This is a genomic window from Roseovarius sp. W115 (assembly GCF_032842945.2).
Classification (GTDB): domain Bacteria; phylum Pseudomonadota; class Alphaproteobacteria; order Rhodobacterales; family Rhodobacteraceae; genus Roseovarius; species Roseovarius rhodophyticola.
Window position 1 is genome coordinate 1,132,446 of record NZ_CP146606.1, and the last position, 47,555, is coordinate 1,180,000.

Below are 47,555 nucleotides of genomic sequence, written 5' to 3' on the forward strand. Positions count from 1 at the left end.
CTAACACCCTGCGCGCCTTCGCACCTCCGGGGCGGGCATAGCTATAGGATCCCAGAGTTAGCGGGTTGCTCCGCCACGCGGTCTCAGCTGTTTTGCGAATGTGTTTTCGAACATCGTTGCCAAAAATGGCTGACAGGCCTTGCAGGCAAAATTCGGTGGCAGCCCCTGATCCCTGCTGCTCCAATTGATCCGCAAATCGTCCAGCGACGAAACCAACGGCGACGCTGGTGTCGTAAAACCCAAAAAGTGTCGTGCAATACGCGTCACCACTGGTGTGATAGTCGGCAATCTGACCTTGATGCGCTTTCGTCCAGCTTGGATCAAAATCCAGCGCGATCTTGTTTAACAACCCCATGGGCAGGTTTTCGACAGCTTGCAGCTTGCTCACAGGCAAAGCCGGGGTAAACGAAATGGTCTCTGCCGCCAAAACACCAGTGGAGACTGTCAGGACAAGGTGGTTGGCCGATACCGTACCTTTGGGTGTGACAGCTTTGACGCCAGGACCGGATGTGTCGATCTTACTGACCGGGCAGGCCAAATGCACCGGCACATCAGCAAACAGGCTTTGCACAAAAGCGCCCAATCCACCGCCAACCAACCAATCTCCCTCGGAATCACTGTATTGCGCGACATCGTGAATTGAGACCGCATCAGCATCACCGCCTTGCATCTGCTCCACAAAATGCTTGGCTGTTTCGCGCCACGGGCTATCGGGAAGCACAGAAGCGACGGCGCAGTCCTTCTGCGTGGCCCCCGCTTGATTGATGACGTCCCACATTGTGTCTTGATAGGTGTTGTAGTCTTCGACTTCGGCGTGGTTGAGCGCATGCCCCTCTGCATGGACCCATCGCCAGGCCCAGGGGGATTTGTGGAACTCCACATCCATCCGTTCGCCTATGCGCGCCAGCGGGTTGATCTGTGCGGAATGCAGCCAGGACGCGCCTTTGTCGAAGGGTTGCGACACCAGAGTTGAGTCCGTGACACAGCGTCCGCCTGTATGGTCCGCGGCTTCCAGAACGACGACCTGAACCCCGCGCGCGCGCAGCGCGCTTGCCGCCGACAGACCCGCGACACCCGCGCCGACAACAATCACATCCGTTTCTGTTGGCAATCCACTCATGACCGGCAGCCTATTGATCCAACAGCAACGCGTTTGGGATACCTTCAAACGCAGCCAGATCAACGGGGTCTTCATGATCGAACTTGCAGCATCTTCGGTAAATTTCGAGCAACTCGGCCGACATCATTTTTTCCTGATAGAAAAACATCGCAGCCCCATAGCGCGCAGCACCTGACCCGCGTTGACCAACGGGTGACTCAAGCAGGTTTTTTGCTGCTGCAGTTGGGCCGGATCAGGGTCTTCGGATATCATGAGGTGCTTTGGGTCGCCATGGATGCATTGACCTTCCGAACCTGATCCTCGGCGGGTGCCTCTTCGATATTGTAAATTGGAAGCACAGCACGCAGGTGGTCGTGATGCGTGCGCACGCCGTATTCCAGATCAGACAGGTAGAATCCCTCAAAGAACTCTGACGCCATGGATTCGTTTGACCAGATAGTGAGTTGAATATCTTCGTCGACAGTTTCCCGGTCGATCCGGCTGGCCAAGTAGCGCGCGGCGCGCTGTTGGCGGTCTTCGTTTGCGTGACGATAGGTGGCAGACCGAATGACCGAAGAATTCACCGAAGTTGGGAACTCTTGATAAAACAATACGGTCTCTGGGGTCGCGGCGATGACGGCATTTGGGAAAAGACCATAGTAGAGCCATTTGCGGTGCAAATCTTCAGGTAAGAAGTCCTGTGGCTTGGACATCTTCTTGTAGTTTCGAACGGCCCAGCGCCGCCCTTTGGTGGGCGTATAGAGACCTTCGGTGCGGCTCACTCCATCGACATAGGGTTCGTCGTAGTAGGTTGTGCCATAGAGATCCTGAAGTGCCGGATGCGCCATGGCCACGTGATAGCCCTCGTTGTCGACGTCGCGGATGGATTTCCAGTTGACCGGGGTCTCTTCGGTCCAGATGGCGTCCGTTGGCACATGATCCGCCATCCGATACCCTGCCGCTTCTTCGGCAAAAGGTTGCAACAACTCGGCCACCGATGGCTGAGGTCCCGGCTTGAAGCGGATGAAAATGAACCCGTTCCAAATCTCCATATCCAGGCTGCGCAAGGCAAACTCATGCTTGTCGAGCGGCGGGTAGGAATCGGGCCGCGCGGCACCGCGCAATGTACCATCAAGATTGTAGACCCAGCCATGGAAGGGACAGATCATGGCACTGGGACAGTTTCCACTGTCTTCGGCCACCAGACGAGAGCCGCGATGGCGACACACGTTCTGAAACGCGCACACATTGCCTTCGGTATCCCGCAGGATGATCGCGCGCTCCCCGCAAACATCAAATGTCTGGAAATCGCCCGAATTTGGGACATCCGATACGTGACAGGCAATTTGCCAATGGGTCTTGAACAGCTCTTCCTTTTCAAGCTCCAGCAATTCGGCGCTATGGTAGCACCAACCAGGCAGGCCCTTGCGGTCCCAGTCATTGGGAATCTGGATATCTCTCATGGTTCAAGTCCTTTTCCATCCATTCTTTCTGGCACAGCATAGATCTTTCTAGGGTCGTACCGCATCCATCAGGCGTTTCCACGTTAAGGCCACGGCCAGGCCCTGCCCCCGAAATCGGCTGAACGGCACTTTGGGCATCGGGGTCACGGGTAGAAAATCTTCACCGGCCTTGCCCAGACAATGCGCCGCAAGCACCTTGCCAAACATGCTTGCCATGGCGACACCACGCCCGTTGAATCCAAGGCCACTGTAAAGACCATCCCCCAATTTGTGAATGTGCGGCACATGATCCAGCGTCAGCGCGACGCGCCCCGTCCAAAGGTGGTTGACGCGGCTGGTATCAACTTCGGGGAAAATCTCTCGCATCCGGCGAAAGCCAAAGCCAAAATTGGCTTCGTCAATCAGTTCTTGTTGCGAATTGATGCGGCTGCCAAAGATCAAACGGTCCTGGCTGTCGATGCCAAACCACGACAAGAGCCGTCGCGTATCCGCTGCGCCTTGGCGCTTTGGCAAGATCTTACGTTTCAGGTTATCGCTCAACGGGTCGGTGGCCAGAACACCCGTCAGAACCGGCACAATCGAGTCTGACAGCCCCGGCAACATCGACCCTGTATAGCCGTTGGTGCAGACAATCACTGTTTGTGCATTGACCTGACCTTGCTCGGTTTTCACAACCCAATGCGCCCCGTCATGTTCCACCGAGACGGCAGGGGATTGCGGAAAAATGCGCACACCTTGTGACAGACACGCCTTTGCAAGCCCCCTGGCATACTTCAAAGGATGCAGGTTGCCGCCACGCTCATCCATCAGGGCCGAGGCATAGGCCGAGGTCCCCACTTTGGTCTCGATCTCACCCCGATCAAGCGTGCGGGTCACTACACCACGGGACCCCCATTGGGCCACATGCGCATCCGTGGTCACGCGACCTGCTGGCCCTTTGGCCAATTGAATCCAGCCCGTGCGTCGCAGATCACACTCAATGCCGTAATTCTCGATAAGGTCATAAACAACCTGAGGCGCGCCTCCCGCAGTCTCGGCAATCCGCTCTCCGCGCTCCTTGCCATAACGCGCGACCATCTCATCAGGCAGAATTTTCAAACCCGGTATGACTTGTCCGCCATTTCGGCCTGAGGCGCCCCATCCCGGCTCATGTGCTTCTACAATGGCGACATCGACGCCCTGTTCGGCGAGGTGCAGGGCCGAGGACAGACCGCAAAACCCAGCGCCAATGACAGCGACGTCGGCAGACACATCTGATGTCAAAGGCTCGAGTTCAGGTAAATCTCCTGCTGTCTTACCCCAAAGCGAGGTCTTGATATGGCAGGACGACTGATACCAGGCGTCGGATTTGGCGGATACGGTCATGAAGCAAACTCGGGCCAGAGCTTGTCCGACTCAAAATCGTTTTCTCGCCGGAAGGGTGCGTCCTGATCAACAGGCGCTTCCAGCGTTCTCGCAAACTCGTGCCCGCCATAGACAGCCATTGCGATTGTCCCCGGCGCATAGCAATCACCAATGCGCGTGACAGATTTGATGCCATGCTCCGACCATGCGTCTTTCTGCGCTAAGAGATCATGATAGAGACTGTCGTCACTGGTCCGCGACGTGACGGGCACCACGGCTGCCACATCCTTGCGCTGCGTTTTCTCGGTGAACACACAAGCCAGATCGACAAAGCCATCGCCCACAGCCACGATCCCATGGTTGCAGATGATCTCAACCCCAAGCTCACGCAGCCGCACCTGAATATGTTCATACTCCAGCGTGAAATGCGTCCAGCCCGCCGACTCCGCCGCTGGCGTGACAAGCATAACATCGACACCGTTTCCGGCCAGTTGTTCGGCCAGAGCACTGCCCAGGTAGTAATGATCGTCGTCAAAGATGAGTACCGGTCCCTTGGGCACCTCACCGGCCATAATGACCTCTGGCGCAACAATCATCGGGCTGTGAAGCTGTTCGGGCGCAAATCGGTGATGAATTCCCACAAAATCGGTGCGCCAGTGCGACCCGGTGGCAATGGCCACATGGGCATGCCCCAATTCCATCACGGACTGCGCGGTCATTGCGCTTTGCGTGAAGGTGCTGACATTGGCGCGAGCCGACAACAGGTTCACACGGTAATCTGCCACGCGGTTCCATTGCCGTAACGGGGCCAGTGCTGTTTCGCGCAGAACACGGCCGCCCAGTTTTTCCCCGGCTTCCGCAAGAGTGACAGGATACCCGCGATTGGACAGCGCCAGCGCGGCCTCCAGCCCGGCAGGTCCACCTCCGACCACCAGCACATTGTCCTCGGAAGTCGCCGCCGGAATACGTTCAGGGTGCCACCCCTTGCGCCATTCCTCTCCCATCGTTGGGTTCTGCGTACAGCGCATCGGGTAGGCCACATAGTCGCCCGTGGTGCACATGTTGCAGCCGATACATTCGCGGATTTCGTGCGATCGACCTTCTTCAATCTTGGTGGGCAGAAAGGGGTCAGCAATCGAGGGACGCGCAGCCCCAACAAGATCAAGCACGCCACGTTTGATTTGAGACACCATCGTATCCGGCGAGGTAAACCGCCCCACGCCCACCACCGGCTTGGTGGTCAGTTTCTTGACGAAGCGCACATAGTCTTCTTGCGATCCTTCGTTGCCGAACCGCGACGGGAGCGAGTCATTGCCCCAGTCTGCCACATTCACATCCCAAAGGTCCGGCAACTCAGCGAGAGAACCGACTATATCCTCGGCCTCTGCGCTGTGCATGCCATCCTCACCCATCAATTCATCCACAGCAAAGCGGAACGCCACGGCACAGTCATGCCCGACTGCATCCTTGGTGTCCTCCAGCACCTCACGCACCAGCCGCACCCGGTTCTCTAAGCTGCCGCCATACTCATCGGTGCGGTGATTGAAGCGTTTGAGCAGAAATTGATAAAGCAGCGTCATGATGCCGTGTGCGGCGTAGACATAGATAATGTCGTACCCCGCCTCACGCGACCTCAACGCGGCTTCGCGAAACCATCGGCGCAGGGTTTTGATGTCGTCTTTGTCCATCCCCCGCGCCTGCGTCGAGTTTGACGTCTCATTGGGTGCAGGCGACGGGGCGATGGACGGAATACGCGACAGGTAGTTGCTGACCGACTGGCCATTGTGGACAAGCTGAATGCCTGCGAGTGCACCGTGTTCATGCACCTTATCGACCATCAGACGATGAACCGGCAAATCGCTGTCATCCCAGAGCCGCATCAGGGTGGCCGGAGTCAGATCGCTTGTCGGGTGGATCGAGCACTCTTCGGTGCATACCACACCCCAGCCCCCTTCAGCCTTGACCCCTCGCATTTCTGCCATGGTCCGAGGCCAGCGATGCCCCATCCCATTGCAATGCGGCACCTGATAAAATCGGTTCTTGGTCGTCTTGGGGCCGATCTTGAGCGGCTCGAAAAGGATTCTGTGATTGGGTTCCATCGTCATATGAAAGTGCTCCTCAAAACCTTCACAAAGCCAATTCTGATTCCGAATCTGACTGAACAGTCAGTCAAAAAGAGACTACACAACCAAGGGCAGCGGAGCTAGACGCAGTTTTTTTTGGAAAGAAATTTTGGGGTGGCTAAACCTGATCGTCCCAACAGGTGAACACCTCATTGGTGATCCAGCGCCGGATCCCGTTATGTGCGGCAAGCTGGTCCGAAGTGAGATGCCCGCCAGTGAAATACGCATAGGACCCATCAAGCTGCGCGCGATCCTGGAAGGTCATTACAACGTAGAACCGTTGTGCTTCCGGTGCTTCGGTGGACATTGGTGTGTCGTCAATTCGGGTGCCAATTTCTCCGGTTGCCTCCGCATACCCCATTGACTTCATGTCTTTGAAAAACTGAGCATAATAACCACGCACCGCCTCCATTGACGCGCCCGGCTTGAGATCGAAACGGCAAAGCATATGGATCATTTGTGTTACTTTCCAAATTCGTTCGGGATATCCCGGCAAACAAGAACAGCACCGCGCAAGGTGATGCACTTTCCCGTGGTTACGTGTTTCTCAATACTCTCTTCATCATCAGTTCTAAATCTCGGAAATCCATTACTTGTGTCAAGAAAATCCCCTCGCGCGTGTGGTCATGAATTGATCATATTCTGAAAGGGTCGTCAGATTTGATCAAATCCGGCGACCGTACAGCTTGACTCGTTTGATTTGCACCGAATAACGTTTTTTCGAACGTTCAACCAGTTAATCACTCAACGAGGGACTGCGCCGAACAAAAGGCGCGATGCACTCATCAAAAAATTGAACGTCGTCCTAGGGAGAGGAATTCCGCAATATGACACTTACATACAAACTGAAGGGACTGACCTGCACGGTTGCAGTTGGCGTTTTGATGGCCGGATCGGCTGTTGCTGAAGATCGTGTGCTGAAGGTCACAAACTGGGGTGAATACATCGCAGAAGACACGATCGCCAACTTCGAAAAAGAATACGGGATCAAGGTCATTTACGACACCTATGATTCCGCTGAATCGATCGATGCGAAACTGCTTGCGGGCAATAGCGGTTATGATGTCGTCAGCCACGCCGGTAGTGATACAGCGCGTCTGATCAAGGCGGGCATCGTCGCTCCGCTCGATATGTCAAAGCTGGACAACATCAAACATATTGACCCGGCCCTTATGGCGCAGCTCGACAGTGAATGGGATCCAGGCAACAAGCACTTCATTCCGTATATGTGGGGCACACATGGAGTAACGTATAATGAAGAGCTGGTGAAGGCGACTTATCCTGACGCACCAATCGGCTCCATGGATCTTATCTTCAACCCTGAACACCTGGAGAAAGTTGCCTCCTGTGGTGTGTCATTCCTGGATTCTCCAGGTGACATCATTCCAATGGCGCTTGCTTATCTGGGGCTCGACCCAAACTCGACCAATTCCGAAGACTATGAGGCGGTTGGGGAAATGCTGGCGCAGATCCGTCCGCATATCAAAACGTTCGATAACTATGCGTATCAGCGGATGCCACAGAAAGAGTTCTGCATCTCCACAACTTGGGGGCCTGATGGGCTTTTGGCGATGTCCGGCGCAGCCGAAGCCGATACAGGCGTCGTTCTTGATTTCTTCCTGCCCGAAGGCCAAGGCGCAGCGCAGCTCTGGATTGACGGCTGGTTGATCCCTGCGGATGCCGCAAACAAAGAAGACGCGCATTTGTTCCTTAACTACATGATGCGGCCTGAAGTTGGCGCGGCGGACAGTAACTTCACCTGGTATGCGACGGCCAACAAGACCGGCAAAGAGCTGGTGGATGAAGAAGTGACATCAAGCCCAGCGGCTTTCCCAACCTCTGATCAGGTTGCCAAGATGTACACCACAAAAGTGCTTCCGCCGAAGGTCGAGCGCCTGCAAACGCGGACTTGGACCAACTTCAAAGCGGGCAACTGATCGCTTTTTGAAACAGGTGGTGGCGTGAGGTTTTATGCCACCACCCCACGCTCGCAAATATATTGAGCATTTTTACTGGGGGACCGTCCGTGACCGATGCGCCGTGGCTTGACCATGAGAACAACACTCCATTGGTCCAAATACGTGGCCTGACAAAGAAATTCGGTTCAGTTACCGCTGTCGACAACATTGATCTCGACATCTATCAGGGTGAGCTTTTTGCCTTTTGGGCGGGTCGGGTTGTGGCAAATCAACTTTGCTTCGGATGCTTGCAGGGTTCGAATTTCCTGAATCCGGGTCGATCAACATTGGGGGCGAAGACATGTCGAATGTCTCGGCCTATGAACGCCCCACCAACATGATGTTCCAAAGCTATGCGCTTTTCCCACATATGACAGTTGAAAAGAACATCGCGTTTGGGCTGCAACAAGACCGCGTTCCCAAAAGCGAAATCACCGACCGCGTGGATGATATTCTGCAACTGGTCGAGCTGCAGGACTTCAAGAAACGCAAACCGCAACAGCTTTCTGGTGGTCAAAGGCAACGAGTTGCTTTGGCCCGCGCGCTGGTGAAGAAACCACGCTTGCTCTTGCTGGATGAACCGCTCGCCGCTTTGGACAAGAAACTGCGCAAGCAAACGCAGTTTGAGTTGGCCAACATTCAGGAACAGGTCGGCGTGACGTTCATCGTTGTTACCCACGACCAGGAAGAGGCCATGACACTGGCCACCCGCATGGCCGTGATGGATGCAGGCCGCTTCATGCAGATCGGCACACCGAATGAGATTTACGAATTTCCTCAGTCGCGGTTTGTTGCGGACTTTATAGGATCGGCCAATATTTTTGCCGGACGCGTCAGCGAAGATGGCACCGACCATGTGCGCGTCGATACCGACCTTGGTGAGATTTACATCGACCACGGTCAATCGGTGACCGAAGGCAAACAAATCTGGGTTGGCCTAAGGCCCGAAAAAATTCACGTGAGCAAAACAGCACCCAAAAAGGCGGGTCCTAATCAGGTCAGCGGTGAAGTTGAAGAGATCGGATATCTGGGTGAGACTTCAATCTATAAGGTTAAGCTCAAAACAGGCCAACTTGTCGATGTGACTGCTCCAAATCAGGTCAGGTCGCGGAGTAGTGAGCAATCCATCACCTGGGAAGACACGGTCTATCTAAGCTGGGAGCCATCCAGCGCGATGTTGCTAAATTCATGACCGATCTAACGAACAGTCCGGTCTCTGCGACCTCTCAGCAAGACATCGGTTTTCTGCAATCTCTCGCCAGACGGGCACAGAACAATTGGCGCAAGATCGTCATACTGATCCCTTTTGTGTGGCTGCTCTTCTTCTTTCTCTTTCCGTTTTTCATTGTCGCCAAGATCAGTTTGGCAGAGCTGGCCATCGCAAGCCCCCCGTTCACCAAGCTGATTGAGTGGACGGATACGGGTGTGATCAACATCCGTATTGTCTTTGACAATTTCACCTACATCCTGACCGACAACCTGTATTCCAACACTTATCTCAACTCGCTCAAGATCTCAGTTCTCTCAACACTGATCTGTCTGTTGTTTGGCTATCCCATTGCTTATGGGATCGTGCGATCCGGTCCTGTGATGAAGCCGCTTTTGCTCTTCCTGGTGATCTTGCCGTTCTGGACGTCTTTCTTGTTGCGCGTCTATGCTTGGATGGGCCTTTTGGCGGATCAGGGCACGATCAACAACTTGCTGATCTCGATTGGGCTTATCGATGAACCCATCCGGATGCTCTATACTGAATTCGCGGTCTTTGTGGGTATCGTCTATACCTACATGCCATTCATGATCCTGCCGCTTTACGCCAATATGGAAAAGCTCGACACCAGCCTGAATGAAGCAGCAGCCGATCTGGGATCAAAGCCGACAAACACCTTTTTCAAAGTAACCTTGCCGCTGACGATCCCGGGCATCATCGCGGGCTCACTTCTGGTGTTCATCCCGGCCACGGGCGAATATGTCATTCCCGATCTTCTTGGAGGCGGCAACGTGCAAATGATTGGCCGCGTGCTCTTTAACGAGTTTTCGCGCAACACCGACTGGCCCGTCGCCTCGGCAGTCGCCATTGTACTTCTGTTCCTTCTCGTGGTGCCTATCGCCGTCTTCCAGCACTACCAAGGCAAAGAAAACGAGGGGCGTTAGGAGATGTACAACAAACGCTCTCGCTTTCTGACGGTCATGGTGAGCCTCGGGCTAGCCTTCTTTTACATCCCGCTCCTGCTTTTGGTGATCTACTCTTTCAACCACTCCAAGCTGGTGCCGGTTTGGGGCGGGTGGTCAACGCGCTGGTACAAAGTGCTGTTTTTCGAGTCCCCCGAAGTCTGGAGCGCTGTAGCGCTTAGTCTCAAGATCGCTTTCGTGAATGCGACTTTCGCCACCATGCTTGGTACACTTGCAGCGCTTGCGATGGTCCGGTTTGGCCGATTCAAAGGACGCACGCTTTTCGGCGGGATGCTTGTCGCGCCACTGGTGATGCCAGAAGTCATAACGGGTCTGTCCTTGCTGGTGTTTTTCATATCTCTGCAAGAATTGATCGGCTGGCCTGCGGAGCGTGGATTCACCACCATCACGATCGCGCATATAACCTTCTCCATGGCCTTTGTTGCGGTCACGGTGCAAGCGCGCCTGACCGGTATGGGGCAGGACCTTGAAGAAGCTGCCGCAGACCTGGGCGCAAAACCGTTCAAGGTTCTCACGGCAATCACCATCCCGCGCCTTACCCCCGCGCTGGTATCGGGCTGGCTGTTGGCCTTCACGCTTTCGCTTGATGATCTGGTGATCGCAAGCTTTGTCACCGGCCCCGGGGCAAACACGCTTCCAATACTCATTTTCTCGCGCATTCGACTTGGCTTGCGCCCGGACATTAATGCATTGGCCACCATCATCATTCTCGTCGTGGCGATCTGCGTAACCATTGCAGCCCTTATCATGTACCGCCAGCACAAGCGGGACCTGTTGGATCAGCAATTGGCTGAACGGGCCGACTGATGCCGGTTAAAACGCGCCATGAGACCGCCAATAAGCGCACGGCCCCGCGGGACGTGCGGCGCAAACAACTCATCATGGCGGCCATGGACTCGATATCCAAGCGCGGCTTTTCCGATACAACGTTGCGGCATGTCACGGAAAAGGCCAAGGTTTCGCATGGCGTGGTGAACTATCACTTTGCCAGCAAAGAAGCGCTCTATGACGCAACGCTCGGCTATCTGGCGCAAGAGCATTTTGATCTGTGGACCAAATATCAGAAGGAGGCCGGTTCAGACCCTGCACGGCAACTCGCTGCGATCCTGCGTGCAGATTTTGACAAGAAGGTCTGCACCCACAAAAAGCTGGCTGTTTGGTTCGCATTTTGGGGACAGGCCAAGTACCGGCCAAACTATCTCAAGATCCACAACCGGTATGACAATCAACGGTTTGAAGAGATTATGCACATCTGTGCCCGGCTCATCGAAGAGGGCGGATATATCGATCTGAGCGCGCCGCGTGCGACTCGGTTGATCGAGTCCATCTCAGATGGTCATTGGCTCAGTTTGATGCTCTACCCATCCGAGACCGATGGTGAGACGTGTTATCAAGACAGCCTGCATGCGCTGAGCCTTTTGTTTCCCAAGCATTTTCCACTGGACAAGGCATAGTTCAGGGCGGGTTTGGCGCTGAATGCTGCAAAGCCTGCCAAGACAAAAAGGGACTGATCAATGTCAAAACTCAAAAAGACCGCAGCGCAGGTGGTAGCCGATGCGCGGGCGCGGATTGACGAGGTTGAGACCGCAGACCTGATTGCGCTGGTGGACGATCCCAACACCGTTATTGTTGACATCCGTGACGTGCGCGAGCGCGAAAGAACCGGATACATCCCCGGCAGTGTTCATACCCCGCGTGGTATGGTGGAGTTTTGGATCGACCCCGACAGCCCCTATTACAAAGAGGTCTTCGGGCAGGACAAAAGATACGTGTTTCACAGCGCCAGCGGCTGGCGCTCAGCTCTGACCGTGGCCACGCTTCAGGAAATGGGATTTGAGGCAGCACATCTTAAAGAAGGGTTCTCGACCTGGGAGAAACAGGGCGGACCCGTTGAGAAAACAAAAGGCGATTGAACCGATGTCAAACACAACGCTCAACCAAAAAACAAAGTCAAACTCCCCAGCGAAGAGGATCTGACTCGTTGGGACCGCGATCACCATCTGCACCCGTGGGCCGGGGTCGAAGGCGTGGGCAAAGACGAATACATGCGCGTCAATACTGGCGAGGGCATCTATCTTTGGGACAGCGCAGGCAAGCGCTATATCGACGGGCCGGGCGGCATGTGGTGCGTACAAATCGGCTATGGCCGCGAGGAAATGGCCAAGGCGATTGCTGAGCAGACCATGCAAATGCCCTATGCCTCGCCGTGGTCCTTTACCTCAGAGCCTGCCGCCGTCTTAGCGCGCAAGCTGGCCGAAATGGCACCGGGAGACCTCAACACTGTGCATTTCACGACCGGTGGTTCGACAGCCGTGGACACAGCTCTGCGCGCGGTTCAATTCATGAACAATCGCCTTGGGCGGCCCGAGAAAAAGATCATCCTATCGCGTGAAAAAGCCTATCACGGCTCGACCTATCTGGCCTCGACCATGACCGGGAAGGAGCGCTTTAAGACACAGTTCGACAAGGCCGACGACCTGGTGCATTTCCTGCCCGACATCAACCCTTATGGCCGCCCCGAAGATATGAGCCTTGAGGACTGGTGCGACGCCAAGCTGGCCGATATGGAAGCCGCCATCGCCGAGGTCGGTGCAGATAAAATCGCCGCCTTCATCGCTGAGCCGATTCTGTGCTCGGGCGGGATCATCGTGCCACCGCCGGGCTATCATAAACGCACGCTCGATCTGTGCCACAAGCATGACATTCTCTATATCTCGGATGAGGTCGTCACCGGCTTTGGCCGCATGGGGCATTGGTTTGCGTCTGAGCCGGTCTTTGACATCGTGCCTGACATCATCACCTGCGCCAAGGGTCTGACCTCGGGGTACATTCCGCTGGGGGCCTGCATTCTGTCAGACCGCGTGGTCGACCAGATGCGCGGCAACGCCGAGAATGACACGTTTTACAACGGCTACACCTATTCCGGTCATCCCGTGGGCTGTGCCGCCGCGCTCAAGAACATCGAGATCATGGAGCGCGAAGACATCCTCGGTCACGTGCAGCGCATCACGCCATATTTCCAAGGGCGTCTGCGCGCCATTGGTGAGAAATTCGACATCGTCGGGGACGCCCGTGGCATGGGCCTTCTGGGCTGTTTGGAATGTCGCCCGGAATTGTCTGACGAAACCTATGCCGCGCATCTGCAATTCGGCAACAAGCTGGATGCGGTCTGTGAAGAGATGGGGCTGCTCCTACGCCCCTTCGGCAATATGGCCGTCTTCTCGCCGCCGCTGATCATGACCGAGGCGCAAATAGACGAGATGTTCGACATTATGGAAGCGGGGTTGACCAGGCTCAGTGCGGAATACGGCGCCTAGATCGTGTCAGACCTCCAGTCGCCTCTCTCGATTTCGAACCAGTCCACATCGTCATACCCATAGGCGCGCCTTTGCCCCTTAAATTGGAGGCCACATTTGCCCAGAACATGGCGTGATTTGTGGTTTGCGCTGTCTGTCGTTGCGACGACTTGGTCTAAAGCGGTTTGCTCAAACGCAAACTTCAACAGCCGCGCGCAGATTTCAGTGGCATACCCTTGCCCCCAAGCCTCTGGGATCAAGAGATACCCCACCTCGATATGCGCATCAGGGTAGGCATGTTCGGACAGCAGGCTCCAGTCATAGTCCTCCGTTTCAATGGGAACTGGCAGCAACACGCAATCACCGATTTTCTGGCCCGTGTCCTTGCGGACCACACACCAGATACCGATCCGCCCTCCTGCACCACGTCTGATATAGTTGTGCATTTGCTCAGCCACCTGCTCGGGCGACATCGGGTCAGCGACATACCTCATGACGTCTCTGTCGCAAAGCAAAGCACGCGCAATATCTAGATCATCAAGGCTGAACGGGATCAGTCGCAATCGATCAGTTTCCAGCACGAGCTGTTTTGCTCCAAGTGGCGTCACGCGGCGCGCTCCTTGCCCCGCCTGAGCAAAACCATGTTGGAGATCAATAGAACACCGATCACCACCGCGCCACCAACCAGCGCCCAGCGACCGGGGTCTTCGCCGACCACAGCCCAGACGAGCAGCGGCGCCAAAACCGATTCCAGCAAGATCAGCAATGAGACTTCAACTGAGCTGATGTAGCGCGGGCCCAGGGTGAGAAAGCAGGTCGCCACAGCGATGAACAGCCCATGGTACAGGAACAGATCCCACTGCGCCGCAACCGGTTCCAGCGGGGACACAAACGGCAACACCACCAGCGCCGCCCCAATGTAGGAAAAAGGGATCGCCGGGATCATTGACACATCTTTGACCCGGCGCACCGCCGTTAATGCTGCGGCATAGGCAGCGGATACGAACACGGCCCACAGATCACCTTTCCAGGACGCGATCTCGCTTTCGTGGCTGCCATAGGCCAGAATGCCTAGGCCCACAAAGACTCCTACCATGGTCAGCACCATGCGCCGTCCGATGCGTTCGCCCAGAAACACCCGGGCAAAGATCGACGAAAAGACAGGCATCGAGGCGAAAATGAAAACAACATTCGCCACACTGGTTTGCGTGACCGCCATCACAAAACCCGGCGCTGTGGACCCCATCAGCACGATGTAGACAAGCCCGGCGCGGCCCGTGTTGAGCGAGGCTTTGATCGCGCCGACACCCTGAAACGCCAGCACCCCAATCAGGATCAGCACACCCGCCGTCAGGCCCCGCCAGAACGCAACCACCAAAGGCTCGGCCTCGATCAAACGGACAAAGAGCGAGTCCGGGACGACAAAGAGCACGCCCAGTGTGGTGATGATGAGGCCCTTGAGATGTGTATTCATGGCCGCAAGCTGTCCCGCGTTTGATAGCGTTTGTAAAGCATCGCCAAACCTAGCGGGCCAGACGGCGATCTGCGGGGCATCTGACAACATGGCTTGCATGTCTGGCATGTTTCGCGAAATTCTATGCCAAAAGGGTCGCGCGCCTACCGCGCAGGCAACGCTCAGGCCTGACCCCGTTCCGACAGGAGACCGCCCATGACCCGTCCCGCACATCCGCATGTACTGACGCAAGCGCCCAGTCTCACAGGCCCGCATAAGGGCTATATGCCCGGTTTCGGCAATGATTTTGAGACTGAGGCTTTGCCCGGCGCGCTACCCCAGGGGCAGAACAGCCCGCAGAAATGCGCCTATGGGCTCTATGGCGAGCAACTCTCTGGCACGGCTTTTACAGCCCCAAGCCATCAGAATGAGCGCACCTGGTGCTATCGCATAAGACCATCGGTGAAACACTCGCATCGCTACACGCGCGTTGAGCTGCCCTATTGGAAATCAGCACCGCATGTGGTGGAAGATGTGACCTCGCTTGGTCAATACCGCTGGGACCCTGTCCCGCATTCGGACGCGCCTCTGACATGGCTGACGGGCATGCGCACCATGACCACGGCTGGCGATGTAAACACTCAAGTGGGCATGGCGAGCCACGTTTATCTTGTCACAGCCTCCATGGAAAACAGCTATTTCTATTCCGCTGACAGTGAGCTTCTGGTGGTCCCGCAAGCGGGCCATCTGCGCTTTTGCACCGAACTTGGGATTATTGATGTCGCACCACAAGAGGTCGCAATACTGCCTCGCGGCCTGCTCTACCGCGTTGAGGTTCTAAAAGGCCCTGCACGTGGCTTCGTTTGCGAGAACTATGGTCAAAAATTCACCCTGCCCGGTCGCGGTCCGATCGGTGCGAATTGCATGGCCAACCGGCGCGATTTCAAAACGCCTGTGGCTGCCTTTGAAGACCGCGAAACACCCTCGACCGTCACTATCAAATGGTGTGGGCAGTTTCACGAAACACAGATCGGGCATTCACCCTTGGATGTCGTGGCATGGCATGGCAATTACGCGCCCTGCAAATACGACCTGACCACCTATTGCCCTGTCGGCGCAGTGCTCTTTGACCACCCCGACCCGTCGATCTTTACCGTGCTCACCGCGCCCTCGGGTGTTGAGGGCACCGCCAATATCGACTTTGTGCTCTTCCGTGAACGCTGGATGGTGGCGGAACACACCTTCCGCCCGCCCTGGTATCACAAGAACATCATGTCCGAGCTTATGGGCAACATCTATGGCCAGTATGACGCCAAACCGCAGGGCTTCGTTCCCGGCGGCATGTCTCTGCACAACATGATGCTGCCGCACGGGCCTGACCGCGAAGCGTTTGAGAAGGCGTCTAATGCCAATCTGGGGCCTGATAAGCTCGACAATACGATGTCATTCATGTTCGAGACCCGCTTTCCGCAACATCTTACGCGCTTTGCCGCCAAGGAGGCCCCATTGCAAGAGGACTACATCGACTGTTGGGGGGATATCGAAAAGAAGTTTGATGGCACGCCGGGAGTGAAATGACCGTCACGCGGCATGGATGCCGGGCGGGTACGGGCTGTGCGCCGGGGAACGTTGCCGGGGAGGACGGTTGATGATCGGTGTTGTCATCCTGCTGGGCATCGTCATTGTCGCGCTGATCATGGTAGGGGTCCGCGAAAGTGGCGGCGCGTGGTATGAATGGGACGAAAATGATGACGACAGGCAGTGACACACAAAGCTCCGTGGTGCTGTTGGGCACCAAAGGTGGTCCGGGCATTCAACCCGGCTCGCCCATGCCGACCTCGACCCTGGTGCAGATGGGCGGGCGGACCCTGTTGGTGGATGCCGGCCTGGGGGCCACCCGCGCCATTTGCGATGCGGGCTTGCCGTTGACCGCGATTGATGCGGTGTTGATCACCCATATGCATTCCGATCATGTGATGGAATTGGGGCCGCTGTTGCACACCGCCTGGACCACGGGCCTGCGCCAGCAATTGCCCATCTTCGGCCCGCCCGGTCTGGAAGATTACTGGGAAGGCTTTTTGAACGCGATGAATTACGACATCGCCCTGCGAGAGGTCGACGAGGGCCGCCCCGATTTTCATAGCCTGTTCACCATTGGGCATATCACCGACGAACGCCCGATTGATCTGGATGGCGTGTTGGTTACCGCCTTGCGCAATATCCATCCGCCCGTTGCCGACAGCTTTGCGTTGAAATTCCAACATGGCGCGGACACGCTGGTGCTGTCGGGCGACACTGAGCCGATGCCCGAGATGATCCCGTTTGCGCGGGGAGCCGACCTGCTGGTGCACGAGGCGATGTTGCCCGAGGGCATTCAGGCCATTGTGGATCGCATGGGGTATGACGATGCCACCCGGCTGATAGATCACATCCTGCGCAGTCATTCCCCGGCTGCCGAAGTGGGCCGCATCGCAGCCGCTGCCGGGGTGGGCGCGCTGGCACTGAACCATTTTGTGCCGGGACACGAGCCGGGCATCACCGAAGCGGATTGGCGGGCGGCCGTCACGCCGCATTACGATGGCCCGCTGCATGTGGGCCATGACGGGATGGTCATTGCCTTTGGGGAGGACGCATGAAGATTGCGTCGCTTGACGATGGGTCGCCGGATGGCGCGCTGGTTGTCGTTTCTGATGACCTTCGCATGCAGCGGCCCTGCACCGACCGCACGCTGCGCGACGCACTGGACATGAAGCGCCTTGTGCCAGAGCTCACCGAACAGCCCTTTGACGAGGGATCTTGCGGTGCCGTGCTGCCCCGGGCAACGCAGTTTCTGGATGGATCCGCCTATGTGAACCATGTGGATTTGGTGCGCCGTGCGCGCGGCGCCGATATGCCCCCAAGCTTTTGGACCGATCCGTTGATGTATCAGGGCTGTTCCACCTTCATCGGTCCGCAGGACGACATCACCGGAGACCCGGATTGGGGCATCGACTTTGAGGCCGAGATTGCCGTGATTACCGGTGACGTGCCGCAAGGCGCCAGCGCGGATGAGGCCGCGGGGTTCATCGAATACGTCCTGTTGATCAATGATATCTCGCTGCGCGCGCTGATCCCCGACGAGCTGTCCAAGGGGTTTGGGTTTGTGCAATCCAAACCGCCCTCGGCCACGTCGCCGCTGGCGGTGACCCCCGCTGCGCTGCCGGGGTGGGACGGGCGGAAACTGCACGGCATCCTGCATGTGGACCTCAACGGCCAGCCCTTTGGCCGGGCCAATGCAGGTGTCGACATGACCTTTGATTTCGGCACGCTGATTGCCCATGCCGCGAAGACCCGGCCCTTGCCAGCCGGGACAATCATTGGATCGGGCACGATTTCAAATCGCGATGCGGATGAAGGGCCGGGCCAACCGGTGGCCCGGGGCGGGCGGGGATATTCCTGTATCGCCGAACAGCGCATGGTTGAAACGATCCTGACGGGTCAGGCGCACACACCGTTCCTTCGGCCCGGCGATACGGTGAAAATCTGGATGCAGGATGATGCGGGCCGGTCGATCTTTGGCACGATCAACCAGAAAGTGGCACCATGGCCCTAGCCGCCACCCTGCCAGTCGGCAATCGCCTCAACGGGGGCAATCAGCATGATCACGTTCAGGGTCAGGTTGTCGCGGATAATGCTCAAGGTGAGCAGCTCAAACCCAATAACGATCACCAAGCTCATCCAAACCGGCAAGCGCCGCGCCAGCCAGAACCCAAACAGCATGGCCGCAATGTCGGACGCAGAGTTGAGCACGCTGTCGCCGTAGTAATCCAGCGAGATCGTCACCTCACGATACCGCTCAATCACCGCATTGGTGTTCTCAACAATCTCCCAGGCGCATTCCAACAGCGCGGCAATGACCAACCGCCAGCCGAGCTCAACCCGCCGGGCCACGGCCCACAAGATGGCGTAAAAGATGAACCCGTGCAGCAAATGACTGGGCCAGTACCAGTCAAACACCTGCTGGCTGCCCTCCGACGTGTTCACCGTGCCCCACAAATCCACCCATCCGCAGGGGCAAGTCAGGTTGCGGCCCATCAGGATCAGTGTCACGAGCGTGGCAAGGCTGATCCCTGCGACAATCACATATGGAAGACGTATCGCGGTCATGTGCATAAGGAATCACACCCTTGCATGACTGTCGAGTAAGGAAAGGATGACCCATGGCCAAGGCGTTTGCCTCTCAGAGTGATCTGACCGAGAAAGAAATCAGCTTTACCGAGATCGGGCGCGGTCTTTATGCCTTTACGGCCGAGGGCGACCCCAATTCCGGTGTGATTGTCGGCGATGACAGCGTCATGATCATCGAGGCCCAAGCCACACCGCGCCTGGCTGGAAAGGTGATTGAATGCGTGCGGCAGGTAACCGACAAACCGATCACCCATCTGGCGCTGACCCACTACCATGCTGTGCGTGTGCTCGGCGCGTCGGCTTACAGCGCGGATCAGGTGATCATGTCAGATGCCGCCCGTGCCATGGTGGCCGAACGCGGCCAGGAAGACTGGGACAGCGAATTCCAGCGCTTCCCGCGCCTTTTTGAGGGGCATGAGAGCATTCCGGGTTTAACCTGGCCCACGACAACCTTCTCTGAGGCGATGAGCGTTTATCTGGGCAACCGCCGCGTCGACCTGATGCATCTGGGCCGGGCGCACACGGCCGGCGATATCGTTATTCATGTACCCGATGAGAACGTGATGTTCACAGGCGACATCGTTGAATACCACTCGGCTTGCTACTGCGGAGACGGACATTTTGCCGATTGGGGCGACACGCTGGATGCCGTCAAAGCCTTTGAGGTGGACGCCATTGCACCGGGCCGCGGCGGGGCGCTGATGGGGCGTGAAATGGTGGATGCCGCAATTGAAAGCACGCGTGACTTTGTCGGCAGCACCTATGCCCCTGCCGCGCGGGTTGCCGCGCGGGGAGGATCTTTGAAAGAGGCATGGGATGCCGTGCGCGCGGCCTGTGATCCGAAATTCTCGGACTACGCAATCTACGAGCATTGCCTGCCCTTCAACGTCGCCCGCGCCTATGACGAGGCGCGTGGGATTGACACGCCAAGGATATGGACCGCCCAGCGTGATATAGAGATGTGGGAGGCGTTGCAGGGGTGAGGTGGGTCACGGCATTCGGATTAGCGCTGATACTGAGTGGAGGCTCAGCGCATGCCTGTTTGACGTATAGAAGCAGCTCTGTTTTTGACCTTTTGCATGCCGATGCAATCGTTGTTGGTAACGTCGCAAACTATGAATTGGTCACAGAAAAATCTGGGCGCGTTTTACATGGGCAGTTCCAAATTGATGTGGTGCAAGTCCTAATAGGGTGGGTCGACCAGCCATTAACCGTAAACTGGCGCAATCACGTCTTCGGAATTCCAGAAGCGTGGAGCACGCCAAATCCAATTCTGTTCGGTGTAAGATACCCCGATAAGCGCTCATTGGATGAACAGAGGCGCGACGGTTTTGTGTATTCAACAACCAATGAGCAGACCCCAATCATTTTACAAAGATACTGCAGTTCGGCACATATCTACCGGCTTCACAACAACAGTGTGGTAAAAGCAGTCACCGTTCTTAGCCTCAGCTTTCTCTTCTTTCTGAAATGGCGTGTGTTCCGTCACACCTGGAATACGCCCGAAAAAGATCCGAACGCCTATGTCATACCTCGCAAGACCTCACGACGCTGGGGTGAGAGACATCCTAGAAAAACATGACCACCCCCGAACACTACCCCTACCAGCGCCACCAAGATCAGGATGCTGCACGCCCTCCCCATCACCCGATCACCATCGTGGGGGCCGGCCCTGTCGGTCTGGCCCTCGCCCTTGACCTTGCCCAGCGCGGCATTCCCACGCTGATCCTGGATGACAACACTCATGTCTCTACCGGCTCGCGCGCGATCTGTTTTGCCAAACGCACGCTGGAGATTGCAGATCGTCTGGGTGTGGGGGAGGCACTGGTTGGGAAAGGCGTGCAATGGAACCTCGGCAAGGTCTTCTCTGGCGCGCAGAAAATCTATGAGTTCAACCTGCAAACCGAAGCCGGGCACAAGAACCCTGCTTTCATCAACCTGCCGCAATACCATCTTGAAACCGAACTCATCACCCGACTGCGCGCGCTTCAGGCGGAGGGCGCGCCAGTTGATCTGCGCGGCGGACATCGCTTTGCGACCCGACCAGAATGGGTGAACAACAAACTGGTCTGCGTCATTCAAACCCAAGACGGGCCTTATGCGATCACCACTGACTGGCTGATTGCCTGCGATGGGGCCAACTCGCCGGTCCGCCACATGCTTCATCAGGACTTCGAAGGCCGCGTCTTTGAGGACAACTTCCTCATCGCCGATGTCACCATGCAGGCCGATTTCCCGACCGAGCGGTGGTTCTGGTTCGATCCCCCCTTCAACCCCGGTCAATCCGCGCTGCTGCACAAACAACCCGATGGCGTCTGGCGGATTGATCTGCAACTGGGCTGGGACATTGACCGCAAGGCAGAGCAAGACCCAGACCGCGTGCGCGCCCGTGTGGCGCAAATGCTGGGACCGGATGTGGACTTTGAGCTCGAATGGGTCTCAATCTACACGTTCCAATGCCGCCGGATGCGAAACTTCCGCCACGGCCATGTGCTCTTTGCCGGGGATGCCGCCCATCAGGTCTCACCCTTCGGGGCGCGCGGGGCCAATTCGGGCCTGCAGGATGCGGATAATCTGGGTTGGAAGCTGGCATCCGTGGTGCAAGGCGACGCGCCGGAAACCCTGCTCGACAGCTACATAGCGGAGCGTGTGCAGGCCGCGGATGAGAACATCCTCAATTCCACACGCTCGACCGATTTCATCACGCCCAAATCCGAGATGAGCCGCATCTTCCGCGATGCCGTGCTGAACCTCGCAAAAGAGCACGCTTTCGCCCGGCCTTTTGTGAATTCCGGCCGCCTGTCCCAACCCAGCACCTATGACGCCTCACCGCTCAACACATCGGATGCTCTGCCGACAGGTCCGACTCAAACCCGCCCAGGCGCCCCCTGCCCGGATGCACGCCTGACGGATGGCTATTTTTTAGACAGCTTAAAAGGGGACTTCTGCCTTCTGGCTTTGAACACAACCGCACCTGAAGGCACCGGCCTGACCATCCTGTCGCCCGAGATTACCCGCGATCTCCGCACCCGCTATCTGGAAGAGGCCGCCTCAGCTCTCTACCTCATCCGCCCAGATCAACACATCGCCGCCCGCTGGCCCTGCGCCACGGCAGAGCATGTGACCCAAGCCCTCACCCGCGCCAAAGGACACGCCCTATGAGCACGCTCATCACAACGCCTAACCTTAAGAATGCCGATGACATCTACGCCATGCTGCTGGCCGCCCATGAAGACCTCAGCCTGGAAGACAGCACCGCCCTAAACGCTCGGCTGGTGCTTTTACTTGTCAATCATATTGGAGATGCGGGAGTGATCGAGGAAGCGTTGGAGATTGCAAAACAGGGGTGAGCAGTCAGGGTCGAATGACTGCTCTGAGCCCATAAAGCGCGCACCACGACGCTAATGCTGATATGCCCGCTCTGGTTTCAACTATTTGTGATCTGTTCACTGCTTACTCCCGTACTGACCAGTATGGACCAGCGCAAACCTGCAGAACTACTCAATAACTGAAAAGGAAATACTATGAATCGTCGTGGCCTTATAAAATCGTTTGCAGCTGTTGGACTGGTATCGGCAGTTGGAGCATGTGCGCAAACTGAAACCGGGGACGATATTGTAGATATCGCAGCATCCAACCCAGATTTCTCAACTCTTGTAGCTGCTTTGCAGGCTGCGGATCTGGTAGAAACGCTTAAAGGGCCAGGACCATTCACAGTATTTGCCCCGACAAATGCAGCATTTGACGCGCTGCCAGCCGGCACTGTTGAAACCCTTCTTCTGCCAGAAAACAAAGATCAACTGGTCAATATCCTGACCTACCATGTTGTTCCTGGTGCAATAACATCAGACCAAGTGATTGGGCAGAAACTGGACGTTGCGACAGTACAAGGCGATACAGTGCGTGTGAACGGCACGGGTGGCAAGTACGGTGCTGCTGTGCGTGTAAACGATGCCAATGTCACATCAGCAGACATCATCGCAACCAACGGTGTTATTCACGTAATTGACAAGGTGCTCTTGCCGTAAATTCCCTTCAAGAGGCAAGCGAGAAGCCCGGCTGGCATCGTCCGGTCGGGCTCATTATTATAGAAACCGCAATGACCCCGGTACTGACGTCGGCCCCAATTCTTCAAAGTCGACGTCTTCCGCATCACCGCCACCACTTTCCCCCTCACTCCACCACCTGATGCACTTCGATCACGTTGCCATCCGGGTCGTAAAAATAAATCTGGTGCCAACCTTTGACGGCGCTTTCACCCCAATCGGAATAAGCCACGCCCTGTGCCTCCAAATGCGCCTTGAACGCCTCAAGATCATCGCAGCGGTAGGCGATATGCCCATGGCTCACCGGATTGACGATCTGGCCTGTGCGGAACCCAGCCTCCACATCCTTGCGTGCCACATGCAAATGCACATGCCCATCCTCCAGAAAGGCCACATCCCCGGTGTAGACATCTTCGTCATTCTTCAACGCCGGAAGATCGCTTTCGGCGCGGTCAAGCTGCATCACATCGCGATAAAAGGCGTCCATCGCCTCAACCTTTTCGGTGCTTAGATTGATGTGGTGCAACGTCAGTTTCATGCGGTCCTCCTGACCTGGTGCTGGACCTTCACTCAACACCACGCTTAACTGCGGCACAAGCCCTGCTGGAGATTGCAAATGCCCGCACCAGAAAACCCCTTCAAGAAAGCCCTCGCAGCCGGTGACATGCTCTATGGCTGCTGGGCCGGGTTCGCCGACGCCTACGCAACTGAAATCCTGGGCACCGCTGGGTTCGACTGGCTGGTTCTGGATGGCGAGCATGCGCCAAATGACGTGCGGTCTTTGTCTGTGCAAATTCAGGCCTTGCAAGGCTCGGCAAGTCACCCGGTGGTCCGTGTGCCCATTGGCGAGGACTGGATCATCAAACAGGTGCTGGATGCCGGGGCGCAGTCGCTTCTGGTGCCCATGGTTGACACAGCAGAGCAGACACAAGCGCTGGTCAAAGCCATGCGCTACCCGCCCGAAGGTGTCCGTGGGTCCGGTGCGGCTCTGGCCCGTGCCTCAGGCTTTGGCGCGATCCCGGATTACATCACAACCGCCAATGATCAGATGTGCCTCATTGTGCAAATCGAAAGCCGCGCGGCGCTCGAAAACCTCGATGCCATTTGCGCCATCGACGGCGTTGATGCCGCCTTCATAGGGCCGTCCGATCTGGCCAATGACATGGGCTACCGCGGCGACGCCACCCAGCCAGAGGTGATGGACGCCATGCAAGACGCGCTCGCCCGGATCAAAGCCTCTGGCAAAGCGCCCGGCATTCTGGCGGTCGATCAAGACACAGCTTTGATGTATCGCGACTGGGGCGGGCAGATGCTTGCGGTGGGCATTGACGTTCTACTCTTTGCGCAATCTGCCCGCGCTTTGGCGGCAAAGTGGCGTGATGGCTGAGCATCTTCTGATTGACCTTGGGGGCACGCATTGCCGCGTCGGTTTGGCTCTCCAAAACAAGCTTGATCCTGAAACTGTTCAACGCTTTGCAATTGATCCGTTTGAAGACCTGTCGCAGCTGCTGCAAACCTATCTGGCAGACAAACCACGGGGCCGCATCCACGCCATATGTGCTGGCGTGGCCGGACCTGTTCGCGATGGCTCTGCGCAGCTCACCAATCATAACTGGTTTATCGATGCCACCACCTTGCAACGCAGCACAGGCATTCCCGACATTCACCTACTCAATGATCTACAGGCCCAGGCTTATGCTTTGGATGATCTGCATGAAGACGCTCTGCAAACTCTGGTCAAAGGAATGCCCGAGCCGGGCGGTCCGCGTCTGGTATTGGGTCTCGGAACAGGCTGCAACATCGCAGTGGCGCATCAACAAAAGGACAGGGTGTTTGTCCCCGCCTCCGAGAGCGGGCACACCACCTTGCCAGACGCGCCCGGCTTCCGCCCGCTCTTTGATGCCTTGTACAAACAAGCCGGGCATTTGCCGATAGAAGCGGCACTTTCGGGTTCCGGTCTCACGCGCATCCACGCCTTTTTTAGCGGCGAGACATTGACGCCAAGTCAGATCATCGCGGCTCAGCCGCGCAAGACACTCCAGTGTTTTGTGTCTTTGCTCGGCCTTGTCGCAAGCAACCTTTGTTTGTCGCATATGGCCACAGGCGGCCTCTACCTCATCGGCGGAACCGCACGCGCCATTGCACCGTTTCTCAAGCCGATGGGGTTCACCGACACATTTCATCCGCGTGGACCTTACACAGATATCCTGAAACGCATCCCGGTGACGGTGATCCATGACGACAACGCCGCGCTCTTGGGGTGCGCGCGCTATCTGTCACAAAAGGAATAGGGAGCCTAAAGGGCTTCGCCTTTAGCCTGATACCTCAGCAAGAGGCGAAACGCGTGCAACGATTGCGTGTCACGCGGCGTTTCGCGATCATCTACGTCACAGGTTCATCGCGAAACGCTTTCGGGTTTTTAAGTCTACCAACGTGTTGACCGGATTAACCAGTTAATCTGCCCGAGCGTCCAAACCTGACTGGGGAAAGAACGCGCATCGCGGCTGCCGTTTCTTGACGGCATTGTCATCGGGGTGTCTCAATACCTCGATGATTGAGACTGGTTTCTTGCAAGAAACCAGAGTGGAGTTTTGCAAAACTCCACCACGCCCAAAGCCCGTTTTCTTTCAAGGTGTCCGGAGCGCCAATACGTTAAAGCGTTCCGCGATCATCTGCGTCTCATGTTCATCGCGAAACGCCTTAGCACGCTATCCTGTGCTCAGTGCCAAGACCCGGCTGATTTCGGTCAATGACCGACCAGATTGATCCATCCACGCGTTGAACGCCGCCTGCACCGCTTTCATCGACGATTTGGATCCCGGCGCTTTGTCCACTACACCCTCTGCAATCAAACGCGCCACAACATCCTTTGACAGGATATAACTGTCCCGCCCCAGCATCCGCATGGAATAAGCGCCTGTCATCCCACCTAACCGGGAGCCACGCTTTTTCAGCATCTCAAGCAGGTCTGCAAAGGCATCAGTCGGCCAGCCACCCAGGACGTGACCCACACCGCCCTCCTCACGCAGTTCAAGCAGAAACGCCGCATTGTCCCGCACTGACTGAATTTTGGCGCCATGCCTAACGATCCGCGTGTCCTGCAACAGATTGTCAAACATCCCGTCATCCATGAAGGCGCAGCGGCCGAGGTCAAAGCCGTGAAACGCTTCTTCAAACCCAGGCCACTTCTTTTCAATCACGGTCCAGTTGAGCCCGGTGGCAAAAATGTACTTTGACATCTCCGCCAGCCAGCGGTCCTCAGGAATCTTGGCAAGCTCTTCTGGAGTCTTCGGCTTACCAAGCATTGCGTCCAGCGCATCCGTTCCGCCGTGCCGTTCGGCACTGATGTCAAATATCTCTTGAAAACTCCGCATCGCATGCTCCTTTCGCGCGCGTATAGCAGTCTACCCCTGACAGTTTCCTGCAGGAAGCCGCTTTTCCAGAGCGCTTGGCTCTGCCATACTGCGCACAATCAACAAATAAAGAGCAGACCGATGGCCGACGATCTTTTGACAGCCCCTGGGTCGGGGGACTACGACGCCTCCTCCATTCAAGTCCTGGAGGACATGGAGCATGTGCGCCTGCGTCCTGGCATGTATATCGGCGGCAAGGATGACCGTGCGCTGCACCACATGGTCGCTGAAATCATCGACAACTCCATGGACGAGGCCGTGGCCGGCCACGCCACATGGATCGAAGTCGAACTGCACGAGAACGGCCATGTCTCGGTGCGCGACAACGGCCGCGGCATTCCCACTGATCCACACCCCAAGGATCCATCCAAAACCGCGCTCGAAATCATCTTTTGCACCCTGAACGCAGGCGGCAAATTCTCTGGCGACAGCTATCAAACCTCTGGCGGTCTGCACGGTGTGGGCTCATCGGTGGTCAACGCGCTCTCGGATCACCTGCGCGTCGAAGTGGCCCGCAACAAGGAACTCTTCGCGATGGAGTTTTCCCGTGGCCTGCCACAAGGCCCTTTGGAAAAAGTCGGCGCAGCCCCCAACCGGCGCGGCACTGCCGTGACCTTCCATCCTGATCCTGACATTTTCGGCTCTCTCAAACTCAAACCCGCACGGCTCTTCAAGATGGCGCGGTCCAAGGCTTTCCTCTTTTCTGGTGTCGAAATCCGCTGGAAAACTGCCATCGAAGACGGTGAAACCCCGGCAGAGGCGAAATTCCACTTTCCCGGTGGCTTGGCTGACTATCTGTCGGAAACCTTCGCAGGGGCCTCAACCTATGCCGAAGCACCCTTTGCCGGATCGGTGTCCTTCGACAAATTCCAGGTGCCCGGCAAGGTCGAATGGGCCATCAACTGGACGCCCGCGCGCGACGGGTTCATTCAATCCTACTGCAACACCGTGCCCACGCCTGAGGGCGGCACGCATGAGGCCGGGTTTTGGGCGGCGATCCTGAAGGGCATCAAGGCCTATGGCGAACTGGTCAGCAACAAAAAAGCCGGGACCATCACGCGCGAAGACCTGATCACGGGGGCGGGGGCGCTGGTCTCCTGCTTTATCCGTGAGCCGGAATTCGTGGGCCAGACCAAGGACCGTCTTGCCACGGTCGAAGCCCAGCGGATGGTCGAAAATTCCGTGCGCGACCATTTCGACAACTGGCTCGCGGCGGATACGAAATCGGCGGGGGCGATCCTTGATTTTCTGGTGTTGAGAGCCGAGGAACGCCTGCGCCGCAGGGCCGAGAAGGAGACACAACGCAAATCTGCCACCAAGAAACTGCGCCTCCCCGGCAAATTGGTGGACTGCAGTTCCTCAACACGCGAGGGCACGGAATTATTCATTGTGGAAGGCGACAGCGCGGGCGGCTCGGCTAAAATGGCCCGGGATCGCAAGACACAGGCCCTTCTGCCCCTGCGCGGTAAGATCCTGAACGTGCTGGGGGCGGCGTCCTCCAAACTGGGCACCAACGCCGAGATCAGCGACCTCACCCAAGCGCTTGGCGTTGGCCTTGGCACGCGGTTCAACATTGACGATCTGCGCTATGACAAGATCATCATCATGACCGACGCCGATGTGGACGGCGCGCATATCGCCTCACTTTTGATGACCTTCTTCTTCACCCAGATGCGCCCGATGATTGATGCGGGGCATCTCTATCTGGCGTGCCCGCCGCTCTACCGGCTCACGCAGGGGGCCAACCGGGTCTATTGCCTGGATGAGGCCGAGCGCGACGCCTGGCTGGAAAAGGGTTTGGGGGGCAAGGCCAAGATCGACGTCAGCCGCTTCAAGGGCCTGGGGGAAATGGACGCCAAGGATCTCAAGGAAACCACCATGGACCCCAAAACCCGCAAACTCATCCGCGTGACCATCGACGAGGACGAACCGGGGGAGACTGGGGATTTGGTCGAACGCCTCATGGGCAAAAAGCCCGAACTGCGGTTCCAGTATATCCAGGAGAATGCGCGGTTCGTGGAGGAGTTGGATGTTTGAAGACTTTATCTAGTTGGCATTGGTTTAGCTCTCAGCCCGCTCAATGCCTGTAAAATCTCGGGATCAAGAGCCATATCTTTTATATCATGTATCGGTTTTAGGCCGGTTCCCAAAACATGTCCTTTTGGATTTGCTGCAAATCTCGGCGCTAGTTCTCGCAAGTAACGAGGTTCTGTGATCCCAAAGTTTTCTGGGGTTTTGTTCACACATGAATAAATAGCATGTGAAACCATGTCGGCGACGCGGAGTAAATCTTCCTCTCGCTTAGATTTTTTAGTGATGCCAAATGGATTTATAACATCCAGTGATTTTGACTGCTGGTAGATAGGGTTTTCTTTGACACAAGACATATATCGGATCATCGCATCGTAATTGTGGTTCCGTTCCTCAAAGACAATTCTTGGTTCGCTAAGGGACAGATCAATTTGACGGATATAGGCGCCGACTCGTTCGAGAAGGTACTTGGCGCACTTGTTGTAGAATTTGTCAGGCTCCCAATCGATGTCTTCTGCGTAATCACCAAGCGTAGGCTTGTAAGAAATTAGGCCAAAAAAACGAACATGTAGTTTCGAAAGGCTTTTACAGAAATGTAGTTTTTGACTGTGGTTCAAATTGGTTGCATGTTTCCAACGCTTTTGTTTGCCAAAATCGTGTTGCAACTGATCCATGAGCTTTCGGGCCAAGGTCATTGTTGCTGGCTGCATAACCACGGCACCCATCGCAAAGTACTCGCTAGAACCACCCCGTTCACTGCTACGAATCGACGATACGCCTGTATCACCGCTTTCATCAATAAACACTGTGCATGGCATTTTTTAGTGATTTCCTAGATATTCCAATTGCTTGAAGCCCACCGAGTTTCGGCTGTAGATCGGAATCACCTGGGAAATATTCGCATGTAGTGATTGTTAGTCAAAGGAAGCTTGTTCGCAAGCAACTTCCACTGGCACGGTTTGCGCCAACTTGAGTTTAAGTCTTGCGCGCCGCCTCGCGATCGCCAGCCGCTTCGCCATCCCGCGGTCTGGCTATCGCTCGGCGCTCGCCCTCTTCCCCGTCATCCTCGGGCTTGACCCGAGGACCTCTGTGACCAAAAGATCCCGGATCAAGTCCGGGATGACGTCCAATCCCCTCCGTAGGGCGGGGTTTCACCCCGCCACCCCCCACTCCCATTGCCGGGGTGAACCCCGGCCTACCGCAAAATGTTGCGCGCACGGGGCTTAAACACATCCGTTTTTACCCGATTCCCCCATCCGCACCGACGTGATACCGACGCAATACCGACGTGAAACCGATGTGGCAAAATCGCTCAAAATCCCTGTTAACCAAGGGGTTTTCGGTCCTGCCCCGGCGCACCTATGTGTCCCGCCTCCTGACCCGTTCACCCTTCGTTAACCTCTGGCCAACAAAAAAGGCCGGGCGTGCACCCGGCCTCTCTTACATCTCTCAGATCCCGATCAGGCGGTCGTGCTGCCATTCTGCGGGATGCGCAGGCGCTGGCCGGGATAGATCTTGTCCGGATCGCTGAGCATCGGGCGGTTGGCCTCGAAAATCTCGGTATAGCGCGCGCCGTTGCCCAGCGTTTTCTCGGCGATTTTCCAAAGCGTGTCGCCCTTGGCCACCTCGTGAAACACCGGATCGGCCCCGGTGACCGTGTCTTCAACCGCCGCCACGCCCTTGGCGTTGCCCACGGCCATGATGACCTTTTCCTTGGTCTCCTGATCCACGGCCTCACCCGAGACTTTGACCACATCGCCATCCACCGCAATATTCAGCCCGGCGGTGTTAAGCCCCAGATCCTGCACCTCTTTTTCCAGCGCCTCGGCTTCGGGCGTCTCATCGCCACCCTTCCAGAAATTCCAAAAACCCATGGTCTTGCCCTTTCGCATCCCAGTTATTTGTGCCCTCAGTGTCATGGCAAAGAGTGAGAAATCAAAGGGGAAATCGCCATGCATCACCTCATAGCCACGCCGCAAATCTTCCCCATGCCTGCCTCGATTTGACCTAGGTGCGCGGCTAACCTGCGACCTGAGCAAAAGGTACAGGCATGTCTCAAAGCGGCAAACGCATCTTCCGCTTCGGCGCATTGGCCGTGATTGCCATCGCGGCGGTCGCGTTTGTGTTCATGCGCAAGGACCCCACCGAAGAAGACGTGGTCGCGGCGTTCCTGAAGGCGACCGGCATCCCCGGTGCGGTGCTGGCCTATGGTCCCTCGGACGGTGCGCCAATGCTCAAGGCCTTCGGCGTATCAGACCCGATCAAAGCCACGCCCATGCAGGTCGATCAGGTGTTGCCGCTCGCCTCCTTGACCAAACCCATCACTGCCGCAGCCCTTGTTTCCTTGGCAGAAGCGGGCGAAATCGCGCTAGACGTGCCTCTGGCAGATCAGATCCCCCTGCCCGCGCCACATGATCCAAGAGCTGCGTCTGTCACCCCTCGTAACTTGCTCGCTCATCGCGGTGGATTTGATCGCACAGCCACCTTTGACCCGGTTTTTGAGCCTGAAAAAATGGGGCTCACGCGTGAGGAAAGCTGTCATGACCTTGCCAAAGCCGCCTGGGCGGTGCTCCCGCTCGATCACACGCCGGACAGTACCAAAGCCTATTCCAATATCGGCATCTGCCTTTTGACCGATCTTCTGACGCAGAACGGCGCTCGTGATCTGGAGCAGATCTTGCAAACACAGGCGCGCATCACTCTTGGCGGAATGGCTGGTCCCAACTGGGTGCAAACCGATACAGGCTGGCAAGAGGTGCAAGGCTCTGAGGCCGAGCGCGCCTGGATCGCTGGTCTTGGCGCAGCGGGAAGCGCCATGGGGCGCGCCGAAGACATGTGGACATTCGCCGCACAAACACCCGCGGCCAGCGCGGCCCCAATCCCGGAGGGCGAAGATGGGGACTTCTACGCTTTGGGCTGGCGCATCTGGCCCGGCCCGGATGGGCGGCAGCTCACCCATTGGGGCGGGTTGCAAGGCGTCTTCACAGCCATGTTCCGCTTTTCAGATGGGCACGTCGTCGTCGTGCTCTTCAACTCTTCGCCTGGGAATTACAGCGCAGGATTTAACGTGCTTTATGCGGGACTTTGTCAGGCGCGAGGGCTGGATTGCCGACCGGCACAATAACTCTCTAAATCTTAAACTCCCTCTATCCACTTTTGCCAAGCCTTGCTAACGTCCAGCCATGCGCGTGGTTCTGCTTTTCTGTCTGGTGTTCGTGATGTCGTGTGGGCGGCCCCTGACAGACAATGAAAAGCGTTTTGCAGAGCAGATTCACGGCGAAAGTATCGACACATCACGTATTCGTTTCGTGAATGGAGCGCTTATCGGCAAAGTCACCTACAAGCGCCAGAAACGCCCGCGTCTCGCCTGTCGCGAACGCATTTTCCCTGAACCGACAACCGAAACAGTTACAGTTGGACCCGCGGCTTTCGTGCTCTTCAACAAGGTGTTTTATTCCAAGGAATGGTACGACCGTGACTACCTGCCGGTCTATCCAGAGCGCATGAGCCTTGTTCACGCAATGATCTTTGCCCATGAAATCACCCATGTCTGGCAATGGCAGAACCGCGCCAAGACGGGGTACACCCCGCTCAAAGCGGCCTCGGAGCATGCGGCCAAGGACGACCCATATCTCTTCGACATTTCCACCAAGACGCGGTTTTTGGATTACGCCTATGAACAACAGGCGTCGATTGTTGAAGAATATGTCTGCTGCGCCGCGCTCGATCCTACAGCACCGCGCACCAAGCGCTTGAAAGAGCTGTTGCGCGATGGTTTTCCGCTGCAAGAGCTGCGCATCCCAAACGAAGTGGTCCTTCCCTGGGATGGTGCCGAGGTCAAAGGCATCTGCCGGGTCTGAAGATCTGTTATTCCTGAATACTCTCTAAGTATTCCAGAAGTGCCGCCAGAGGGCGTGGCGTGGGGGTCAACACGCCATCTCCGACATCTACGGGCACGGTGTCACCCATTAAGAGCAGACCAAATTCCGGCATTTGATGTCCAGGAAGGTCGGTGCGATCATACCCATCTATGATCGACAATACGCGTGCTCGCGGGAACACGCCATCTTCGGTCAACCGTGTCAGATCCGCTGGGGCCGGAACAAATGATCCCGCCCATGGACCATTGCCTTTGCCCGAGGTGCCATGGCATTGCACGCAGTTCTCTGCAAAAAGCGCCTGTCCCTCGCTCGGTTCTGGCATGGAGATTTGCGTGCAAGCCAGTAAGGCTAGCGCCCCCGCGAACGGAATAAGTCGTCTTATGATCATCACCCTGCTCCTCTTTTTAGGAGCATGATCTCAGGCTGGGTTGCGCCCTGCGTTGATACAGATCAAACGAGTTCGCCCGCCAGCGCCTTGTCGATCAGAGCTACGGTCTCCTCAACGCCATAAAGGGCAATGAAGCCGCCAAAACGTGGGCCTTGGCTGGCACCGAGGAGTACCTCGTAAATGGCCTTGAACCAATCGCGCAGTGGCTCGAACCGGTCACGACCGACCGCGTATACGATGGATTGTAGCGCCTCATCTTCAACGGGGCCGTCATAGGCGGCCAGCTGGTCACGCAGATCGCTGAGTGCCTCACGTTCCAGATCGCTGGGGGCGCGATAGGTTTTGGTGGGCGCAACGAAATCCTCATAGTATTTCACGGCGCAGCCTGCTGCAGCATCCATGTCTGGATGCGTCTCAGCACTGGCATCTGGCGCATAGCGGCGAATGAACCCCCAAAGCGTATCCTTGTCCTCGGCCGCAGATACAGACGCAAGGTTCAAGAGCATCGCAAATGGCACGACCATCTTGCTCTCGGGCACATCGCCGTTGTGGATGTGATGCACCGGGTTGTTGACCTTTTGCGCAGCATCCTGACCGGGATAGGCCCGCAGCTGTTGGTGGTATTCATCCACGGCTCGCGGGATCACGTCAAAATAGAGCCGTTTGGCCGTTTTCGGCTTTTGGTACATAAAGTAAGACAGGCTCTCGGTCGCGGCATAGCTCAGCCATTCATCAATGCTGATCCCGTTGCCCGAGGATTTGGAAATCTTCTGACCCTGATCGTCGAGGAAAAGCTCATAGCTGAAATGCTCGGGCGGACGGGCCCCCAGGGTTCGGCAGATGGCGTCATAGATTTTCTCGTTGGTGGCATGTTCCTTGCCATACATTTCGAAATCCACGCCAAGTGCTGCCCAGCGTGCGCCAAAATCCGGCTTCCACTGAAGCTTTACGTTTCCGCCTGTGACGGGCAGTGTCCACTCCTTGCCCGTCTCGTCGTCAAAGGTGACTGTGCCCCCTTTGGCGTCCACATGTTTCATCGGCACATAAAGCACACGCCCGGTTTCGGGGTGGATCGGCAAAAAGATCGAATACGTCTGTTGCCGCTCCTCACGCAGGGATTTCAGCATGATCTTCATCAGATCATCGTACCGCTCGGCGCAGCGCAGCAGGATCTCATCAAACTGTCCAGTGCGGTAAAACTCGCGGGCTGAGATGAACTCGTATTCAAACCCGAACGTATCAAGAAACCGCCGCAGCATCGCATTGTTGTGGTGGCCGAAACTCTCGTATTCCCCAAAGGGGTCGGGCACCACGGTCAACGGCCTGTGCAAGTGCTCTTGCAACATCTCCGGGTTCGGGACATTGCCGGGCACCTTGCGCATGCCATCCAGATCATCCGAAAAGCAGATAAGTTTGGTGGGAATGTCGCTGATCTGTTCAAAGGCGTGCCGCACCATGGTCGTGCGCAGCACCTCTCCAAAGGTGCCAATATGCGGCAGGCCCGACGGCCCGTAGCCCGTTTCGAAAAGAACATACCCCTTGTCAGGAGCCCCCTTCTCATACCGTTTGAGCAAGCGACGCGCTTCTTCAAAAGGCCAGGCTTTCGAGCTTAGGGCAGCGTCGCGTAGATCAGACATCTCATTCTCCGATTGATGTGCCTTATCAATAAGACAAGACCGTCCGCTTCCTATTGCCGAGGGGCCAGACAGTCAATATTCTGCACTGCGACAAGATAAATCAAAGGACGTCAAATGAGCGAGCAGATACCACACCCGTTGAGCCCCCAGGATTGCCTGGTGATGGTTATGATCGCCGTTTCGGCCTCGGACGAAGATATCCGGACGTCTGAGTTGGTGAAAATTGAGTCTGCGGTGAACAACCTTCCGGTTTTTGCTGATTACGACGCAGACCGGATCAAGATCGTCGCGCAAATTGTGTTTGACCTTTTCAGTGTTGAGGAAGGTTTAGACGCGCTTTTTGGGTTGGTACGAGACAATCTCGAAGAGCGGCTTTACGAGACCGCTTATGCGTTAGCCTGTGACGTGGCTGCGGCCGATGGGACGCTGGATGAGACCGAACTGCGTATTCTCGAAGAGATACGCTATGAGCTCAATATCGACCGGCTGCATGCCGCTGCAATTGAAAGAGGCTCTCGCGCACGTCACCTTAAGGGCTAAATCTTCTCAATTTTGGTCCGCTTGGGTGATTTTCTGCTTTTGATTCAAGGGCGCTTTGAGGTTTACTGAACGTCACTGGAAGAGAGGTTCACCATGCGCCCAGTCTTCATCAACATCCGCTGCAAGCCCGGCACGTCCTACAAAGTCGCCGAAGAGATTGCTTTGCGCGAAATTCATTCTGAACTTTATTCGACCTCGGGTCCGTTTGATCTTTTGCTCAAGCTCTACGTGCCTGAGGACGAAGATATCGGGAAATTCATCAACGACCAACTGCTCGACATTTCTGGGATCGAGCGCACGGAAACGACGCTGACATTCAAGGCGTTTTGAAAATTACTTGGGAGGACAACCATGAAACTAAAAACATTGGCGGCGGCCGCCGCCGCGCTGACCGCGATGGGATCGCTTGCTTTGGCAGACGGGCATCAGTCCAACGTCAAGGTGGGCATGATCACCACGCTCTCTGGCGGTGGTGCTGGGCTGGGAATCGACGTGCGCGATGGCTTTCTTTTGGCGGTGAAAATGTCGGGGAGCGACCATATCGAAGTGGTGGTCGAGGACGACCAACGCAAGCCTGATATCGCGGTGCAACTTGCCGACAAGATGATTCAGTCTGAGAAAGTTGACGTGCTAACCGGGATTATCTGGTCGAACCTGGCCATGGCCGTAGTGCCTGCGGCAACGGGGCAAGGCAAGTTTTACCTGTCACCCAACGCCGGGCCTTCTGCGCTGGCCGGCGCGGGCTGTCACCCGAATTACTTCAACGTGGCCTGGCAGAACGACAACCTGCACGAGGCGGCGGGCGGGTATGCCAATGCGGCGGGGTTCGAAAACTCGTTCATCCTGGCTCCCAACTATCCAGCGGGGGCGGATGCGCTGACGGGATACAAGCGCATCTATGAAGGCGAGCTGGCCGGTGAAATCTTCACAGAACTGGGGCAGAAGGATTACGCGGCTGAACTGGCGCAAATCAGAGCCTCTGGTGCGGATAGTGTCTTCTTCTTCCTGCCCGGTGGCATGGGGATTTCCTTCCTCAAGCAATATGCCGACAGCGGAATTGACCTTCCGGTGGTCGGCCCCGCCTTCAGCTTTGACCAGGGCATTTTGCAAGCCGTGGGAGATGCAGCGATGGGCGTGAAAAATACCAGCCAGTGGAACAAAGACATCGATAATGAGGCCAACAAAGCCTTTGTTGAAGCGTTCCAGACTGAATATGGTCGCCTGCCATCGCTTTATGCGTCGCAAGGTTATGATACCGCAAACCTGCTTCTGTCAGCCATGGGTTCTGCGGACATCAACGATCCGGACGCATTCCGCGCGGCCCTGAAAGCGGCGGATTTCGCCTCTGTTCGCGGCGATTTTGCATTTGCCGACAATCATCATCCCATCCAGGACATCTATGTTCGCGAAGTCATCAAGGAAGGTGATGTCTTTACCAACAAGATCCTCAACGTGGCGCTGGAAGATCACTCCAACGCCTATGTTGGCGATTGCAAGATGTAAGACGCTATGCTTGACAGATCAGAGAAGCCGCTCTTTGGGGCGGCTTTTCTTTTGTCTGGTCAGGTTGTCGCAAAAAAACCGCCCTGAGGGCGGTTTTGTTTTGGTTGCGGGGGTAGGATTTGAACCTACGACCTTCAGGTTATGAGACGGATGCTCTAGCATTTAAGTGACTGTTATAACTATATATAAATTGACTAATTTGCAAAATGTGTAGCAATATGTGTAACTCATGAGCTCGAATCTGAGCGGTTTTGGCACGAATTTTGACCGCAGAGCCGCCCAAGCCAGTTAACAGGCTATATCGGGCATTGTAGCCCGTCTCACAGCCTCCTAGCACGAGTTCTTCCTTAGTTGATTGGCAGTTTTTTGGTTGCGCACGACGAGATTTGTACACAGTTGCTTCGCAAAATGACCGCCTGAGCAAGCTTAATGGTCGGATGCACCCAAGCTGTTGATTTCGTTAAATTAACGATCAAATTACCCATCCAATGACCCATCCAATACTACTATTGGATGGGTGAGATTCCGTGAAATTTCGCGGTTACCGTTGATAAACAACGGTAAATTGTTCCCCCGTGTTGCCGGGCTACGCCCGACCCCGAACGCTCGCCCTTGACCTACTTTAAACAAGATAGGTACCTGCGGGCTTCACTTCGCGTCTCTCACCCTGCCTAACGGCGGACGGGCGAGCGTCGCTTCGTTCGGTTTGTCTGGCCGTCTCACGACACGCTAACGCTGGCCAGTCTGCACCGACCGTTCGGGGTCGGGCCTATCCTCAGTCTCATTCCGTCTTTTCTTTCGTCGTGACCTCCTCGGAAAAAACGCAATTCACCTGGGAGGCCGACAACACGGGGGGAACGTTTTGTGATCAAAGATCACGCCGCCCAAGCCTGGGCGAAGGGGGCGTTGCCCCTACGTGTTCTGCACGGCTGCTGCGCCAGCCGCAGAACGCGAGTTGGTGCGCCTTAGGCGCATTCTGGAAACGGATTAGAGCAGAGGCCAGTCACTGCCATTCAGTGTACCGACCACCCTCAAACGTCAAGTTCGCTCGACCGCTGCCACTTGACCCGTGAGCCTCTCTGCCGGTGCCCTGCCTGTCAGGTGACCGGCCTCTCGCTGGTTGCCTTTACAAACCTAATTGCAATTAGCTTATGAATAGCAACGACATCCGATTATTCGACACGAACAATGCCATCGAGCAAGTGCTCGATGACGCTGGTCGCTACTGGCGACCAGAGTTCTACCAAATGAACGTGGCCCAGGTCGCCGCCGAACGGCGCGACCGAGCAATCAGCGCGGTATCTGAGGCGATAGCTTGGTACGCGGAAAAACCGCTCAACAAGCGGGAAGTCGCGACCCTAATCGTCGACAACTCCGACTTCGCCCTGATGGGCTTTGACGCGCTCAACACGACGCCGCGAACGGCAGTCGGTCGGTGGCTTGCCCGCTGGTGGTAATGCCAGAATTACAAATTCATGCTAACATTACTTCGCATATGACAACGACCACCCTCGACATCTTCGACTTACTGGTAGACGCCGGTATCGATGCAAAGAAAGCCAAGCCATTGGCTAAAGAGATTCTTTCGCGGGCAGAAGCCGTCGAGACTTTGGCAACAAAGTCCGACATCCTGGCGCTTCGCTCAGATTTCAGCGACTTTAAGGCGGATATGTACCGCGCGCTGTTGGTGCAGACAGGTGCGATCGTGGCAATCCTGGCCGCCTTGCATGCAATGTTCGGCTAGTAGTCAACGGATCAAAGAAAGCCCGCCATTGGCGGGCTTTTTTCGTGCTCCGTGCCGAGTTGATTTTTCAAAGTAAAAGGGCAGGCCGTTGGCCTGCCCAAACTTTGTTGGCAGCTTCGCTGCCTTACCAGTTCTGCCGCAATCGCTCTGACAGATCATCCCACTCGAAGTGATGCGGTTTCTCGCCTTCGGCGAGATCAAGGACCTTTGTCCAAAGCAGGGGAGCAAGCTCACCCGCGATGGTGCGAGCACCATCCCAACCGGGCTGATCGCCGTCACTGACGACGATCGCTCGTTTGATCTGGCCGTTGGCCGCAGCGTCTCGCAGAAGTTCGAGTTGCTGCGGTGAGACGCTGCGGCCCATGAACGAGATGCAGGCGGCGTGCAGGTGGTGCCGCATGACCGAAAAGTAGCTTTCGAACACCAGGACGGTGCGAAACATGTCGAGTTTCGCCACCGCCCGGTGGAGGTTGAAAATCTCCAGGTCTTTGCGAAAGCCTGGTGGCTGTTTGTACTTCGGTTCGTCGTCCGGCGCGTCGTCACCGACGTATCGGCCGCAGTACGCCACCAGTTTGCCGTCCGCGTTGTGAATCGGGATGGCCAAACGACCAGCGATCGTTTTGCTCCGCTTGCTGGCTCGGCCAAGGGCAAACTCCGACCGCAGGTCGTCGATGATGCCTCGGCTGTCGAGCCAAGTCACCAGTTCGTCATCAAGTGTGGTTTGCAGGGTAAACGTCAGCTCGCGGTTTTGGGGCACGCCGTCCATGTCTTCATTCGGCGGTGTTTCCGCCAAAGGCGGCGGCGATGAAGACACGACTGGCTTGGCATTCGCGACTGATCTACCTGCAGCCCTAAGAGCGGGAGTTACACCATTGGCTGTTGGGGCAATACCTGACAGCTCCGCTACTTTTAGGGCGGCCGGGCGGATGGAGTCTTCGGCCAGGCCGTCCATATCCCGAACAAGCTCGAGGATATTGCCGCCTGCGTCGCAGGCGAAGCAGTTGTAGATGTTGCGCTCGATGTTGACCTTGAGCGACGGTTTGTTGTCGTCGTGAAAAGGGCAGAGGCACTTGAACTGACCGGGTTTCGATCCGTCTTTCCTCAGTTCGATGTTGTATGCAGCAAGCACGGCCTCAAATGAGCCATGCTCGCGCACGTGCTTAAAGTCCACGCGTGGAGCCATGTCGTTCACCATATGGGTTAGATAACAGAAAAGAACGGCGAAGACCGTTCTGTCTTAATCCTACCTGAGAATGGTCAACCGTAAACTTGACGAAGTTGGAAACGCGACTGCCAAACTACCAGCAAATGCGTTAGTTTGCAGGTGGAACTCGATTCCTGTCGACGCCTTAGTTCAAACAGTTGCCTGAATAGTGATGGGATTCATACATGAAATGGGTAGACGCAAGATCAGGTGAAGTTGTTCAGATTAGAAAAAGACCAGCGACGTTTTCGTTCTTTCCAACGTTTCAAGGAGTAAAGCGAGAAGGTGTCCATTCGACTCTGTTTGCAACTGAACCTTGGAATATCATACAGCACAATCTGGAGAAGCTGTCCGATGATAGCGCACGTCGTCAGGCAATCGCTTTTCTCACACAAAGCCGTGACTTTTTTACTGCGGCACAGAATTCGGATGTAAGTGCCGCAAAACCGCTGTTGCTCTACTACTCATTTCTGAATCTCGCAAAGTGCTTAACAGTGAAACGGAGAGGCACGGCTTTGGGAATAGCCCACCATGGGCTTTCGGAAAAACTTCCGACTACGTCGGGTGCAATCCATGGAAGCGTGTCGATTGACGTCACAAGAAACCCTGGTGCAAGCGCATTCTTCATGTTCGCGGATGCAATAGGAGTAGTGTTGCCGCAACCGATTGCGCCGAAAACCAGTATCCAGGTTCGCTCACAAGATTTCCTAGCACAGGTTTTGATTGGCCACCGCGTCTACTGCCAAGCAGAAGGTCTTAAGGAACGTTTTATCAGTCTTGATAAAATCGAATACATGCAGGACACGGCAGTTCAAGAAGCATGGCTCCGAGTGCGAGCATTTGCCGATGATTTCACCCGCCTGGGATATGGCTTAAACGACCTTTCGAAGAACCTTGGCACTCCTGGGTCTTGGCGTAACGTTAATTGCTCGAATGCGATTGACGATCGGCGCATCATTGAAGCCGAGACAACTTCCACAACACACTATGGTCACCGGCCCTCTCAAGTGCTTTCTAGTATTAGCAATAGTGCGAGGCCGCGCCTTTGGCGAGCCGTGACGTCCTACCCGCCATACCGGAAGTATTATGTTTATCGGCCCAGCTCTGCTCAGACACTACTTAACCAACTCCTGACCATTTACTTGGCAACCTATTACTTAGGCTCTATCACGCGTTATAAACCGGAGAAATTTGACCAGATTTTGCGAAGTCCAATTGGCCCATTTGTTTTCGAGTTTTTTTCAAACCAGCCGAGTCAATTTCTCTATCTGATGGCTTCGGAATTCATGGAACAAGAAGTCGCTAAAGCGGCAATTGCCTGACTGTTCACGCTCAACCTGCGGACATGTTGCGCAGTTTCCGGAATGGGTTCAGGTAGAAAGTTCGATCAAAGTGAATAACTCCGTACAGGATTTTCATTCCGAGTTAGACTGAGGTCAGCGCGGCTCTACGGCACCCCTCATTCAGACATCAAAGTCAGCCCCGCTTTGAACCGCCCCTTGTTTGCCGGAGACCCAGAAGTAAGGATACTGGGTTATGGGAAAGACGAAGAACGGAACACGTTATCCAGAGGAACTGCGCGCCCGAGCGGTGCGGATGGTTTTGGATCACGAGGCAGAATATGCGAGCAGATCGGCAGCAATCTTGTCGATTTCTCAGAAGGTTGGATGCAGCAGGGACAGCCTGCGCATCTGGGTCAAACAACATGAGACAGACACGGGTAAGCGTGATGGTCTGACGACGGTTGAGAGGGAACGCATCAAGGAACTTGAACGCGAGAACCGGCAACTGCGTCAGGCCAATGAGATCCTCAAAAAGGCATCTGCTTATTTTGCACAGGCGGAGCTCGACCGCCCATTCCGCAAATGATTGCCTTCATCAAGGAGCACCGAAGCGTGCATGGGGTCGAGCCGATGTGCCGTGTTCTGCAGATTGCCCCGTCGACTTTCTACGAGCATCTGGCCGTTGAACGCGAACCTGACCGTGCATCGGATCGCGCCAAGCGGGATGCGTATCTGCGCAAAGAGATGAAAGACGTTTGGGAGAAGAACAGATCAGTCTACGGCGCACGTAAACTGTGGCATGCAATGAAGCGCGAGAGGATCGATATCGCCCGCTGCACGGTTGAACGCTTGATGCGCCAGCTTGGTATTCAAGGCGTTCGGCGGGGCAAGAAGGTCAAAACCACCTATGGTCAGCCTGCCGATCAATGCCCACTGGACAAGGTTAATCGCCAGTTCCGGGCTGCGATGCCAAACGAGCTTTGGGTGTCCGACTTCACGTTTGTGTCCACCTGGCGGGGCTTCGTCTACGTGGGCTTTGTCATTGATACCTTCGCCAACCGGATCGTCGGCTGGAAAGCATCGACAACACAGGACACGCAGTTTGTCTTGGATGCGCTCGAACAGGCGATCCATGCGCGCAGACCTGCTGAGAAACTGATCCATCATTCAGATCGCGGATCGCAATATGTATCGATCAAGTACACAGAGCGTTTGGTCGATGCAGGATTGGAACCATCCGTCGGCAGCGTCGGCGACAGCTATGACAATGCACTGGCTGAGACAATCATCGGCCTGTTCAAAACGGAAGTCATCAACAGGCTGGGGCCATGGAAGTCCAAAGATCAGGTCGAATGGGAAACCCTGCAATGGGTCGATTGGTTCAATAGGGAACGCTTGCTCGAACCTCTCGGCTACATCACACCAATCGAAGCGGAGGAGAAATACGAACAAGCCTTGAAATCAAACAAAATCGCAGCTTGAAATACGAACTCAACAGTCTCCGGCAAAACCGGGGCGGTTCAGTGGTGCTTTTGCAGTAGCCCACACCGCGCTTACCGCGCACTTCAATTTCGAGGATCGTCTCGCCGGTGGCGTCATCTTCGACGATCTCGACATCCCGGTATTCAAGCCAGTTGGCTTCGTCGGGCCGAATACCGGTGTTTGCCATGAACAGCACTTTGTCGTGGAGCTGCTCGGCAAGGTGCCGGTGTCTCTTGTTTTTGGCGTTCTTCGCATTTGCTCGGGTCGCCTCATAAAGCGTTCTGTACTCTTCGGGCGAGAACCACGCCCGATGCACGACCTTTCCAGATGCTCGATAGGGAGCAGAAAGATCAGGCAGATGATCTAGCCAGCCTTTGCGGATGGCCGTCTTGAGCACCAACCGTAATGTGACGATTTCGTCGTGAAGCGTCGAATAGGCCGGTGGCCGACCGTTCGACGGGTTCTGTATGCGCGCTACCCGGTAGTCCTGAACGGCACCAGCCGTGATCGTTGAAAGCCCCATGGAGCCGAAGTGGGGAAGCAGGTGAAGTCTGATCCGGGCTTTGTGGCCCTCTACCCACTTAGGGCTTCGCTCACCTTCAGTGATGACTTCGTACTCGGCTTGGAACGCGTCCGCCGCGTGTTTGAATGTCTTCTCGGTGATCAGTTCACCGCTGCGTTGCTTGCCGCGCAGAGTGAGGTACCAGTCCTCGGCGAACTCCTTCGCGCTCGCCAAACTCTCCTCTTTGGTCGATGTCCGGTGGTTCTTGCCCTGCATGAAGGTCGAGCATTGCCAGAACCGGCTGTTCTCGCGCCGGTAAACGTGGACTTTTCCGCCTAGAATCGTGTGTTTCGCCATGGAATCCAGCCCCCGGCTTCACATGTGTGAAAATGTGTAAGCTATGTGTAAGGCTATTTTGAACAAAACAGGCGGTCAAGCTTTCGCCTAACCGCCTGGTTTCATTTGGATTTTGGTTGCGGGGGTAGGATTTGAACCTACGACCTTCAGGTTATGAGCCTGACGAGCTACCGGGCTGCTCCACCCCGCGACACTTATGGTGGTCTACCGCCCGGAGGGCTACTTGAGACCGATATGGTGGCCTAGCGCCGAGAGGGCTACTTGAGACCAGTTTGTGACCAAAGCGCAATGCTTTCTATGGCCACGAATGTGCCCCAGAAGTCTTGTGGATCATACTGAGGCGTCATCGAAAGAGAGATACATCAAGGGTTTTACTAGGTTTGGCGGTGACCTACTCTCCCACGTCTTAAGACGCAGTACCATCGGCGCTAAGGCACTTAACGGCCGGGTTCGGGATGGGACCGGGTGTTTTGCTCTTGCTATGACCACCAAACCAAGAAAAACCCTTGAATTCCAAGTCTGTACAGTAAGTGTGTACGGCTTTTGTATCCGTGTAGAAATCTTGCTTCTACTGGATCAAATCAAGCCTATCGGACAATTAGTACCGGTCAACTGAACGCATTACTGCGCTTACATCTCCGGCCTATCGACGTGGTGGTCTACCACGGTCCTCAGGGATACCTTGTTTTGAGGGGGCTTCCCGCTTAGATGCCTTCAGCGGTTATCCTGTCCGATCATAGCTACCCTGCACTGCCGTTGGCACGACAACAGGTCCACCAGTGGATCGTTCACCCCGGTCCTCTCGTACTAGGGGCAACTCCTCTCAAGTATCCTACACCCACGGCAGATAGGGACCGAACTGTCTCACGACGTTCTAAACCCAGCTCACGTACCTCTTTAAACGGCGAACAGCCGTACCCTTGGGACCTGCTCCAGCCCCAGGATGAGATGAGCCGACATCGAGGTGCCAAACACTGCCGTCGATATGGACTCTTGGGCAGTATCAGCCTGTTATCCCCGGCGTACCTTTTATCCGTTGAGCGATGGCCCTCCCACTTGGGACCACCGGATCACTATGGCCGTCTTTCGACTCTGCTCGACTTGTCAGTCTCGCAGTCAGGCTGGCTTCTGCCATTGCACTCAACGAGCGATTTCCGACCGCTCTGAGCCAACCTTCGCGCGCCTCCGTTACGCTTTAGGAGGCGACCGCCCCAGTCAAACTACCCACCACGCAGGGTCCCGGACCCGGATAACGGGCCGCGGTTAGACATCAAGCAGAATAAGGGTGGTATCTCAAGGGTGGCTCCACAGAAACTAGCGTTCCTGCTTCAAAGCCCACCACCTATCCTGCACATATTGTGCCTGATGCCAGTGCGAAGCTGTAGTAAAGGTGCACGGGGTCTTTCCGTCTAACCGCGGGAAGCCTGCATCTTGACAGGCAATTCAATTTCGCTGAGTCGATGTTGGAGACAGCGGGGAAGTCGTTACGCCATTCGTGCAGGTCGGAACTTACCCGACAAGGAATTTCGCTACCTTAGGACCGTTATAGTTACGGCCGCCGTTTACCTGGGCTTCAATTCAGAGCTCTCACCCCTCCTTTTAACCTTCAGGCACCGGGCAGGCGTCAGACCCTATACGTCGTCTTGCGACTTCGCAGAGCCCTGTGTTTTTAGTAAACAGTCGCCACCCCCTGGTTTGTGCCCCCAGCCCCTAGTTGCCTAGGAACTGGGCCTCCTTCTCGCGAACTTACGGAGGTATTTTGCCGAGTTCCTTCAACATCGTTCTCTCAAGCGCCTTGGTATGCTCTACCAGTCCACCTGTGTTGGTTTAGGGTACGATCTGATGATGGAGCTATTTCCAGGAACCAATTAGCGGCCCACCCAATCCGATAAGGGTGAACAACCTTCATGATCCGTCACTTCCATCTGGCTCAGGAATATTAACCTGATTCCCATCGACTACGCCTTTCGGCCTCGCCTTAGGGGTCGGCTTACCCTGCTCAGATTAACTTTAAGCAGGAACCCTTGGACTTTCGGCGAGAGTGTCTCTCACACTCTTTGTCGCTACTCATGTCATCATTCTCACTAGTGATCTCTCCACGGGATCGCTCACGCGCCCGCTTCATCGAAAGCTCCGTTCCTCCAAAACACCTCGAAAGGTGCTAAAGAGGAGTGGAACTATGTCACACTACGCTCTGCTACCAGTGCATACGCACTCCTCGGCTTCGGCTCGTGGCTTGAGCCCCGTTACATCTTCGCCGCAAGACATCTTATTTAGACCAGTGAGCTGTTACGCTATCTTTAAAGGATGGCTGCTTCTAAGCCAACCTCCTGGTTGTTTTGGACGTCTCACCTGCTTTCCCACTTAGCCACGAATTGGGGGCCTTAGCCGGAGGTCAGGGTTGTTTCCCTCTCCACTACGGACGTTAGCATCCGCAGTGTGTCTGCCATCTAGTACTCCTCGGTATTCGGAGTTTGGTTAGGATCAGTAAGCCTGTGGGGCCCCATTACCCATCCAGTGCTCTACCCCCGAGGGTATTCGGATGACGCTCTACCTAAATAGATTTCGCAGAGAACCAGCTATCTCCGAGTTTGATTGGCCTTTCACCCCTAGGCACAGCTCATCCCGATCTTTTTCAACAGATGTGGGTTCGGTCCTCCAGTAAGTGTTACCTTACCTTCAACCTGGCCATGCCTAGATCACTCGGTTTCGGGTCTGATCCATCTAACTCATTCGCCCTATTAAGACTCGCTTTCGCTGCGCCTACACCTAACGGCTTAAGCTTGCTAGATAGACCAAGTCGATGACCCATTATACAAAAGGTACGCCGTCACAAGACTGGACACTAATGACAACCATTAGATGGTTAGTTGGTTGGAATTGAGACCCTGAATTGAACCGTCTCAAGCCCAGGATTTTCGCTGTAAATCCCGAGATTTGATCTGTGATCAATACTCAGGCTCATGCGAACCCCTGTGTTGTTGACGTATCCAACGGAAAACCCCGATCTAAATTCGATCGGACCTCCGAGATCCACCCCGCTCCCTTCTGCATAGAGACCGGTCATTGCATTCATTTGAAAGTGAAAGTTTTTCCAAGGAAGAGGAACAGTATAAGCATGGCCTATGCCCGCCCACAGCTCTCCATCCGTGGAAGCCGAGACGCCCCACACCCGCTGAAACGGACCATCTGCGCGGCCTGTTTCACGGCGGAAGTAGAATTCCTCGCCAACTTCGCTTTCTTGAAAATGCGTCGTGCCGACCGAGAAGCTGTTATATGCTTGCACATCGTTTTTGGCAAAACAGCCCTGATTAGGGCAATGATTCACACCAGCGTCGATCAATCCTGCAATGAGGAAAACCACCGCCGCCGTTCCATCTGTAATAAAAGCCAGGTCTGACACGTTATTTGCTCCCTCGTGTGTGCTTTGCGCACATTGATGAAGCAGATTGTCATTAGAGTCCAGTCAAGCTCCGACTGATTGTAGGCGTTCGGTTTCAGGTACTGTTTCACTCCCCTCGTCGGGGTGCTTTTCACCTTTCCCTCACGGTACTGGTTCGCTATCGGTCAGTAAGGAGTACTTAGCCTTCGAAGGTGGTCCTCCGATCTTCAGACAGGATTTCACGTGTCCCGCCCTACTTAATACATTCTATCGAGCTTCCTATACGGGGCTGTCACCCGCTATGGCCATGCTTCCCAACATGTTCTAGCCACTCTCAAGACTTGGCTGGTCCCCGTTCGCTCGCCGCTACTAGGGGAGTATCAATTGATGTCCTTTCCTCCGGGTACTTAGATGTTTCAGTTCTCCGGGTTTGCTTTTATAACCCTATGTATTCAGGTTATAAACACCTGTTTCAGACCATTATAAACTGCCGAAGCAAATTATAATGAACTGTCAGGTGGGTTGCCCCATTCGGAAATTCATGGATCAAAGCCTATTCTCAGCTAACCATGACTTATCGCAGAGTATCACGTCCTTCATCGCCTCTTACTGCCAAGGCATCCACCAAACGCCCTTCTCGCGCTTGATTTGATCCAGAAAAAGCAAGACTTGCGCCCTGCGCGACCCCGTAGCTGGCAAGCACCGGCGTCTTTATTCTGAACCAAAAGTCGTACATTTCCCGCCCCGGGAAACCCGGGACTTTGCAATTCTTGCGAATTGCGATTGGTTATATTGTACTTGACTTGGACAACTCTGTTCGTTTCAGCGCAGGATACATGAAGGCGGGCGTGGAAGCACCCATCAACATGCCTTCCACCGAAGTGGAACCGCACTGAGGTTCTTGCTTACTTACAAGACCCAAACAGTGTTGATTGTCACTTTGAGATTGCTCTCAAAGTAACTTGTATCTCTCTAAACGATGTCAAAATCATCCAATTGGATGATCAAACAGTCGATTGACTGCTTGATGATCGAATTGGAAATGGTGGAGCCTAGCGGGATCGAACCG

Annotated in this window: 42 protein-coding genes, 2 tRNA genes, 2 rRNA genes, 1 pseudogene and 1 other annotated feature (2 of these 48 cut by a window edge); of the genes and pseudogenes, 27 read left to right on the plus strand and 20 right to left on the minus strand. The window is 55.7% G+C overall.

What is annotated here, in order from left to right; all coding sequences use genetic code 11:
• From RZS32_RS05820 to RZS32_RS05840, 5 genes are all read right to left on the minus strand, one after another.
• Window positions 1-1,120 carry the 5' portion of a flavin monoamine oxidase family protein gene (locus RZS32_RS05820; protein WP_317056081.1) on the minus strand. The gene continues 140 nt to the left of window position 1, outside the view, so only the first 1,120 of its 1,260 coding nucleotides appear in the window; it begins with the start codon at window positions 1,118-1,120; the stop codon falls past the left edge of the window.
• A gap of 248 nt (window positions 1,121-1,368) precedes the next feature.
• Complete coding sequence (locus RZS32_RS05825) at window positions 1,369-2,562, minus strand: aromatic ring-hydroxylating oxygenase subunit alpha (RefSeq protein WP_317056083.1); 1,194 nt, start codon at window positions 2,560-2,562, stop codon at window positions 1,369-1,371.
• A 48-nt stretch (window positions 2,563-2,610) separates the two neighbouring features.
• Complete coding sequence (locus RZS32_RS05830) at window positions 2,611-3,927, minus strand: NAD(P)/FAD-dependent oxidoreductase (protein WP_317056084.1); 1,317 nt, start codon at window positions 3,925-3,927, stop codon at window positions 2,611-2,613.
• Window positions 3,924-6,011 carry an FAD-dependent oxidoreductase gene (locus RZS32_RS05835; RefSeq protein ID WP_317056085.1) on the minus strand — a complete coding sequence of 696 codons (2,088 nt, stop codon included), beginning with the start codon at window positions 6,009-6,011 and terminating at the stop codon, window positions 3,924-3,926. The genes RZS32_RS05830 and RZS32_RS05835 overlap by 4 nt, the downstream gene beginning before the upstream one ends.
• A 136-nt stretch (window positions 6,012-6,147) precedes the next feature.
• Window positions 6,148-6,486 carry a hypothetical protein gene (locus RZS32_RS05840; RefSeq protein WP_317056086.1) on the minus strand — a complete coding sequence of 113 codons (339 nt, stop codon included), beginning with the start codon at window positions 6,484-6,486 and terminating at the stop codon, window positions 6,148-6,150.
• Between the two features lie 370 nt (window positions 6,487-6,856).
• On the opposite strand from RZS32_RS05840, the gene RZS32_RS05845 reads away from it, so the two are divergent.
• The 7 genes and pseudogenes from RZS32_RS05845 to RZS32_RS05875 all read left to right on the plus strand — a co-directional run bounded on the left by RZS32_RS05845 (window position 6,857) and on the right by RZS32_RS05875 (window position 13,494).
• Window positions 6,857-7,966 carry an extracellular solute-binding protein gene (locus tag RZS32_RS05845; RefSeq protein WP_317056087.1) on the plus strand — a complete coding sequence of 370 codons (1,110 nt, stop codon included), beginning with the start codon at window positions 6,857-6,859 and terminating at the stop codon, window positions 7,964-7,966.
• An 89-nt stretch (window positions 7,967-8,055) separates the two neighbouring features.
• A pseudogene (locus RZS32_RS05850) lies at window positions 8,056-9,179 on the plus strand (ABC transporter ATP-binding protein).
• Window positions 9,176-10,138: an ABC transporter permease subunit gene (locus RZS32_RS05855; RefSeq protein WP_317056089.1), complete on the plus strand. Its 963-nt coding sequence runs from the start codon at window positions 9,176-9,178 to the stop codon at window positions 10,136-10,138. Before RZS32_RS05850 ends, RZS32_RS05855 begins: the two are co-directional and overlap by 4 nt.
• Before the next feature lie 3 nt (window positions 10,139-10,141).
• The gene (locus tag RZS32_RS05860; protein WP_317056090.1) at window positions 10,142-10,984 is read left to right on the plus strand and encodes an ABC transporter permease subunit; all 843 of its coding nucleotides are present in this window, start codon (window positions 10,142-10,144) and stop codon (window positions 10,982-10,984) included.
• Window positions 10,984-11,631 (plus strand): TetR/AcrR family transcriptional regulator, encoded by a 648-nt coding sequence (locus RZS32_RS05865; protein ID WP_317056091.1) that lies wholly within the window; start codon window positions 10,984-10,986, stop codon window positions 11,629-11,631. The genes RZS32_RS05860 and RZS32_RS05865 overlap by 1 nt, the downstream gene beginning before the upstream one ends.
• 60 nt (window positions 11,632-11,691) lie before the next feature.
• Window positions 11,692-12,090, plus strand: coding sequence for a rhodanese-like domain-containing protein (locus RZS32_RS05870; RefSeq protein ID WP_317056092.1), 399 nt, complete (start codon window positions 11,692-11,694; stop codon window positions 12,088-12,090).
• Window positions 12,091-12,150: 60 nt separating this feature from the next.
• Window positions 12,151-13,494, plus strand: a complete 1,344-nt coding sequence (locus tag RZS32_RS05875; RefSeq protein WP_339106906.1) for an aminotransferase — start codon at window positions 12,151-12,153, stop codon at window positions 13,492-13,494.
• Here RZS32_RS05875 and RZS32_RS05880 read toward each other — a convergent pair.
• Both RZS32_RS05880 and RZS32_RS05885 read right to left on the minus strand, forming a co-directional pair.
• The gene (locus tag RZS32_RS05880; protein ID WP_317056094.1) at window positions 13,491-14,081 is read right to left on the minus strand and encodes a GNAT family N-acetyltransferase; all 591 of its coding nucleotides are present in this window, start codon (window positions 14,079-14,081) and stop codon (window positions 13,491-13,493) included. The two genes, RZS32_RS05875 and RZS32_RS05880, sit on opposite strands and share 4 nt — an antisense overlap.
• A complete protein-coding gene (locus RZS32_RS05885) occupies window positions 14,078-14,947 on the minus strand; it encodes a DMT family transporter (protein WP_317057849.1) in 870 nt (289 codons plus the stop codon). Before RZS32_RS05885 ends, RZS32_RS05880 begins: the two co-directional genes overlap by 4 nt.
• A 195-nt stretch (window positions 14,948-15,142) precedes the next feature.
• Between RZS32_RS05885 and hmgA the strand changes: the two genes are divergently transcribed.
• The 3 genes from hmgA to RZS32_RS05900 all read left to right on the plus strand — a co-directional run bounded on the left by hmgA (window position 15,143) and on the right by RZS32_RS05900 (window position 18,518).
• On the plus strand, window positions 15,143-16,504 hold the full coding sequence (hmgA, locus tag RZS32_RS05890) for a homogentisate 1,2-dioxygenase (RefSeq protein ID WP_317056095.1): 1,362 nt from the start codon (window positions 15,143-15,145) through the stop codon (window positions 16,502-16,504).
• 170 nt (window positions 16,505-16,674) lie between these two features.
• On the plus strand, window positions 16,675-17,562 hold the full coding sequence (locus tag RZS32_RS05895; RefSeq protein WP_317056096.1) for an MBL fold metallo-hydrolase: 888 nt from the start codon (window positions 16,675-16,677) through the stop codon (window positions 17,560-17,562).
• Window positions 17,559-18,518, plus strand: a complete 960-nt coding sequence (locus RZS32_RS05900; protein ID WP_317056097.1) for a fumarylacetoacetate hydrolase family protein — start codon at window positions 17,559-17,561, stop codon at window positions 18,516-18,518. The genes RZS32_RS05895 and RZS32_RS05900 overlap by 4 nt, the downstream gene beginning before the upstream one ends.
• On the opposite strand, the gene RZS32_RS05905 is transcribed toward RZS32_RS05900, so the two are convergent.
• On the minus strand, window positions 18,515-19,072 hold the full coding sequence (locus RZS32_RS05905) for a DUF2585 family protein (protein ID WP_317056098.1): 558 nt from the start codon (window positions 19,070-19,072) through the stop codon (window positions 18,515-18,517). The two genes, RZS32_RS05900 and RZS32_RS05905, sit on opposite strands and share 4 nt — an antisense overlap.
• A 53-nt stretch (window positions 19,073-19,125) precedes the next feature.
• Here RZS32_RS05905 and RZS32_RS05910 point away from each other — a divergent pair, with 53 nt between their 5' ends.
• The 5 genes from RZS32_RS05910 to RZS32_RS05930 all read left to right on the plus strand — a co-directional run bounded on the left by RZS32_RS05910 (window position 19,126) and on the right by RZS32_RS05930 (window position 23,121).
• Window positions 19,126-20,076, plus strand: coding sequence for an MBL fold metallo-hydrolase (locus tag RZS32_RS05910; protein ID WP_317056099.1), 951 nt, complete (start codon window positions 19,126-19,128; stop codon window positions 20,074-20,076).
• Window positions 20,073-20,675, plus strand: coding sequence for a hypothetical protein (locus tag RZS32_RS05915; protein ID WP_339106839.1), 603 nt, complete (start codon window positions 20,073-20,075; stop codon window positions 20,673-20,675). Before RZS32_RS05910 ends, RZS32_RS05915 begins: the two co-directional genes overlap by 4 nt.
• The gene (locus RZS32_RS05920; RefSeq protein WP_317056101.1) at window positions 20,672-22,255 is read left to right on the plus strand and encodes an FAD-dependent oxidoreductase; all 1,584 of its coding nucleotides are present in this window, start codon (window positions 20,672-20,674) and stop codon (window positions 22,253-22,255) included. Before RZS32_RS05915 ends, RZS32_RS05920 begins: the two co-directional genes overlap by 4 nt.
• Complete coding sequence (locus RZS32_RS05925) at window positions 22,252-22,443, plus strand: DUF2783 domain-containing protein (RefSeq protein WP_317056102.1); 192 nt, start codon at window positions 22,252-22,254, stop codon at window positions 22,441-22,443. Before RZS32_RS05920 ends, RZS32_RS05925 begins: the two co-directional genes overlap by 4 nt.
• Window positions 22,444-22,617: 174 nt before the next feature.
• Window positions 22,618-23,121: a fasciclin domain-containing protein gene (locus tag RZS32_RS05930; RefSeq protein WP_317056103.1), complete on the plus strand. Its 504-nt coding sequence runs from the start codon at window positions 22,618-22,620 to the stop codon at window positions 23,119-23,121.
• Between the two features lie 145 nt (window positions 23,122-23,266).
• On the opposite strand, the gene RZS32_RS05935 is transcribed toward RZS32_RS05930, so the two are convergent.
• Window positions 23,267-23,677, minus strand: a complete 411-nt coding sequence (locus tag RZS32_RS05935) for a VOC family protein (protein ID WP_317056104.1) — start codon at window positions 23,675-23,677, stop codon at window positions 23,267-23,269.
• 78 nt (window positions 23,678-23,755) lie between these two features.
• On the opposite strand from RZS32_RS05935, the gene RZS32_RS05940 reads away from it, so the two are divergent.
• Both RZS32_RS05940 and RZS32_RS05945 read left to right on the plus strand, forming a co-directional pair.
• Window positions 23,756-24,526 (plus strand): HpcH/HpaI aldolase family protein, encoded by a 771-nt coding sequence (locus tag RZS32_RS05940; RefSeq protein ID WP_317056105.1) that lies wholly within the window; start codon window positions 23,756-23,758, stop codon window positions 24,524-24,526.
• Window positions 24,519-25,430, plus strand: a complete 912-nt coding sequence (locus RZS32_RS05945) for a glucokinase (protein ID WP_317056106.1) — start codon at window positions 24,519-24,521, stop codon at window positions 25,428-25,430. The genes RZS32_RS05940 and RZS32_RS05945 overlap by 8 nt, the downstream gene beginning before the upstream one ends.
• 417 nt (window positions 25,431-25,847) lie before the next feature.
• On the opposite strand, the gene RZS32_RS05950 is transcribed toward RZS32_RS05945, so the two are convergent.
• The gene (locus tag RZS32_RS05950) at window positions 25,848-26,513 is read right to left on the minus strand and encodes a DNA-3-methyladenine glycosylase I (RefSeq protein WP_317056107.1); all 666 of its coding nucleotides are present in this window, start codon (window positions 26,511-26,513) and stop codon (window positions 25,848-25,850) included.
• Window positions 26,514-26,633: 120 nt separating this feature from the next.
• Between RZS32_RS05950 and parE the strand changes: the two genes are divergently transcribed.
• Window positions 26,634-28,589, plus strand: a complete 1,956-nt coding sequence (gene parE / locus RZS32_RS05955) for a DNA topoisomerase IV subunit B (protein ID WP_317056108.1) — start codon at window positions 26,634-26,636, stop codon at window positions 28,587-28,589.
• Between the two features lie 5 nt (window positions 28,590-28,594).
• Here the strand turns inward: parE and RZS32_RS05960 are convergent, their stop codons facing one another.
• Both RZS32_RS05960 and lysM read right to left on the minus strand, forming a co-directional pair.
• Entirely contained in the window at window positions 28,595-29,389 is a 795-nt protein-coding gene (locus RZS32_RS05960; protein ID WP_317056109.1) for a DUF3800 domain-containing protein, read from the minus strand.
• Window positions 29,390-30,043: 654 nt separating this feature from the next.
• Window positions 30,044-30,457 carry a peptidoglycan-binding protein LysM gene (lysM, locus tag RZS32_RS05965; RefSeq protein WP_317056110.1) on the minus strand — a complete coding sequence of 138 codons (414 nt, stop codon included), beginning with the start codon at window positions 30,455-30,457 and terminating at the stop codon, window positions 30,044-30,046.
• 176 nt (window positions 30,458-30,633) lie between these two features.
• Between lysM and RZS32_RS05970 the strand changes: the two genes are divergently transcribed.
• The gene (locus tag RZS32_RS05970; protein ID WP_317056111.1) at window positions 30,634-31,707 is read left to right on the plus strand and encodes a serine hydrolase domain-containing protein; all 1,074 of its coding nucleotides are present in this window, start codon (window positions 30,634-30,636) and stop codon (window positions 31,705-31,707) included.
• A 58-nt stretch (window positions 31,708-31,765) separates the two neighbouring features.
• A complete protein-coding gene (locus tag RZS32_RS05975) occupies window positions 31,766-32,443 on the plus strand; it encodes a hypothetical protein (RefSeq protein WP_317056112.1) in 678 nt (225 codons plus the stop codon).
• A 7-nt stretch (window positions 32,444-32,450) separates the two neighbouring features.
• On the opposite strand, the gene RZS32_RS05980 is transcribed toward RZS32_RS05975, so the two are convergent.
• A complete protein-coding gene (locus RZS32_RS05980) occupies window positions 32,451-32,852 on the minus strand; it encodes a c-type cytochrome (protein WP_317056113.1) in 402 nt (133 codons plus the stop codon).
• Between the two features lie 62 nt (window positions 32,853-32,914).
• Window positions 32,915-34,489 (minus strand): lysine--tRNA ligase, encoded by a 1,575-nt coding sequence (locus RZS32_RS05985; protein ID WP_317056114.1) that lies wholly within the window; start codon window positions 34,487-34,489, stop codon window positions 32,915-32,917.
• A 114-nt stretch (window positions 34,490-34,603) separates the two neighbouring features.
• Between RZS32_RS05985 and RZS32_RS05990 the strand changes: the two genes are divergently transcribed.
• The 5 genes from RZS32_RS05990 (at window position 34,604) to RZS32_RS06010 (ending at window position 38,276) form a co-directional block, all read left to right on the plus strand.
• Window positions 34,604-35,029 (plus strand): tellurite resistance TerB family protein, encoded by a 426-nt coding sequence (locus RZS32_RS05990; protein WP_317056115.1) that lies wholly within the window; start codon window positions 34,604-34,606, stop codon window positions 35,027-35,029.
• Window positions 35,030-35,122: 93 nt separating this feature from the next.
• Window positions 35,123-35,359 (plus strand): Lrp/AsnC ligand binding domain-containing protein, encoded by a 237-nt coding sequence (locus RZS32_RS05995; RefSeq protein WP_317056116.1) that lies wholly within the window; start codon window positions 35,123-35,125, stop codon window positions 35,357-35,359.
• Window positions 35,360-35,380: 21 nt separating this feature from the next.
• The gene (locus RZS32_RS06000) at window positions 35,381-36,532 is read left to right on the plus strand and encodes an ABC transporter substrate-binding protein (RefSeq protein ID WP_317056117.1); all 1,152 of its coding nucleotides are present in this window, start codon (window positions 35,381-35,383) and stop codon (window positions 36,530-36,532) included.
• A gap of 1,151 nt (window positions 36,533-37,683) precedes the next feature.
• On the plus strand, window positions 37,684-37,989 hold the full coding sequence (locus RZS32_RS06005) for a hypothetical protein (RefSeq protein ID WP_317056118.1): 306 nt from the start codon (window positions 37,684-37,686) through the stop codon (window positions 37,987-37,989).
• Entirely contained in the window at window positions 37,989-38,276 is a 288-nt protein-coding gene (locus RZS32_RS06010; protein WP_339106840.1) for a hypothetical protein, read from the plus strand. Before RZS32_RS06005 ends, RZS32_RS06010 begins: the two co-directional genes overlap by 1 nt.
• Before the next feature lie 124 nt (window positions 38,277-38,400).
• Here RZS32_RS06010 and RZS32_RS06015 read toward each other — a convergent pair whose 3' ends face one another.
• Window positions 38,401-39,459 carry a CHC2 zinc finger domain-containing protein gene (locus tag RZS32_RS06015; RefSeq protein ID WP_317056120.1) on the minus strand — a complete coding sequence of 353 codons (1,059 nt, stop codon included), beginning with the start codon at window positions 39,457-39,459 and terminating at the stop codon, window positions 38,401-38,403.
• 206 nt (window positions 39,460-39,665) lie between these two features.
• Here RZS32_RS06015 and RZS32_RS06020 point away from each other — a divergent pair, with 206 nt between their 5' ends.
• Both RZS32_RS06020 and RZS32_RS06025 read left to right on the plus strand, forming a co-directional pair.
• A complete protein-coding gene (locus RZS32_RS06020) occupies window positions 39,666-40,802 on the plus strand; it encodes a YaaC family protein (RefSeq protein WP_317056121.1) in 1,137 nt (378 codons plus the stop codon).
• A 214-nt stretch (window positions 40,803-41,016) separates the two neighbouring features.
• Window positions 41,017-42,245, plus strand: a protein-coding gene (locus tag RZS32_RS06025; RefSeq protein WP_422395913.1) for an IS3 family transposase whose coding sequence is annotated in 2 segments (ribosomal slippage) — window positions 41,017-41,311 and window positions 41,311-42,245 — 1,230 coding nt in all. Because the reading frame shifts where the segments join, the coding sequence is not laid out codon by codon here.
• Window positions 41,304-41,420: a sequence feature (AL1L pseudoknot), on the plus strand. (Overlaps the previous gene by 117 nt.)
• Here the strand turns inward: RZS32_RS06025 and RZS32_RS06030 are convergent.
• The 5 genes from RZS32_RS06030 to RZS32_RS06050 all read right to left on the minus strand — a co-directional run.
• Window positions 42,181-43,104 (minus strand): hypothetical protein, encoded by a 924-nt coding sequence (locus RZS32_RS06030; RefSeq protein ID WP_317056122.1) that lies wholly within the window; start codon window positions 43,102-43,104, stop codon window positions 42,181-42,183. The two genes, RZS32_RS06025 and RZS32_RS06030, sit on opposite strands and share 65 nt — an antisense overlap.
• Before the next feature lie 113 nt (window positions 43,105-43,217).
• A tRNA-Met gene (locus RZS32_RS06035) sits at window positions 43,218-43,294 on the minus strand.
• 188 nt (window positions 43,295-43,482) lie between these two features.
• Window positions 43,483-43,597 (minus strand): 5S ribosomal RNA (gene rrf, locus RZS32_RS06040).
• Between the two features lie 84 nt (window positions 43,598-43,681).
• Window positions 43,682-47,135, minus strand: a 23S ribosomal RNA gene (locus tag RZS32_RS06045).
• A 394-nt stretch (window positions 47,136-47,529) separates the two neighbouring features.
• Window positions 47,530-47,555: transfer RNA gene (locus RZS32_RS06050), tRNA-Ala, on the minus strand; it runs 50 nt beyond the window's last position.

What these genes read in the sequence shown, in the direction of transcription:
- RZS32_RS05825 (WP_317056083.1), bottom strand. Translation starts at nt 2,562, where the DNA reads ATGAGAGATATCCAGATTCCCAATGACTGGGACCGCAAGGGCCTGCCT.
- RZS32_RS05830 (WP_317056084.1), bottom strand. Translation starts at nt 3,927, where the DNA reads ATGACCGTATCCGCCAAATCCGACGCCTGGTATCAGTCGTCCTGCCAT.
- RZS32_RS05835 (WP_317056085.1), bottom strand. Translation starts at nt 6,011, where the DNA reads ATGACGATGGAACCCAATCACAGAATCCTTTTCGAGCCGCTCAAGATC.
- RZS32_RS05840 (WP_317056086.1), bottom strand. Translation starts at nt 6,486, where the DNA reads ATGATCCATATGCTTTGCCGTTTCGATCTCAAGCCGGGCGCGTCAATG.
- RZS32_RS05845 (WP_317056087.1), top strand. Translation starts at nt 6,857, where the DNA reads ATGACACTTACATACAAACTGAAGGGACTGACCTGCACGGTTGCAGTT.
- RZS32_RS05855 (WP_317056089.1), top strand. Translation starts at nt 9,176, where the DNA reads ATGACCGATCTAACGAACAGTCCGGTCTCTGCGACCTCTCAGCAAGAC.
- RZS32_RS05860 (WP_317056090.1), top strand. Translation starts at nt 10,142, where the DNA reads ATGTACAACAAACGCTCTCGCTTTCTGACGGTCATGGTGAGCCTCGGG.
- RZS32_RS05865 (WP_317056091.1), top strand. Translation starts at nt 10,984, where the DNA reads ATGCCGGTTAAAACGCGCCATGAGACCGCCAATAAGCGCACGGCCCCG.
- RZS32_RS05870 (WP_317056092.1), top strand. Translation starts at nt 11,692, where the DNA reads ATGTCAAAACTCAAAAAGACCGCAGCGCAGGTGGTAGCCGATGCGCGG.
- RZS32_RS05885 (WP_317057849.1), bottom strand. Translation starts at nt 14,947, where the DNA reads ATGAATACACATCTCAAGGGCCTCATCATCACCACACTGGGCGTGCTC.
- hmgA (WP_317056095.1), top strand. Translation starts at nt 15,143, where the DNA reads ATGACCCGTCCCGCACATCCGCATGTACTGACGCAAGCGCCCAGTCTC.
- RZS32_RS05895 (WP_317056096.1), top strand. Translation starts at nt 16,675, where the DNA reads ATGACGACAGGCAGTGACACACAAAGCTCCGTGGTGCTGTTGGGCACC.
- RZS32_RS05900 (WP_317056097.1), top strand. Translation starts at nt 17,559, where the DNA reads ATGAAGATTGCGTCGCTTGACGATGGGTCGCCGGATGGCGCGCTGGTT.
- RZS32_RS05905 (WP_317056098.1), bottom strand. Translation starts at nt 19,072, where the DNA reads ATGACCGCGATACGTCTTCCATATGTGATTGTCGCAGGGATCAGCCTT.
- RZS32_RS05910 (WP_317056099.1), top strand. Translation starts at nt 19,126, where the DNA reads ATGGCCAAGGCGTTTGCCTCTCAGAGTGATCTGACCGAGAAAGAAATC.
- RZS32_RS05920 (WP_317056101.1), top strand. Translation starts at nt 20,672, where the DNA reads ATGACCACCCCCGAACACTACCCCTACCAGCGCCACCAAGATCAGGAT.
- RZS32_RS05925 (WP_317056102.1), top strand. Translation starts at nt 22,252, where the DNA reads ATGAGCACGCTCATCACAACGCCTAACCTTAAGAATGCCGATGACATC.
- RZS32_RS05930 (WP_317056103.1), top strand. Translation starts at nt 22,618, where the DNA reads ATGAATCGTCGTGGCCTTATAAAATCGTTTGCAGCTGTTGGACTGGTA.
- RZS32_RS05935 (WP_317056104.1), bottom strand. Translation starts at nt 23,677, where the DNA reads ATGAAACTGACGTTGCACCACATCAATCTAAGCACCGAAAAGGTTGAG.
- RZS32_RS05940 (WP_317056105.1), top strand. Translation starts at nt 23,756, where the DNA reads ATGCCCGCACCAGAAAACCCCTTCAAGAAAGCCCTCGCAGCCGGTGAC.
- RZS32_RS05945 (WP_317056106.1), top strand. Translation starts at nt 24,519, where the DNA reads ATGGCTGAGCATCTTCTGATTGACCTTGGGGGCACGCATTGCCGCGTC.
- RZS32_RS05950 (WP_317056107.1), bottom strand. Translation starts at nt 26,513, where the DNA reads ATGCGGAGTTTTCAAGAGATATTTGACATCAGTGCCGAACGGCACGGC.
- parE (WP_317056108.1), top strand. Translation starts at nt 26,634, where the DNA reads ATGGCCGACGATCTTTTGACAGCCCCTGGGTCGGGGGACTACGACGCC.
- lysM (WP_317056110.1), bottom strand. Translation starts at nt 30,457, where the DNA reads ATGGGTTTTTGGAATTTCTGGAAGGGTGGCGATGAGACGCCCGAAGCC.
- RZS32_RS05970 (WP_317056111.1), top strand. Translation starts at nt 30,634, where the DNA reads ATGTCTCAAAGCGGCAAACGCATCTTCCGCTTCGGCGCATTGGCCGTG.
- RZS32_RS05975 (WP_317056112.1), top strand. Translation starts at nt 31,766, where the DNA reads ATGCGCGTGGTTCTGCTTTTCTGTCTGGTGTTCGTGATGTCGTGTGGG.
- RZS32_RS05980 (WP_317056113.1), bottom strand. Translation starts at nt 32,852, where the DNA reads ATGATCATAAGACGACTTATTCCGTTCGCGGGGGCGCTAGCCTTACTG.
- RZS32_RS05985 (WP_317056114.1), bottom strand. Translation starts at nt 34,489, where the DNA reads ATGTCTGATCTACGCGACGCTGCCCTAAGCTCGAAAGCCTGGCCTTTT.
- RZS32_RS05990 (WP_317056115.1), top strand. Translation starts at nt 34,604, where the DNA reads ATGAGCGAGCAGATACCACACCCGTTGAGCCCCCAGGATTGCCTGGTG.
- RZS32_RS05995 (WP_317056116.1), top strand. Translation starts at nt 35,123, where the DNA reads ATGCGCCCAGTCTTCATCAACATCCGCTGCAAGCCCGGCACGTCCTAC.
- RZS32_RS06000 (WP_317056117.1), top strand. Translation starts at nt 35,381, where the DNA reads ATGAAACTAAAAACATTGGCGGCGGCCGCCGCCGCGCTGACCGCGATG.
- RZS32_RS06005 (WP_317056118.1), top strand. Translation starts at nt 37,684, where the DNA reads ATGAATAGCAACGACATCCGATTATTCGACACGAACAATGCCATCGAG.
- RZS32_RS06010 (WP_339106840.1), top strand. Translation starts at nt 37,989, where the DNA reads ATGCCAGAATTACAAATTCATGCTAACATTACTTCGCATATGACAACG.
- RZS32_RS06015 (WP_317056120.1), bottom strand. Translation starts at nt 39,459, where the DNA reads ATGGCTCCACGCGTGGACTTTAAGCACGTGCGCGAGCATGGCTCATTT.
- RZS32_RS06020 (WP_317056121.1), top strand. Translation starts at nt 39,666, where the DNA reads ATGAAATGGGTAGACGCAAGATCAGGTGAAGTTGTTCAGATTAGAAAA.
- RZS32_RS06030 (WP_317056122.1), bottom strand. Translation starts at nt 43,104, where the DNA reads ATGGCGAAACACACGATTCTAGGCGGAAAAGTCCACGTTTACCGGCGC.